The sequence below is a fragment of the Clostridium sp. chh4-2 genome (assembly GCF_002899675.1).
Lineage (GTDB): Bacteria > Bacillota > Clostridia > Lachnospirales > Lachnospiraceae > CHH4-2.
The window spans coordinates 115,343-173,013 of the sequence record NZ_PKUU01000010.1 but is presented as its reverse complement, the minus strand read 5'-3'; the positions used below and the strand labels follow the sequence as shown (position 1 = coordinate 173,013).

Here is a 57,671-nt window from a genome sequence, read left to right as displayed (position 1 = left end):
GTCCGGCCGGGAGTTTTGCCGTGCCCCAATATGGTATATCCTCTTCGCCTATGGCCGCTGTGGTCGGAACTGATCCATTTGGTGCATATGCAGTCGTTTCTCCGTAATAATGTTCTTCATACTCTATCTCTAAATCATTGAATGCATTTTTGATCTGTCTCGTTTTGGATTTATCGTTAATTTTTCCATTAAGGAAGTAGATATCATCCGCACTCTCACACATACGAATCCTGCTTATTTTTCCGTTGCTGAATATATCCTCTTCATTGGACGGATTATATATGCCGACTTCCACCGCATCATCCCCATCAGCATTTTCTATCTCCACTTTTGCTTTTTCATTCGGTCCCAGCTTACGATCCAGCTCATCACAGCTGTATCCTGCCTTTTGAAGAAATATAACCAGTTCCCTGAGAGTCAGATTTTCCAGATACACAGTTGTTTTATCTATTGTCAGGCTGGTGACGGGCGTCCCATCTGCTTTACCTTTTTTCTTTTTATCCTCATTTTTTTCCTCTTTGTCCTCTTTCTCTTCCTTATCGGCAGTTTTTTTCTTCTCTGTCTTCTCAGTTTCTTCCTTCGCTATACGGTCTGTTCTGTCAAACGATTTTGCAGAACATCCTGTCAGACCTAAAACTCCAATCATCCCTATAATTAAAAACCTCTTCAATACCTTCATAACCTGATCTCCTTTTCTTCCCTATCACTTATTCTGCCATCATTTTAATGGGACAGAGCAGGATTCATACTTCCTGCTCCCCCATAATTTGACCAAATTAAAAAGCAGGATGTTTAGCATTTCCGCTTTCACATCCTGCTCTATCTCATTTTTGAGTACAGCAAAAAAACTCCTAGCCCATTTTTCATCTTGTCTATTGAATCGACTTAGATTATAATAAAAAGGCGTAGTAGTGGTAGCAACCATTGTGAAAGCGTTCGCCAAAACGCTTTTCACACCTATAGAAGTGTGACAGCACTTCTATAGGTGCTATGCTTTTTAATTTTCATTCTAATTTTAACACAGTAAAGATTTTCCTTCAATACATATAAATTAAAAATATCAGCATGACATTCGAGCCCTTTCCATTAATCCGTAAACATCTGCCCTTGCTCCAATATCATCCGTCTTTCACATATCCTTTCCCTCCTTTTCCAAAATTAATTGATTTCTCATGAATCATATCAAAATCCGGAGTATATTAGACTTATTTCTGACAAAATGCTTTATTCATATGCCGATCAACCGAATCATCACATTGTCCGCCTGCTTAGTATCGCTGCTTTTCACCTGTTCCGTTATCTTAATTACATAAAAACGAAAAAATAGCTGTCAATCCAAACAATTGACAGCTAATTCCCATTATTATGATTCATCCGCCAGGCCGGAATATCCTTCAAGGTGAAGTCCCTATTCTAAAATTCCCCCGTCCTCCAACAGGCCACAAAATGCCCCTTGCTGATTTCCTTCAGCTCCGGACATCCCTTCCTGCACTGGTCGCCTGCGCAGGAACACCGTTTCACAAAACGGCATTCATCCGGCGGATCGATTGGGGACGATATTTCACCCTTTAAAATAATTCGCTCTTTTCTCCTTCCGATCTCCGGAACAGGAATCGCTGAAAGCAGCGCCTTTGTATAAGGATGGGTCGGATTGGCAAACAGCTCCTCCGCCGGAGCTTTTTCCACCAGCTGTCCCAGATACATAACCGCAATATCATCTGCAAAATAGTTGACAACCGACAGGTCATGGGTGATAAAAATATAGGTCAGCTCCATTTTTTTCTGCAGTTTCTTCAGAAGGTTGAGAATCTGGGCCTGAATTGATACATCCAGCGCAGAAACAGGCTCGTCACAGACGATGAACTGTGGTTCCATGGCCAGGGCCCTGGCGATTCCGACACGCTGACGCCGCCCTCCATCAAGTTCATGGGGGTAAGTATTGATCAGACGTTCCGCCAGCCCCACTGTTTCCATCAGTTCCAGCACACGTTTTTCCAGATCAGTTTTATCCTTGATGATCTTGTACTCGATAATGGGTTCGCTGATAATCTGGTTCACCGTCTTTCTGGGGTCCAATGAGGAAAATGGGTCCTGAAAGATCATCTGCATCTCTTTGCGCATCTTGTGAAGCTGTGATTTCCTCAGCTTGGCGATATCCGTCCCGTTAAATAAAATCTGCCCTGATGTGGGCTCCAGCAGCCTGAGAACCACCCTTCCCGTGGTGGATTTACCGCAGCCCGATTCTCCTACGATCCCTAGAGTCTTCCCTTTTTCAATAGTCAGCGAAATATCGTCAACCGCATGAAGGACGCCTCTGGGCGTTTTAAAATATTTTTTCAGGTTGCGGACTTCCAAAATAGGAGTACTCATGAATTTTTCCTCCTCTCTATTACAAAATCAGGATCTTCATATGCCAGACATGCAACTCTGTGGCCGCCTCCAACATCTTTCAGGCCGGGAACGGAGTCGCTGCATTTATCTGTCGCATACGGACATCTGGGTGCAAATGCACAGCCCGCAGGAAGATCAGTGGGGTCCGGCATCAGACCGGGTATGGGCCGCAGTTCCTCTGTCCTCTTGTTAATATTGGGCAGGGAATTGAACAGGCCTTCCGTATAAGGGTGCATTGTCTCGTTATAGACAGCCTCCAAAGGCCCCTCTTCCACGATCCTGCCTGCATACATGACCGCTACCTGGTCACAGATTTCCGCTACGATGCCCAAATCATGAGTGATCATCATAACAGAGGTATTGTATTTACGAATCAGGTCTTTCATCAGTTCCAGAACCTGAGCCTGAATGGTAACGTCTAAAGCGGTTGTCGGCTCATCAGCGATCAGAAGCTTGGGGTTGCACGCCAAAGCAATGGCTATTACCACCCTCTGCTTCATTCCGCCGGAAAACTGATGGGGATATTCCACAGAACGGTAAGCCGGGATGCCCACCATTTCCAGCATCTCCTGAGCTTTATCATAAGCCTCCTGTTTGGTCAGGTTTTCGTGAAGCTCGATGCTCTCAGCAATCTGCTCTCCAACCGTGTAAACCGGGTTTAAACTGGTCATAGGGTCCTGAAAGATCATGGACACGTCCTTTCCTCTCACCTTTTCCAGTTCAGCCGGCGTCAGTTTCATTATATCATGACCGGCAATGAGGATCTTTCCGCTCTTTATCACCCCCGGCGGGTCCGGGACCAGGCGCAGGGCTGATAAAGCCGTGGTGGTTTTTCCCGCCCCGGTTTCTCCCACCAGGCCCAGTATCTTCCCTTTGCCCAGTTTGATGTCGATCCCATTTACGGCACAGACCGTCTCCTCTTCCAACACATAGTGGATGACCAGATTTTCAATATCCAGCACTAAATCCTTGGTATCTTCCATCTCTTATCCTCCTTATCGTTTCAGTTTCGGGTCTAATGCGTCTCGAAGTCCGTCTCCCAACAGGTTTAACGACAAAACCGTAATCATGATCGCAAGACCCGGGAACAGGGTAAGGTAGCTGTAGCCCCTGATAAACTTTCTTCCTGCCGACAGCATACTGCCCCATTCCGGATTTGGAGACGGAACCCCTAATCCCAAAAAACTTAAACTGGAAGCCGATATGATCGCCGAGGCCACCCGCAGCGTGGTCTGGACTATAATCGGCGACAGGCAGTTGGGCAGCACGTGGCACCAGATGATTTTAAATTCATTCAGCCCTATGGACCGGGAGGCTTCTATGTATTCCTGGTTTCGTACCGTGAGTACAGCCGCCCTGGTAATTCGGACAAACTGCGGCACGCTGGTGATCCCCACAGCCAGCATCAGGTTCAATGTGCTCTGTCCCAAAGCCGACACGATGGCGATTGCCATCAATATGCTGGGAACCGCCGCCAGCATGTCGCTGGCCCTCATGATGACTTCTTCAATTTTACCGCCGAAAAATCCGGCCACAGACCCCAGAGTCACACCGAAAATCAAGGCAATGATTACTGCCACCACGCCCACGGAAAGAGAATATCTGGTTCCGTATAAAAGACGGCTCATAACGTCCCGTCCCACATCATCCGTTCCCATGGGATGAGCTAAACTGGGATGCTGGAGCCGTTGGGATATATTCTGTCCGATTACATCGGTCTCATAGTCCATAAATACCCCGGAAAAAACAGCGATCAACACAATCATAATAACCAGAAAAAGTCCCAGCATGGCGCCTCTGTTTTTACGTATTCTGCGCCATATTTCAGCTCCCTGACTTCGTTTTTTATATTGCTTGGAAACAAGTATCATGTTTTCATCCATGGGACTTACCTCCCTTCACAGCATACTGTGCTTTGATTCTTGGGTCCACCACCGCGTAAAGTAAATCCACACACAGCAGAATGAGGCTGATGGTAATGGTTTTCATGATGATACATCCCGTAACCATTGGAATATCCCTGGAATTAACCGAATCCAGGATCAGCCGTCCCACTCCGGGCCATGCAAAAACGGTTTCCGTTATGATCGCTCCGCCAAGGCAGGACGCCAGCTGGGTACCGATAACGGTGATTATGGGAATCAAAGCATTTTTTAACGCATGTTTATGAATCACTCTCTTTTCCGGCACTCCTTTGGACCTGGCGGTCCTCAGATAATCCTGACGGATCACATCCAGCATGGAAGAGCGGGTAGTACGGGTTAACATAGCTGTTAACCCGGTACCCACTGTAATAGCAGGAAGTATAATATGGGCTATGGTACCGTAGCCCCCGGAAGGAAGAAGTCCCAATTTTAATGAAAATAATATAATGAGCAGAAGTCCCAGCCAGAAGTTGGGCATCGATAACCCCAGCAGCGCCACCACCATGGTCACATTATCCTTCCATGTTCCCTGGTTAACCGCAGAAATAATTCCCAGCGGAATTGATATGACCACCGAAACCAGGATGGAGGCAAAGGCCAGAATCAGCGTGTTGGGCAGTCGTTTCATATAGCTTTCAAATACAGGTTCACCGGTAATATATGAAGTGCCCAGATCGCCGTGCAGCATACCTGACATATATTCCGCGTACCTGACTATGATTGGCTTATTAAATCCATATTCCTCACGTAATTCCTCTATTTCCTCTACAGTTGCATCCTCAGATGCAATCTGGCTGATAATATCTCCGGGAGCTAAATCTATTACAAAATAGACCAGAAACGAGATACCTATGATAACCGGAATCAACATGAGCAGACGCTTAATCACATAACGATACATCGTAAGCTCCTTTCATACTTCCTCTTAACCTGAATTACTGCTCAACATAAACGGTAGACAAGTCCACATTGGAGTTTCCATACCAGGTAACACCGCCTACATTCTTTTTAACTCCCCAGAAGTTTTTCTCATAGTAAAGAGGAATAACCGGAATGTCTTCTTTTGCAATTTCCTGAATCTCTTTATAGTAGTCCAGACGCTTGTTCTCATCGAATTCCTGAACGGCCTTGTCCATTAATTCCACCACTTTCTCATTATAATAGTGGGAACGGTTGGTGGAACTGCCTTCTCCGTATACACGTCTCACTTCATCGCCGGCGGTATTAAATCCTAAACCGTATACCAGTCCCTGATGTCTCGCTTCATTTGTAATACTGGTCAATGCCGCTGAATCCACTTCATTGATAATTACATTGACGCCAATTTCCTTTAACTGAGACTGTAAAACTTCAGCCGTAATAACACGGGCGCCGGAAGCTACGGTCACCTCCAGATCCACGCCATTTTCAAAGCCGGCTTCTTTCATCAGTTCTTTCGCTTTTTCAAGATCATAAGGCCATGTTTCAAAGTTTTCAACATAACCGAACTGTGTAGGTCCCCAGAAGGAATCAGCAATCGTTCCATATCCATTGATGGTGGCATCCATAATATCCTGTTTATTTACCGCACAGGCAATGGCCTGGCGCAGATATTTATTGCTGGTCAGTTCATTTTTGCAGTTAAATGCGAAAAACTGGCAGGTTGTTCCTTCAAATTCCACCAGCCTGAGATTGGTATCATTTTTAATCGTATCCAGTTCAATGGTATCAGGGTCCTGGCAGAGATCAATCTCCCCTGTCTGAAGGGCGATTAACCGCGAAGAAGCTTCGGGTATGTAGCGCAGGGTCAGGTTAACCGTAGGAACCGGCCCGTCCATATAATCTTCAAACCGGGTGAGCGCCAGATAATCCTTGCTGACAAATTCCTTTACCATGTATGGGCCGGCCCCGATTTCATATCCCTTATCCGGATCATCCTGTAGCGCTTTTTCTGATAAAACGGAAAATACAGGCAGGGAAATGGTATCCAGCCAGTCCTGGTTAGGAGCATCCAATACCATGCGTACCGTATGTTCATCCACCTCAACCACTTCTTTTGCCGGTTTCATCTTATTAGAAGAAGCAATTCCATCCCTTCCTCTTTCAAATGTATAAACAACGTCTCTCGCCGTTACCGGCTCTCCATTGTGGAACTTTGCGTCTTCCCTGAGTTTAAATTCTATGGTCCTGTCGTCTGTCCACTCCCAGCTTTCTGCCAGATCAGGAAGAATTTCACCTGTGTCCAGATTCATCGTTACCAATGTGGAATGTGTCAGCTTATATGGAATATTATGAGCAACATTGCTGACACTCTGTACATCCATACTGGTTATCTGCGCTTTTATTCCCACCACAACGGATTCCTGGACTTTTGCATCCGAAGAGGGTTTTTCCGCCGGAGCCGCGGCCGATGTTTCCCCTGTTTTCTCTGCCGAAGTTTGTACGGCAGGCGATTCTGCTGCGCCTTTGCCGGAACCGCATCCCATAAGAGAAAATGCAATAGCTGCTGAACATGTTAATGCCAATAATCTTAACTTCATAAGTACTCCTCCTTTTTTTACATTAGCTTTTTCATATTTTGTATATTAGTTAAAAATTGGTTCTGCCATACAATATTTTTTATATGGCTCTCCGCATAAAAACTCTTCCGGAAGCTCTTCTCTCTTCATATCCATTGAAATTGTGACATGGCCGTCTTCGTTTCGCCAAGCATTGCAAGGTTTGCCCAAGGCCACATGAATCAGAGATTTCTCCGGATGCTCCCTATTTAATTCCATAATGGCGGAAGACTGGGTGGAGCTTTGAATTCCGTCCAGATGGCGGCAAATTCCAACTGATCCGGTTCCGTCGTGGTGATCCATTGAAATTTGTTTTAAATCATCAACCGTTACGTGCCCCTCCACTTCGGCCAGCATTTTCTGGCTTCTGTGATATCTGCAATAGCAGGACGCATTTCCAGGCTCATTGAGCTTATCAAGCGTAACGAAGTAGTTTGACCTGGAATCCACCGCATTGGTGATCTTATTGACTGCCACATATTCATATGCATTTTCCACAATATAAACTTCATCGGCATCCGCAAATTCCAGAATCCCGCTGGAAGCCATGGGCCGGGCTATCAGCCTTGAGGCCGCATACTGTGCCGCCTCAAGAGCTGTTTTATGCTGCAGCGCATCTCTGGCGATCTGCGCTCTGTCACCTGCAAATTTATCCTCGGTAGACAGACTTTTTCTTTTAATTTCAGAGGAATATCCAAAATTGGTTGCAGCCGCTACCCCATGGCTGTTCAGCCCCATTTTAATGCCCGTTGTGCCCGCCGCCGATACGCCGACAATGTGGCTTCCATCCTCATTTTCAAAATATGATACCACGTTAATTTCATGTAATTTATAGCAATTTTTTCCAGTAAATAATTCATCTCCGCCTTTATCACTGTTTTTCCCGATTATAGTAGCCCCGGTACTGCTGGAGCTGCCTGCCGCAAAGAACACCGTGCATCCCTCCGGAAGAATCTTCTGCTGAAGCAGGTTATAGGCCAAAAGCCGGCCAAAGTCCACCTTGGCCCCTTCTGCAATCCCCCGCACCTCTTCATACCTGGACGGTGAAAGATCCTTTTTCATGAATTCGGCTTGAATATGAATCGCCTCTTCCGAGTATCCGGCAGCTTCTGCCGTCCGGAAGAAAACACGTATATTTTCAGCAATCGAATCTGCACACTGTTTCCCGGTCTTCTTTCCGTTTTCATAGTTCATTTGACTAAACATAATATCTGCTCCTTCTAAAGGTTATATTTCTTATATTCGCCTTCACATGGCGGACCTGCACAGATATAGGCGCAGGAATGATCAAAATCCACGATCATAGACGACACGGTCATACGGTCCTTTGTGTATTCGTTATCATCCGATGTGGGATGGCCGCAAATGGAAAGCGGATAATATTCATGATCCTTCATACACTCCATGATATATTCCGGAGTAATGTGCCCGTAGCGCTTCATCAGCAGGCTGCGAAGTCTTGTATCCCTGTTTTTAGGCCTTCCCGCCAAAGCATCCAGTTCAGGCGTTTCTACAAAATGATTTGCATGAGTCAGGATATCGTCCTGAGGTTCCAATTCATTTACGCCAAGGGGATGCCACTCAAAATCTTTTGCCTGGCCGCCTTTTGCATCTGTCAGAAGAATATTGTTGGAAACCGTACGGACCGCTTCTTTAATCAGCTTTTCTGCATCTGCAAAATTTCTGCACATGAGTATTTTTCTCCGCAGAAATGTAACCGGTATTCCAAACCCGGAATGATCATGAACCGACTGCAGGTTATTCGTTCCGATAGAGAGGCCGTAATTGTTAAAGCCGTCCCGAATCATCTGCCCTGCTTCCGTCAATCCCATAATTCTGGTTCCGTCTTCTGTAATAATATGGAGGATCACTACATGATCCAAAACTCCTTTAGAAAAATCCCAATTTTTAAATGAATAGGTACACTTTTCTTCTGTGCTTCCGGCCAACGCAGCTCCGGTAGTGCATTCAGGCACTTTCGGGAATTTGCTCATCTCATACCGACAGTTAATCACCATGATATCAGCGAATTCAACTTCAGCACCTTTGGCAATCCCTCTCGCTTCCTCCAATAAATCAGGAAATGCCTCCTCTAACATCTCGGAGTACCTCAGCGCAAATCTGCATACCGAATCCCACTCATCTCCCCTGCCGCCAAAATAAGATTTATAATGTTCCCTGGCCTTTAATATCTGTATCTTTGCCTGTTTCCCATACTGGACGCCTCTCTCATAAGGGGTTGGCGCATCGATTTTAATATATGGAAATTCTCTCATACAATTCCACTCCTTTCCAAAAAGATAGCAATACCTTCCATTGTTTTAACCATTTATCAGACGTCTAAATACTTTACGATAAGTATACTTATAATTTCTTCAGCCGTCTAATATCAAACATTTTACATAACGATAACTTTTTGTTATAATATGTTTACGAGGTGATAACTAATGAATATTAACCATTTCCGTTACGTGATTGCGGTGGCAGAACATAAAAATATGTCCCGGGCGGCAGAATCCCTTTATATCTCCCAGCCTGCGCTGACAAAATCCATCAATCTGCTGGAAGAACATCTGGGTCTTCCATTATTCGACCGCACGGTATCTCCGATTAAGCTGACCTACGCTGGTGAATTTTTTCTAGCACAGGCAAAAAAAATGCTGGAACTCAACGATTATCTGGAAGACGAAATGCGCGCCATCGCCACATTGGAAAAGAGCCAGTTAGTCCTGGGCATCCCGGGAGAACGCGGCGCCAGATGGCTGCCTCACCTTCTTCCCGCATTTTCCAAAGCCTATCCTCAGATCGATGTTAAAGTGATCGAAGGACACAGCAATGTGCTGGAAGAAAAGATGCTTTCCGGCCAGATTGATATAAGCTTTTATACCCTTCCGGTTGGAACGCCGGAAATTGACTTTGAAGTTTTAGCGGATGATCCGCTCATTATTATCTCAGCCAGGGATTCAGAATTTTCCTCCCAGTTCGACCTGTCCCAAAACAGCCCCTGGACCCCTTATCTCATATCGGAAAAGCTTTTAAACAATCAGGACTTTCTGATTGTGGCGCCGGGAAGCGGCATGAGAAGAATAACGGAATACCTTTTGGAACGTCACGGTATCAAATATAATATTCATAGAGAATTGTACAGACATGAAACAGTGGTCAGGCTGGTTTCCGTGGGAGACGGATTGGCCGTGTCTCCATGCGTGACGCCGATCCGATTGGGCATTCCCGATAAGGTGGCCTGTTTTTCCTTGGATAACCCGGTTTTAACGAGAAAATTAGTTGTAGCTTACAGAAAGAACAGAATTTTGACGCCGCCTTTAATCAATTTTATAAATCTGACTAAAAGGGTCATTGAAACTACGCCGGAATTGATTGTGCGGAATGTCAGGGTTCTGCCTGCTCTTATGGCCGACCATAGACAATTAAAGTAAAACGTGAAGGCATTTTTAAAAATGCCTTCACGTTTTACTTTAATCCTCAAGGCATTTTCAAAAATGCCTTGAGGCCCGATGTAAAAAAAACAGCTTAACAGGTCGCTCCGCCAACTTCATGAAGCTTCGCATCCAGAATCTCCTGTTTTCTCTCCAGAATATCCTTTCCCAAAATCTCTCTCTCCACATTTTCAAAGCCAATTCTCTGAATCGTCTGGGCAAACCGTTCCCCTGTCTTTCCCTGTTCCCGATAGAATAAAATTACTTTTTCAATCGTTTCCAGCGCTTCTTCTTCATCTGTAAATATCCTGTTCAGCTCTCTTCCATGCTGAACACGCTTGCCCCACATGCCGCCTAAATAGATCTTATATCCCGTCACACCGTCTTCAATCGCATCAAAATTGCATTTGCCGATGCACCGTCCGCAGTTATTGCACATTTCCCGGTCAATATGCAGTAAATCATCTTCCAGTTTTGCAGCTTTAACAGGACATGCTTCCTCTACCGCACATTTTACACATCCATTGCAGTAATCCTCATCGAATTCAGGTATTCTCTGTCCGATGATTCCCAAATCATTTAAGTTAGGTTTCACACAGTTATTCGGGCAGCCTCCCACCGCAATTTTAAACTTATGCGGAAGTTTTACACCGCTGTATCCTTTATAGAATCTCTTATGGATCTCCTCAGAAAGAGCGAATGTGTCAATCAGCCCATACTGGCAGGTGGTTCCCTTACAGGATACTACCGGGCGGACCTTAGACCCGGTTCCTCCGGTCTCCAGTCCGGCTTTTGCGATATAGGTCCGAAAATCCTCTATTTTATCATATGCAACGCCCTGTACCTCCAGCGTCAGCCGTGTGGTAAAGGTGATGTTTCCGTTGCCGTACAGCCGTGCCGCTTCAGCGATGCACTGCTGCTGATCCGCTGTAATTTTGCCGTTTACCGTAATGATTCTGGCGGAAAAATTATCCGTTCCTTTATTGTTTAAAAAGCCTAATGCTTTCACCCTTTTTTCATCTTCGGCGTTCACAGTTAATGCAGCCATTCTCAATTCCTCCTACTATTTTAATTCATTGAACGTCAAACCGCCCTCAAGCACCTTTGTCCCTGTATAACCATAATATTTCAGGCGGTTTTGAAGCATATAGGCCCGTTTGCCTTTTGCACACACCAAAAGCAGTTTTTCATCCGGTCCGAATTCAGTCATTACCCCTGTAACCTTAGACAAGTTTACATAATCCGCACCGTCAATGGATGGCTGCAGGGAAGCGTCCACGATCCGGTAACCATCCGCCTCTCCATTTATGTACCCGGAAGGCGTAATTGTCTCAAATTCGCCTTCCATCTTATTCAAAAGAATATTTACCATGTGCTCAAATGGATGGATCGCCGTGGAAAAAGGCGGCGCATACGCCAAATCCAGATTGGAAAGCTGGTACAAATCAGCCTTCAATGAGATCGCCGTCGCAGCTATATCCACGATTTTATCTGCCGCGCCCTTTCCCAGCACCTGAATGCCCAAAAGTTTAGCGGTTTTCTGATCTGCCGTCATTTTAATGATGAAAAAGGATGCGTCGGGATAATAATGCGCCTTATCATCCACTACGCCTACCACGCTCACCGGATGGTATCCTGCCGCCGCAGCCTGCGATTCCGTCATACCGGTCCGCCCCACATTTAATTCAGGCAGTTTGCATACAGCCGTTCCTAATACTCCTGCATAGCTTCCTTCTTTTCCCGCAATGACTCTGGCAGCCAGCCTTCCTTCTATATTGGCGGAAGAGCCCATCGGAGACCATTGAGCATCTCCTGTAATCATATTTGATACGCAGGCACAGTCTCCCAACGCATAGATATCGGGATCATTGGTTCTCATCCGGCTATCCACCTTCACGGTTTTATCCGGCATCAATTCAATGCCTGTTCCTTCCAAAAAGCCTGTATTAGCCCGTATTCCCACGGATAGAATTACCGCATCCGCCTTCATGGCCCGTTTTCCGGTCTGAACCTTTTCCACATGACCGCTGCCCAGAATACCCACCAATTTTGTTCCGGTAAATGCCATGATTCCCTTATCCGCCAGATGCCGTTCCACATAAGCGGCCATCTCAGGATCAAAACCCGGTAAAATGTGATCAGCCATCTCCAAAACCGATACCTTCACGCCCTGAGCCGCCAGATTTTCCGCAATTTCAAGGCCGATAAACCCTCCGCCGGCCACCACTGCCCGCTTAATTTTGCCCGCTTCCACGGCTTCTTTAAGTGCAGCCGCATCATCAGGCGTCCGCATAAAGTACACTCCCGGCAAATTCACCCCTTCTACAGGCAATTTTACCGGAGATGCCCCGGATGCTATCACCAATTTATCATAGGCGAATACGCTCTTTTCCTGCGTTTTCTCCGATACGGCCGTCACCGTCTTCTGCTCCCGGTTTACAGCCACCGCTTCCATTCCGGTGAGCACAGTAACCCCGGTCAGGCCGCTGAAGCTTTCAGGCGTATTTACAATCAGCTGGTCTTTCCGCTGTATTACATTTCCCACATAATAGGGCAGTCCGCAGCCGGCATACGAGATATCGCTGCCTTTTGTAAGAATGGTAACTTCTGCACTTCGATCCTCTCTCTTCAGCTTGGCCGCCGCCTTAGTTCCCGCTGCTACGCCTCCGATAATTAAAACCCTCATCGTCAATCCTTCTTTCTCCCCCTATACGGGGAACCGTCTTACGGTGTCATGGTAATCCGTTTTACATCATAATATTCTGATAATGATATGGTGGACCAGTCCTTTCCGATTCCGCTTTCCTTCACGCCGCCATGGGCATATGGAAGGGGAGAGCCGCCGCCCCATACATTAATGATGATTTCGCCCGCTTCCAGATTCTCCGTCAGCAGGAATGCATCATGCAGATTTTGGGTGTAAGCATAGGCGGAAAGTCCGTATTCCGTATCATTAGCTATTTCAATTGCCTCCTCTAAAGTCTTAAAGGTAATTACAGGCAGTGCAGGGCCGAAGATTTCTTTTCTGCATAGTTCCATCTGATTATTACATCCGGTAAGAAGGGCCGGCGTCAGATAATTGCCTGATGATTTATCCTCAGGAATTTCTCCGCCGCATACCAGATTGGCACCGTGGGCAACAGCGTCACTGATCAGTCCCAGAACCCGGTCTCTGTCACCTCTTGTAATCAAAGGCCCCATAGTGACATCCTCTTCCCGGCCCCAGCCCAGTTTACATGCTTCAAATTGTTTTTTGACAATTTCCACAAACTCGTCTGCCACGTCTTCGTGCACCAAAGCGCGGTTTACGCAGGTACAGATCTGACCGCAGTTATTCATTTTAAGGGATGCAATGAAATTCGCTGCCTTTTCCAAATCTGCATCCGGCATCACGATGGCAGGAGCATTTCCGCCCAATTCCAGAGAGTAGGATTTTATCGTATTACAGGAATCGCGGATCACCTGTTTTCCGGTTTCCGATGAACCGATCAGTGTAATCAGCCTGGGAATCGGACTTGAATTCAGCACCGTCGCCACATCATTTACCGGCCCTGTCACGATGTTGAATACACCTTTGGGAAAATGTATTGATTCGGCAATTTCACCCACCTTTAAGGCAGAAAGAGGGGTTAGGGAGGCTGGTTTTAAAACACAGGTGCATCCCGATGCCAGGGTCGGTCCAAGTTTTGCTCCAATATTGAGAAGAGGCATATTCCAGGACAGATGGCCTACCATAACGCCTTTTGGGCGGTACGCGTTCGTATGATAAGAAGCATTGCTGCTGTTATAGTCTGGAATCGTGATCCCGGTAAAACGCTTTGCTTCTTCATAATAAAAGTCAAGTGCATCCACCAGCACATTGAACCCTCTCGCCGCCGCAAACAAGGGCTTGCCCGTCTCCATAGACAGAATATCCACCAATTCCTCTTTCTGGGCAAAAAGAGCCTTTTTCAGCTTTCCGATCCACTGTCCCCTTTCCGTCAAGGACATACGGGACCATGTTTTAAATGCTTCCTGGGCTCCGTCAAGAGCTTCCAACGTCTGTTCTTTGCTGGCGCATTTAATGACCGCAACGGTTTCTCCCGTACCCGGATTGCTGATTGTTCTCTCCACGCCTTTTCCTTCCACTAACTGCCCATTGATATACAATTTAAAACTCATATTCCCGCGCCTCCTTCTATCTTATTTCGCCAGTCCTGCTTCTTCCAGAATCGGAACATAGGTATCCACTTCTTCCTTCATCCATTCCTCATATTCCTTAGCGTCTCTCCACATAATATTGGACTGCTGGTTCTTAATAAAATCTTTAAATTCATCACTTTCCACCGCCTTTTTAAAGGAAGCTTCCAATACGGCAATCACATCGTCCGGAGTTCCCTTCGGCGCCACAAAACCTCTGGTAGAGTAAACCGAACAATCCCAGCCCAATTCCACAGATGTGGGTACATCTGCATAGCTTTCCATGCGGACATCCGTAAGCGCTGCAACCGGAATGATCTCTCCCGAATCGATCTGTGAAATACAGTCCACCGGACTGAATACTGCTACATCAATATCGCCGTTTGCAAGGGTCAGACCCACACCAGTACCGCCTCCTGCGTTGGGAACCACATTGACCTCAATGCCGGCCACTTTACAGAACTTCAAAATGGCCAGGTGCCACATTCCGCCTGCTGCTCCGGTTCCCCAGCTCAAATCGCCGGGATGAGCTTTTGCATACTCCACAATCCCCGAAAGATCTGTAAACCGGTCGTCATTGCTGCGGATCATAACCGTAGGGGCATCAAAATTAGCTCCACAGATAGACGTGAAATCTTCATATGACAGTTCAGAATATCCAAGCGCATTTAGGGTGGCAAGGTTTGTCATCGTCATGGCGATGGTATACCCATCCGGGTCAGAATCCGCCAGCTGCTGCAGTCCGAGGGACGTGGAACCGCCCTCCACATTGGTGCACACAACCGGAACCCCCAGATCCTTCTCCACCTGGGACACCAGCACTCTGGCAATCAAATCACTTCCTCCGCCCACTCCCTGAGGAATAATCAGTTCTATCTTGCTCTTGGGAAATTCTGACTTTGCAGCCTCTGTCTTTGCTTCAGAAGACTGTGCCGCCGTATTTCCGGCTGTTGATGGGGCCGCCTCCGGAGCTTTCGAACAACCGGACATCAATCCCATAACCGCTGCCATAATTCCTACCGCCAAACCAATACTTTTTTTCATTTTACCCTCATTTCCGCGCGTTTTACCCCGCCGCGCTGTTTTTTTCCTTCTCTGCTTTGTTTTTCAACGCTTTTCTTATCTTGGGAACCACCACCATTATTATGGTCAAAACCCAGAATACCATGGGAATCGGCCGGAAGAATATCTTATAGCTTCCCTTGGAAAGCGTAAGCGCCGACCGGAAATTCACCTCAGCCAGTGTTCCCAGTACCTGCCCCAGAATAAACGCCGACGTGGAAATGCCGACTTTATCCATCAGAAATCCCAGAATGCCAAAAATTGTCATAACATAGATGTCAAACACTTTATTGGAAGATGCAAAAGATCCCACGACACACGCCATCAAAATAATGGGGATCAATATCTTTTTATCCGTATTGATCAGTCTCGCAAAATACTTAGCCGCCGTTAATCCAACGATCAGCATAAAGATATTGGCAATAATCGTATATACATAGACGCTGTATACAATATCAGGAGTTTCTTTAAAGATCATCGGTCCAAGTCTTAGCCCGTGAATCGCAAATGCTCCCATAATAATTGCCGTAACTCCGTCCCCCGGCACCCCCAGCGCCAGCATCGGAATGAGCGCACCGCCGACAGTGGCGTTATTGGCACACTCAGGCGCCGCAATTCCTTCCGGAATACCGGTTCCGTATTTTTCAGGTTCTTTTGATCCGTTCTTTGCGCTGTTATAAGCCACAAAAGCTGCAATCGGCCCTCCTGCTCCCGGAAGAGCTCCGATTAAAGTCCCAATAATAGAAGATTTTATCAATATAAACTTGATTCTTTTTATTACGCCCCATCCCGGAAATGTCCTGCCGATCTCCTGTTGTTTCACCTCTCCGTTTTTCATATTGAACAACTGGTTTAATATTTCAGAAACTCCAAACAATCCGATCAACGCGGGCACCATACCGATTCCGCTTATCAGATTTCTGGAACCCATGGTAAACCGGGTGATTCCCGTCAAGTTGTCCATTCCCACAGTGGTGATAAAGATTCCCAAAATAGCCCCTAAAAGCCCCTTTAATAAAGAATCTGAAGATACATTTGAAATCACGCACAGACCAAAAACCGCAATCACAAAATATTCAGGGTAAGAAAACTTCGCTGCCAGACCGGCAATCGCCGAACATCCAATAATCAGAAAGATACAGCTCACAATTCCTCCGAAAAAGGAGGATACCGTGGAGATGCCGATTGCCTTTCCGCCCTCTCCCCTCTTGGCCATAGGATAACCGTCCAGCGCCGTCATAACAGCGGATGACGTACCGGGAATTTTCATCAGAATAGCTGAGATAGAACCTCCGTAAACGCCGCCTACAAAAATCCCCAAAAGCATGGCAATGGCCTTTGAAGATTCCATACCAAAAGTAAAAGAGGTCAAAACCGCTACTGCCATCGTAGCAGTCAGCCCCGGTATAGAACCCACAACAATTCCCAGCACCACGCCCACAAACGTCAAGATAATAGTCGAAAATGATATCGTTGATAAAACCATCGTAATATTTGCCGCCATATTCTTTTCTCCTCTCTCAACGTTTTACAAAAAACTGGTAGGTATTGCCACTCTGAGGAATTTAATAAACAACAGATAGACAACAATGATTGCAGCTATTGGAATCAGCAGCAGCCGCTTCCAACTGCGTTCTCCGCAGACTGCCATACTGGCTATAAGAAATACAAATGTGGAAATCTCAAATCCAATGCCGCGCAGCGAAATTCCGTATAACACCATCAATATGGGTATTACTGTCATCCTAAAAACGCCGGACAAATTATTTTTTATGGTTTCCTTCAGATCAACAGCCTTTTTAAGTTCCGCTTTGGCATAAGCCGTATCCCCTGTTTTCACCGTTATAATCTTATAAACTTCCTGTATGATAAGTACCACCGCTGCAAATGTAAAGAAAGCTGCGCAGCACTTTGGGAAAAATCCGGGACCCGCCAAAGTCATGCCGCCAAGGTTTGGCATTTTTGAACTCTCTGCATAGATAACCCCCGACAAGATCAGCAATAAAACCGATGTGATAAAGTTTCCTATCATTCCGCCACCTCCATAAACTCAAATACTTCCGGCCAGATATCCTTTTATACAGTCCACTGCAAATTGATGGTCTTCAAAATGGCTCATACCGGAGACACAAATGGTTCCAATGATCCCCGCCTGTTCCACATAAATGGGAACTGCGCCCCCCAGCGCCAGATATTCCATGGGATCCCGCCCTCTGTCTTTAATCGTTAACCCGCTCTGCTGCAGTTCATAAAAGATTTTGAGAGATGGACATCGGAACGCATCCGACACATTTGATTTTCTGATAACCGCCCGTTCATGATTTAAATCGGTTCCGTCGAAAGCGAAATAGAACATCATCTTCTGGTTCACCCGTATCATCACCGCCAGATCAACCCCTTTATCCATAGCCGCCTGTACCATCCGGTTTCCCAGTTTATAGGCATCCTCCGCCAAAAACCTTTTAAAATGAATCTCTTCTGTTTCCTGTTTTAACTCAGACAATCTTCTTTCGTATTCTCCCATACCGTTCTCCCTGTGACCGCTTTTGCTTCTTTTTGTTTTTGTTTATTTTGTATATTTTTTCATATTTTTGCTTCATTTATTATACATATCGTACTATAGATTTTTCTAATCTTCCAATACCTAAATGTTATTACCTACATAACCATTAAGTTAGCGATCTTCGTCATCACATATCAAAGGATTTAAAAATGCCCCAGAGGTTCAGCGAAAATACCGTTCAAATGACATAATCAGTCAGGACAGGGGTATTCTATGCCAACCTCCAAGGCATTTACAAAGACGCATAACGTATGCATCGTCAACCTCAGATTCAGGTAAAACAATGGATATGGGCAACAGGCTCGAAGAACGCTCTCAAAACTCTGTGATTCATCAGCCGATAATCATCTGAGTCTCAACTAATGCTTTTCTGATTCTCTCTACCTCAGCTTCACTTCTCGGAAGGAACGGCTTTTTCGGAACTCCGATATCCACTCCCAGCATGGGCAGTACCGCATGATAGAATGGAACAGGGATTCCATCTCCCGTTACGGAGCGGAGAAGATTGGCTTTCAGCTGCATATCTCTCGCTTTCTGGAAGTTGCCTGATTTACAGTTCTCATAGATTTCCTTAATAAATCCCGGGAATGCATTGGATAATCCAGATACCACTCCATGCGCTCCGCCTACTACTGCAGGAACCAGATGAGTTTGAGATCCGATCAGGAATAAGAAACCTTCATTGTCCACTTTTGCCATATAGTCATAGAATAATGCGATATCCGCAGAACTGTCTTTTACTCCCTGCAGTCCGATATCCGCCAACTCCTTTAACAGGTCTCCGGTAATACAGAAATTGGAATACTTTGGATTATTGTATGCGATGACTGGAAGACTGGTTGCTGCGATTAAGTCCTTATAGTACTGGATAATAACATCCTTTGTGTGACGGTAATAGCAGGGCGTTACCGCTGCTACCGCATCGGCTCCCACCGATTCCGCATGTTTTGCCAGCTCTATGGTGCTGTTGGTATCCGTGCATCCGATCATAAAGATCACCGGGACTTTTCCTTTTGCCACTTTCATTACGGTTTCTGCAACCGTCTTTCTCTCGCTCACAGTCATAATCGGACCGGAACCATAAGAACCTCCTACAAATAAACCGTCCACCTTATCTACGAGATATGCAATGTAGTTTGTAAGCTTCTCTACATCCACTTTGCCTTCCTCTGTAAATGGGGTGATAACCGCCGGGTAAACTCCTGAAAATTTCTTGATATCCATCTCATTTTCCTCCTTTTTATGAACATTGTATATTGTATTATGTATTTTCTTCAAAAAAAATTAACCTATGATCATCTGAGTCTCAACTAACGCTTTTCTGATTCTCTCTACCTCAGCTTCACTTCTCGGAAGGAACGGCTTTTTCGGAACTCCGATATCCACTCCCAGCATCGGCAGTACCGCATGATAGAATGGAACAGGGATTCCATCTCCTGTTACGGAGCGGAGAAGATTCGCTTTCAGCTGCATATCTCTCGCTTTCTGGAAGTTGCCTGATTTACAGTTCTCATAGATTTCCTTAATAAATCCCGGGAATGCATTGGATAATCCGGATACCACTCCATGCGCTCCGCCTACTACCGCTGGAACCAGATGAGTTTGAGATCCGATCAGGAATAAGAAACCGTCATTGTCCACTTTTGCCATATAATCATAGAATAATGCGATATCCGCAGAACTGTCTTTTACTCCCTGCAGCCCGATATCCGCCAACTCCTTTAACAGGTCTCCGGTAATGCAGAAATTGGAATACTTTGGATTGTTGTATGCGATGACCGGAAGACTGGTTGCTGCGATTAAGTCCTTATAGTACTGGATAATAACATCCTTCGTATGGCGGTAATAGCAGGGCGTTACCGCTGCTACCGCATCGGCTCCTACCGATTCCGCATGCTTTGCCAGCTCTATGGTGCTGTTGGTATCCGTGCATCCGATCATAAAGATCACCGGGACTTTTCCTTTTGCCACTTTCATTACGGTTTCTGCAACCGTCTTTCTCTCGCTCACGGTCATTATCGGGCCGGAACCATAAGATCCTCCTACGAATAAACCGTCCACCTTATCCACGAGATACGCAATGTAATCTGTAAGTTTCCCTACATCCACTTTGCCTTCCTCTGTAAATGGGGTGATAACCGCCGGGTAAACTCCTGAAAACTTCTTGACATCCATTCCTTTTCCTCCTTAATTGCACATATAATTTTTATGTTATCGATTAATCCCCGTACTGCCGCTGATAAAATCTTCGACTTCCTTTCTCATCGGGAATGCCTCAATATTACCCTTTACCGTAACCGTCATAGCGCCGACCGCATTTGCTAACTTCATACGCTCTCCCAAAGAACGCCCTTCCAAGGTCCCGGCCAAAATACCGGCTGCAAAAGCATCTCCTGCGCCAAATGCATCAACTACTTTTTTCACCTTAAAACCGGAAGAAACCTCTCTGTTATTTCCTTCGTATCCAATACAGCCATCAGCTCCAACTTTTACAATAACCGTTTTAACACCATAGTTTTTAACGGCCGCAGCGATCTTATCCGGATCAGAAGTCCCATACAGCAGCTCCCCTTCTTCCACTCCCGGCAGCGCAATATCCACATATGCCATTAACCGGTCAAGGGTCTTTTTCGCTTCCTCCAACGTCCACACCTTTAATCTCAGATTCGGATCAAATGCCACTAAAATGTTGTTTTCTTTTGCAATCTGCATAGCCCTCTCCACTGTACGTGCCGCGCTTTCGCTGATTGCCGGAGTAATTCCCGAAATATGCATAATTTTTGAATTTTTTATATAATCTTCATTCAGAATATCCGGAGTCATGGCGCTGGCCGCCGATCCTTTCCGATAATAAAAGTTTTTACTTTCACCGTTATCCAGCCTCTGACGGAAGAAAATGCCTGTTACTTCCTGATCCGACATCTGAACCTGGCTTACATCCACGCCCTCTCCCCGAAACTGGTTTAAAATCTTATAACCAAACTCGTCCTCGCCCAATCTGCTGATCCAGCCGGCCGTATGTCCTAACCGAGTCAATGCGACTGCAGTGTTCGTTTCAGCGCCGCCGGTATGGCATTCAAAGTTGTAACTATATCTCAGCCTGGTAGCATTCAGGCTGTCAAAAACCACCATAGTCTCTCCAATCGTCACTACTTCCGGCATTTCTCTGTCTCCTTTTCATCTGAATTATTATCTCTCTGCTTATGGTTTCATTATAAACACCGGATTGTACTTTGTAAAATACATAAACCGAATCGGACAGATAACCAATTGGTTATTAAAGTCAATTATTTTCATCAAAATCAGGGTTTATTATGCAAAATGTGCACTAAAATAGAATATTATACCATTATTTAACAACTTGAAATGCTATATTTAATGTAATATAATTTCTATAATTAATCTTTTAGACAAAACAATGATTGCTCTGCCATTTATCGTTATACTTTAAAAATGGGATTATTTTATGTTATCATTATAATTTTTTACATCAAGATATGCAGCTGCCCAAATTACCAATGGATAAACTATTAGGAGGTTTTACAATGACAATTCGACACTTTCGGGTTTTCAATGAAGTCTGTAGACATATGAATATGACACAAGCATCGAAAATTCTGCACGTATCTCAGCCATCAATCAGTAAAACGATCGGAGAACTGGAAGACTGGTATGGAGTGAAATTATTTGAAAGACTTGATAAGAAACTCTATTTAACAGAAGCGGGCAAAACAATTTACCACCATTCTATCTATCTGGTTGATACATATGACAAAATTGACAGCGAGATCCGGCATACCGCTACCAATGACTTAATCAGAATCGGGGCCAGCGTCACTGTTGGCACCAGTGTATTAAGCGACATCATTTCTTCTTTTAAAGTTCTTTATCCTGATATTCAATACCGTGTTTATATCGAAAATACCCAACGCGTGCAAGATTTATTATTAAATAATGATATTGATATCGCTCTTATCGAAGGCTATATCGATAACCCGGTGCTGATTACGGAACAGTTTATGGAAGCCGACGTGGTGGCTGTCTACAGCCATAAACATCCTTTTTACCAAATGGAGACCATCACGGTACGTGATTTAGAAACCGCAGACTTTATCATCCGAGAACCCGGAAGCGGAACCAGAATACAGTTTGAAAAGGTGACAAAAGAACTGGGCATCCAGTGGAATCCCACCTGGATCTGCCATAATACACAGGCAATTAAAAATGCGGTGGCGGCAGGACACGGAGTGGGAGTATTATCTAAGCTTTCTGTCCGAAAAAGGCTGAAAAGCGGTGAATTTAAAGCCATTCCTTTTTTAAATATGAAACAGGATTTTTATATCGTTTACCACAAAGAAAAATTTATGCCTAAGATGCTGCTCACCTTTAAAAAGCATATTATTAACAGCTTCAACAAGCTGGAATTGGATTTGATCAATCCGGCTAACAGCTAATTGAAAATTCAAATTTATTTTTCATATTTTGGAGCTGTTTTTTCCATCCACCGCATCAGACACCGCTTTCTGTAAATCCTCCATTTGATAAGGCTTAGTCAGAAATGCGCAGCCTCCGGCCTCTATCCCTTCCCGCGCAGTTCGCGCATCGGAGTGGGCCGTAAGAAATACCACCGGAATGTCAGCTCTGCTGCGCAGTTCTCTGCAAAAGCTCAGTCCGTTTCCATCCGACAGATCAATATCCAAAACAATGACATCCGGCGAAGATTTTTTAAGCAGCGCACCGGCTTCCTGCAGTGACTTCGCACTCATAATAGTATAACCATCCGGACGAAGGACTCGTTCATTCAGGCGAAGCAGCTCCGGGCTGTCGTCTACCAGCAAAACGGTCTTTCCCACATGCCTGGATTCGGCAGTTCTGGTTTTCTGAACAGAGTTGCGGATCTCTCTGAGCCTTGACAATTCCCTTTGGCTGACCAGAGAATATACGAAATATGCCAGCAAATCGAACAGCACCGAAATATGTCTGAGGTTTTCCGGCGGAGGATTATCCGCCCCCAGAAGACCGTATATCTTTCCCTGGACCATCATAGGGCTCAGAATGATGGAGTGGATTTCCTGAAACTGTAAAAATTCATAAATTAATGGATCACTTTTTTTAAGCATTTCCACATCCGATTCGATGATGTTCCCTCCACCTGCCAACCGCCCATACCAGGGAAACAAGTCTTTTTTTGTCACATAAGGGAGTTCTTCAATACCGGATGAGATTCCCGGCCTACACCATTCGTATGTGTTGTAAATATGCTGCCGGTCGATCTCCTCAAACACGTATACCCGGTCGCATTCCAGCTTCTCCCCTAAAAAACAAAGAAGCTGGCGCAGTCCTTCTTCCGCATCTGAAGCCGCGCTTATCCTTTTTAAACATTCCCCGACGAACCGTTCATTACGAACTGCGCTCTCTTGATGACATAAGACCTGAGACTGTCCAGCGATACCTGTATAAAGTTTCATTAACTGGCCTCCCTCCTTTTTTAATAGTGAAACTGCAGAAAGGCCTTTCACATCCTATTACTCACCAGTTTATCTATGGTGAGCAGCAGTTCTAAATCACTTTTAAACTCAATCACACGACCCTCTGTTGTCAATTTTCCCTGCCATGTATAATTGCGGTAATCCTCTATACACACCTCAAACCTTATCTGTGAATGTTCTTTTTCCATACGCCTCCTCCTTTCTCAGATTCAGCATAACAGAAAAAAACGAAAAAAACGCGAACCTTACCAAAATGTCAGGTTCGCGTTATACCGTCACTCTTATATCACTTATTTTCCAGCCCGTCGTCCAAAATGTCTAACAGATAGCCCTCATTTCGAAAATTCATTAAAGATATTCTGCCTTCTGAAGCCGCCAGTTTATTCTTTAGCCGCGACATACATTTCCAAAGAGCATTAGCATCTCCGGACATGGGCTGTTTCCAGATCTCTTCATAGATTTCCTCCGCCGGAAGGGTTTTTCCCTCATTTTTTAAAAGATACAGCAGAACGGAAAATTCCCTGGCAGAAAGCCTCATATCGCTGCCGTTTAAAAAGACCCGCAGCGCTACTGTATCCAGAACCAAAGGCCCCCTCGTCAAAGTTTTTGTGTGTTCCATTGTTTGACGATTCATGCGCACAAGGCGGAGCTGGGTTTTAACGCGGGCCACAAATTCGTCCACATCATAAGGCTTTGTAATATAGTCATTGCCGCCTGCAACAAGCCCTTCAATAATCTCATTCTTTTCATCCAGTGCTGTCAGAAACAGTACCGGCGCTGGAGTAGCAGAACGGATTTTTTCACAAAAAACCAGCCCGCTTCCATCCGGAAGCATAATGTCCAACACCAGAACATCCGGCGAATGCTTTTGAAGAAGCTCATATGCCTTCCCTATGGTTGCGGCACACAGTACCGTGAATCCTTCCCGTTCCAAAATCCGACGGTTAATCCGCTGAATATTTTTGTCATCTTCTACCAGGAGAATTATCCCCGTTTCTTTCATGTCCCGCCCCTTTCATCGCCGGAAGAGTAAACCAAACCCTTGTCCCCCTGTGCTCTTCGCTCTCTATTCCAATTTCGCCGCCATGTTCTTCTATTATTGTTTTACATATGGTAAGCCCCAAACCGGTTCCGCCTCCCTCGCCCCGCCAGAACCGGTCAAATACGTGCGGAAGCAGTTCCGCGCTGATGCCGCTTCCATTATCCGAAACGCTGATCCGTACCTGGTCATTCAAAACTTCCGCGTTGACCACTACCTTGCCGTTTCTTGTATGTCTGTTGGCATTGCTGAGAAGATTGATCAGAACCTGAACAATCTGGTCGGTGCTGCCCTCCACAACGGGTATGTCCGGTTCAAGTTCTGCTGTCAGGGTATTTGCCCGCCGGGCAAACATGGATTGATAAATGCGCACCGTTTCCGCCACTAAAGACTCAAGAGACAGTTCCGTTCTCCCGGATACGGTTCCCTGCATTCGGCCAAGATCCACAAGGCCTGTGACCATTTCCGACAACCGCCTGGCTTCGGCCGAAATAGCGGTCAGATCGGTAACTGTTTCTTCATCCACCACACCGGCCTTAATGTTCTGGGCCGCGAACTGCGCATTGACAGATATAACCGTTAAAGGAGTTTTCATTTCGTGGGATATTTCCGTATAAAACTGATTTTTCATTCGATTCATCTCCGCCAGCATCTCCTTTTCAGCGGCCATGCGCTCCTCCCTCTCTCTGGCGCGGCGCACCTCCCGCATGGTACCAAAAAACATAGCTGTCATGGAAAATAGGACGAACACCGCCATTGCCATCTCCGAAATCGCAAAGCGCAGGGCCGGAGCCATGAACATATCACGATGGTACATCATATCCCATATGGCTGCAAACACCAAAAATGCAAATCCCGACAATACGGCAGACTGTCCCGGGTCCGGCCTCTGCCAGCTCAAAAACAGGCGGACAAAAAAATATATGCCGATAAGCACCAGAATCACGATACGCCAGACTGTAGTATAGGACATAAACAATGTGGAACCGAACAGATCAACAGCTGCGAATAAACCGCATAATATAGTGACAGCCGGAGGAAACCATTTTTGCAGCACACCCGGAAATAGCAGATATAGAAGCCAAACAAGCAAAATACCGCTTAACGGCATCGTTAAATATTCCAGCCGGAACACTGCCGTCCACGGCAGCTGCGGCAATATCACGCTAAATATCCGTTGTCCGGTCACTCCTGTACGGACAAACCATGTTAGGCAGTACAAAGCAAACAGGAAATTAGGCCTGTAGCCACGCATCATCAAATAGAGGATCAGATGTACGACAAACAGAGAAAGATAGCATCCCATGAGCACTACTTCCGGCCAGAGATTACGGACTGCATACCGGTTGATCTGCTCCGGCATGCCGATGTAGAGAGTTCCATGGGTTCCCCCGTCTTTATGGGTGAAATTGGACGCCTGCTGCACAATAACAATCTCTCCATTTTCGTCCGGCGATACCGGAAGCACATAGAATTCCACGCCCGGCGCAGTATTTTCCCGGCTGTCGCCCGGAACGCCGGCTTCAAACAGCAACTCCCCATTGGCATACATCCGGCTGGCAAAGTCCACGCTGTACCCGCAGATAAAATAGCTGCCTTTCGGAGCCTTTATCCGCATCCGGCTGGTGGCATACGGAATCTCATTGCCAGGCTGTCCCAGCAGGATTTTATTGTCTCTTAATAAAGCATTCTCAGAAAAAGCCTGCGGGGTAAGCAGAGCGTTTGGTACATATTCAACGGAACCGGTAAGTCTAGTCACCCTTTGGTCAAGGGCGTAATCCGTCAAATCCCATATGCCGTCTGCAGAGGTTACAGTTGTGATTTCATCTAGGCGCGGCTTAATCCCCCATAACGCCAGCATCAAAATCACTATCATAGGCAGAACAACTGCCAGTATCCACCGCTCTTTTTTCTCTGACAATTTCCCGCCTCCCCGCATTCATTGATAGCTTGATTATATCAAATAATCACAGGTATATAAACCAATATCGGCAATTTGCAGTTTATATCTAATTCTATCATCACATCCTGTCCCTTGCCTCGTTTTTTCTTTGTACCCTTCTCGGTTCTTTTCTTCCTTCAATAACCTGTATCCGTAAATTCACGAATGCTGGATTGAGATTTTGTCTGGAAGGTTTTTTATATCATTTTACACCTATTAGAAACATATACCGCCGAAAGCACAAAAAATGACCTCATATTTTCATATAAGGTCATTTATAAAATCATATTTTATTCACACTATGAGTAAACATTTGAGCAAAACCAACACTCAAAGCCCTTATAGAATAAGGATCTTACTCCATTGTGTAAGGCATTAAAGCGATATGACGTGCTCTCTTAATTGCTACTGTAAGAGCTCTCTGATGTTTTGCACAGTTTCCTGTGATTCTTCTAGGAAGAATTTTACCTCTCTCAGATACATATCTTTTTAATTTGTTTACATCTTTATAATCGATTACGCCGTTCTTATCGCCGCAGAATACGCAAACTTTTTTTCTTCTGCGCATACCGCCGCCTCTTCTCATCTTAGAACCGTCAGCTTTATCATTTCTATTGAATGCCATTGATGTTACCTCCTTCTTCGAATATAGGTATTAATTGAACGGAAGTCCTTCGTCTTCAACTCCGTCCGGAATGTTCATAAATCCATCACCAATTGCGCTGGATGGCGCTGGTCTGGCTGCCGGCTGCTGGTATCCGCCGCCGCCCATATCGGAAGCAGCGCCCTTGCTGTCAGCAAATTCCTGATCGTCTACAATAATGTCAGTCGTATAAACTTTCTGACCATCTTTGTTGGTATAGCTACCAGTCTGAATTCTTCCTGAAACTAAAACCCTCATACCCTGGCGGAAGTACTTTTCTGCAAATTCTCCGGCTCTGTCAAATGCTACGATATTGATAAAGTCTGCTGTCTGTTCGCCGCCGTCCTGGCTTCTGCGGCCTCTTCTGTCAACGGCAAGAGTATATCTTGCAATTGCCATAGAACGCTCGCCCTGAGAATATCTCACTTCAGGATCTCTTGTCAATCTACCCATAAGGATAACTCTATTCATACGATCACTCTTTCTTATCTTCTATTATGCATCCTGTCTTACGCATAAATATCTGATAACCTGCTCCATAATACGAACGTGTGCTTCCACTTCGTTAGGACAATTGGAATCAGACTCAAACTGGATGAAATAATAGAAAGCTTCTTTCATCTTCTGAATTTCGTAAGCTAATCTCTTCTTACCCCATTCATCAACGTTAGTTACAGTACCACCGAAACGGGCAATATATCCTTTTACCTTTTCAAGTGCTGCTGCTCTTTCTTCATCATCGAGTTTTGCGCTAAGAACAACTGCTAATTCATATTTGTTCATGCTTTTAACCTCCTTGTGGTCTCTGGCCCCTGCTTTCAGTTTCAGGAGCAAGGAATTTATATGTCACGAATATTCATTTTATCAAACTTTGTCCATAAAATCAAGCATTTTTCAGGGATTTTTTGATTTTATTATAACAGTTCAGCCTTCCGAAGCCGGCTAAAGCATCGGAATGCTGAACTGTTACATTTTATTTGCCGCTGTTCTCAATGGACAGCACTTTATAATCCTGATCTTCCACTGTTTTTTTCAAAACATCATCCTCTATCTGTGAATTCAAGGTTACCACTGCGGTTCCGGCTTCATGGCTCACTACGGCTTCATTTACTTCCGGCAGCGCTTCCAGGCACTTTTTCACTCTGGCCTCACAGTGTCCGCACATCATTCCTTCGATTTTCATTGTTTTTTCCATAATTTTTTCTTCCTTTCTTTTTGCTTTTATTTTTTTATCCCCTGATGCGTCATGCATTTTGAAGAAATTAAGCCGGAGCGCATTGGTGACCACACAAAAGCTGGATAAGCTCATGGCCGCCGCCCCGAACATGGGATTCAGTTTCCATCCGAATAACGGGAACCATACGCCTGCTGCCAGCGGTATTCCCACCGCATTGTAAAAGAACGCCCAAAACAGGTTCTCGTGAATATTTCTTAATGTGGCCCGGCTCAGGCGGATGGCGGCCGGAACATCGCTCAGGCGGCTCTTCATCAGCACCACATCGGCAGCGTCGATAGCAATATCCGTTCCTGCTCCGATGGCGATACCGATATCCGCTCTGGTGAGGGCGGGCGCATCGTTGATGCCGTCTCCCACCATGGCCACCTTGCCCTTTTTCTTCAGTTCCCGGATCACATTTTCTTTTCCTTCTGGGAGCACGCCGGCAATCACCGCGTCCACACCGGCCTGTTTTCCCACAGCCCTGGCCGTCCGCTCATTATCGCCAGTCAGCATCACTACATGGATTCCCATGTTCTGAAGCTCTTTTACTGCCTGAGGGCTATCTTCTTTTATGGTATCGGCTACGGCTATGACGCCGGCCATACTGCCGTCTTTACTGAAAAATAACGGGGTCTTGCCTTCCTCTGCCAGCTGCTCCGACCTGCGCTTCATCTCCTCAGTCACCTCTGCCTGGCTGCTGATAAAAGTAAAGTTTCCGCCGCAAAGCACAGCGCCGTCCAAAACTGCGGATAATCCGTTACCGGGAAGCGCACGAAAATCGGTTACTTCCCTGGCTTCCATCTTCTCTTCCTCAGCCCGCGTAAGAACCGCTCTGGCCAGCGGATGTTCGCTTTTCTTCTCCAATGCGGACGCCAGCTCTAAAAGCTGTTTTTCCGTAAATCCTTTTGCCGGAATAATATCGGTCACCTTAGGTTCTCCGCTAGTGATCGTTCCGGTCTTATCCAGGGCTACGATCTGTGTCTTGCCCGTCTCTTCCAGGGAAACGGCTGTCTTAAACATGGTGCCATTCTTGGCTCCCATTCCGTTGCCCACCATAATCGCAACCGGAGTTGCCAGACCGAGAGCGCACGGACAGCTTATTACCAGAACGGATATACCCCGTGCCAGCGCAAAACCGACGCTCTGGCCTGCGATCAGCCAGGCCAGTATAGTCACCGCAGCGATCACAATCACGATAGGCACAAAGATTCCCGATACTTTATCCGCAACCTTGGCAATTGGCGCTTTCGTTGCCGATGCATCGCTGACCATCTGTATGATCTGGGACAAGGTGGTGTCTTCGCCAACCCTGGACGCCTGGCATTTGATGAAGCCGGACTGGTTGGTGGTGGCGGCCGATACCTGATCCCCGGCGCCTTTATCCACCGGAATGCTTTCTCCGGTCAGAGCCGATTCATTGACCGCGCTGCTGCCCTCCAGAACAATTCCGTCTACCGGAATATTTTCACCGGGGCGGACTACAAAAATATCGCCTTTTTTCACCTGATCGATGGAAACTTCCACCTCTTTGCCGCCTTCTATAATAGTTGCTGTTTTAGGCGCCAGTTTCATCAGGCTTTTTAACGCATCTGTGGTCTTACCCTTAGAACGGGCTTCCAGCATCTTGCCGACTGTAATCAAAGTCAGAATCATGGCGGCCGATTCAAAGTAAAACTCATGCATGTATTCCATGACTCCCGCCATATCCCCTCTGGTCTGAGCGGCCGTCATGGCAAACAGCGCATACACGCTATATACAAAAGACGCGCCGGAACCCAATGCCACCAGCGTATCCATATTCGGAGCTTTATGCAAAAGCCCCCGGAATCCGCTGATGAAGAATTTCTGATTGATAACCATGACAATGGCCGTCAAAATCAGCTGAAGCAGCCCCATAGCCACATGATTATCCGCGAAAAATGCAGGAACCGGCCAGTTCCACATCATATGTCCCATAGAAAAATACATCAGGACAATCAAAAATCCAAGGGAGGCAGCCAGACGGTGCTTTAATACCGGCGTCTCCCTGTCTTTTAACATATCACCGTCATCTGCCGCCGGCCCGCTCTTTGCTGCGGCACGTTTCGCAGCCGCCCCATATCCGGCTTCCTCGACCGCACGGATCACGGCCTCTGCCGGTGCGTCGCCCTCCACTCCCATGGAATTGGTCAGCAGGCTGACCGAACAGGATTTAACTCCCGGCACTTTGGATACCGCTTTTTCGACGCGGGCGCTGCATGCCGCACAGCTCATACCTGTTACATTATATTGCTCCATCTATTTACTCCTTTCCTGTTGTTGTCTTTCTGTCAATGCTTTCTGCTGCCGTATTTCCCTTGCCGCCGCTCTGACAGTTCTCGCATCTATCCCATTCCGGGATTATATTACCGCATCAGCTTCCGGATTGTATCGACCAGTTCGTCAATGGTCTCATCCTTGCCGCTGCGGATATCATCTGCAACGCAGGTCCGTATATGGCTGGACAGCAATTCCTTGCTGAAACTGTTCAGAGCGGCGGTAGCCGCAGCCACTTGGACCAGTATATCCGTACAGTAGGCGTCCTTTTCCACCATGTTTTTGATCCCGCGTATCTGTCCTTCAATCCGGTTCAAACGGTGTACCAGGCTCTTATATTCTTTTTCTGTCCGCTCTTTTGTTTTGTGACAGCAGTTCATTCCTTCTTCCATCATTCCGGCCTCCTTTTGCATCCGTATACCCCATACAGGTATATTTACATTGTTTATTATATACCCCCATCAGGTATTATGCAAGCACTTTATTAAAATTTTTTGCAGCATTTCCGGCTTTCCGCACCTTCAGACACTTTCATGCCCAAAACCGGAACAGAATGCAGCCATGGAAGCTGTCTGAGCCGGATCAGATATCAGAGCACAGGGACAGGAAACCGCAGCTCTGTGCCATCCCTCTTATTTCTTTTTCTTCCGAATCACTTGTAACGGACAAAAATACTTTGTATAATAAACCTAAATCAAAAAACAGCGGACGCATTGTCCCGAAAGGACTATTTTTGTTTCAAACAGTTCATTATACAATTAATTCACCACGTATTCCGGCGGAATTTAACGGCTGCCGGATCGCCCATCTGTCCGACCTTCATGGAGCGCTGTACGGGCCGGATAACCGGCTTCTTCTGAACCGGATTGATGAGGCCCGTCCTCATCTCATCGCCATGACCGGCGATATGGCGGATGAAAAGGACAGGGCGGTGCCCGGCTTCATTGATCTGTGCCGCCGCCTTGTAAAACGGTATCCGGTTTACTATATAACCGGAAACCATGAGCAGTCATTATCTGCGGATGTGCTCTCCGGGCTTCTTTCGGAATTAAGGAAGATGGGAATCCGGATTCTGGAAAATAACTGGACCACCATTTCCCGAAAAGGAGCATTTCTCAAGTTATACGGTTTAGTCACTCCCATGGTATACTATAAAGATCCGTTGGGCGAATATATAAAAGGAATCCATTTTTCGGCGGAAGATACGGAAAATGCCCTTGGAAGTTTTGATAACTCCTGCTATACCGTACTTTTGTCCCATAACCCGCTTTATTATCCTTCTTACCGGGACTGGGGCGCTGATCTGACCTTATCCGGCCATATACACGGCGGAATCATACGGATTCCCGGGCTTGGCGGACTTCTTTCGCCCGATTTAAGCCTGTTCCCCAAATACGACGGAGGCCTGTTTGAAGAAGAAGGAAAGCACCTGGTTGTCAGCCGCGGACTGGGCAACAATTTTCTGGTGCGCGTTTTTAATCCGCCCGAATTAGTCATTATCGCATTACAACACAGTTAAAATACAGGGGGATTTATGGATACTCTAAACAGCGATGCTATCTACAAGATATTGGAAGAAGAAATTATTAACCTGACGCTGGAACCAGGAAAGGTGCTGAGCGAAAATGAACTCTGCGCCCGTTTCAACGTGTCCCGCACGCCCATCCGCGGCGTCCTGCAGCGCCTCCAGGAGAACGGCTTAGTCACCATCACGCCTTATAAAGGAACCACAGTCACTCTCCTCGATCTGGACAGCGTAAACCAGATGATCTATCAGCGCCTGGCCGTGGAAACCATGGTGCTTCGGGATTTTACCAAGATCTGCGACCTGCTCTCCATAGAAAAGATGCGCCATCTGGTGCGGGAATCCAGAAAGCTGATCTCCGGATCATTTGAACCCGCAGATTTTTATGAGCTGGACAGCAGACTTCATTCCATCTGGTTTTTAGAAACAAAGAAAAATTACATCTGGGAGATGATACAGAAGACGGACAGCGACTATTCCCGTTTCCGCATGATGGATATTGTGGAAATGAAGAATTTTGAACAGATTATAGAAGAACATGAAGAACTTCTGGACATTTTAGAGCGTAAAGATACCGCCGCAATTGAGCCTCTTATGAAGAAGCACCTTTACGGCGGCATAACCCGGCTTGGCCAGTTGATCTATACGGAATTTAAAGATTATTTTGTTCCGGTTTCCTGAGTCCCCGGGTGTTTTTCTCCACCAGTTTACGGGCTACCATAACCTGATGGCTGCATCCCATGCACTTTAACCGGAAATCCGCGCCCACGCGCAGGATTTCCCATTCATTGCTGCCGCAGGGATGCGGCTTTTTTAATTTCACAATATCTCCTACTTCATAAACCCATTGTCCGGGCATAATCTGTCAACCTCCTATGCTAATAATCCGGGGCCTTTGCCAATGATTGCTTCAATCCGGTCAAGCTCTGCCTGTTCAAATGACAATTTACCCACCGCTGCGATGCTGTTTTCCAGCTGTCCGGCGCTGCTGGCTCCCACCAATACGGAAGTCAGACCTTTATGGGATAAAATCCAGGATAATGCCATCTGAGCCAGGGACTGTCCTCTGTTTTCTGCAATCGCATTCAGCTTTTTGATCTGATCCAGGCGTTCTTCTGTCAGATAACGGCCTGCAACCGTAGATCCGGTGCGGCTGGCCCTTGATCCTTCGGGAATTCCCTTTAAATATTTGTCCGTCAGAGCTCCCTGTGCCAGCGGGCTGTAAGCGATGCAGCCCACGCCTTCCTGTTCTAGTGTATTCAAAAGTCCGTCCTCTACCCAGCGTTCAAACATATTGTATCTGGGCTGATGGATCAGACATGGTGTTTTGTTCTCTTTAAGAACCGCTATGGCCTTTTTCGCCTCTTCATCACTGTAATTTGAGATGCCCACATAAAGAGCTTTTCCCTTCTTTACAAGGTCTGACAGCGCTCCCATCGTCTCCTCAATCGGCGTCTCCGGGTCAGGTCTGTGGTGGTAAAAGATGTCCACGTACTCAAGACCCAGGCGTTTTAAACTCTGATCCAGGCTGGCTGTCAGATATTTTCTGGAACCCCAGTTTCCATAAGGTCCCGGCCACATATCATAGCCCGCCTTTGAAGAGATAACCAGCTCGTCACGATAGGACGATAAATCATCCTTTAATATCTGCCCGAAATTCTCTTCCGCTTTTCCCTTTGCCGGACTTCCATAATTGTTAGCCAGGTCAAAATGGGTAATTCCGCTGTCAAATGCCTTAAATATAATGGTTTTCTGATCTTCCAACGGTTTTTCCAGGCCAAAATTCTGCCACAAACCAAGAGAAATCACAGGAAGTTTCAGCCCGCTTCTACCGCATCTCCTGTACTCCATGTTTTCATATCTCGATGTTTCTGCCTGATACATATGTAAGTCCTCCTTTTATTCAACAATGCTTCCTAAAACTTCTCCAATACTTCCGCTTATCACCAGATCCGCCTGGCTGTCCAACGGCGTAACGCTCCGGTTGATTAAAACCAGTTTACTGCCCTTATAATAATTAATTAATCCCGCCGCCGGATATACAGTGAGAGAAGTTCCTCCCACGATCAGCATATCCGCATGGTTAATATATCCCACGGATTTGCTCAGCGTGTCCTGATCCAGCCCTTCCTCGTATAAAACCACATCCGGCTTTATGATTCCGCCGCATTTACAGCGCGGCACCCCGTCCATCTCCATAATCTCCTTCAGGGAATAGAACTGGCCGCATCTGGTACAATAATTCCGGTGTATGGAACCGTGAAGTTCCATCACCTCCCGGCTGCCGGCCGCCTGATGGAGTCCGTCAATATTCTGGGTGATCACCGCCTTTAATTTGCCCTGCTGCTCCAGCTTAGCCAATGCAATGTGGGCCGCATTGGGCTTCGCGTCGGAAAATATCATGCGGCTCTTGTAAAAACGGTAAAATTCCTCCGGATTTTTCCGGTAAAAGCTGTGGCTGATAATCGTTTCGGGCGGATATTTGTATTCCTGGTTATATAAGCCGTCCACGCTTCGAAAATCGGGAATCCCGCTTTCCGTGGATACTCCTGCGCCGCCGAAAAATACGATGTTTCCGCTTTCTTCAATCCATTGTTTCAAAGTTTCCATTGAATCTGCCATATCATACCCGCCTTTCTGTTATCTATTATCACACTATACTCAATTATACCACTTCATCCAGAAAAACGCCTTCCAAAGTTTTCACCTTACTCATCCATTCCGCCCCGCATTCCCTGGAATACCCAAACAGCCAGGCAGTCAGGCGGCCCACAGAAATTACCGGGCAGTCCTCCGCCTCATCCTGCTGCAAAATTTCACCGCTCACCTTTTCAAGGCAGGACCCTTTATGATTTAGATGCCACAGATAGCTTCCATGGTTCTGCGGCAAAAACTTATCTTCCACTGCCAGTCGGACCGTAATCTCTTCCTCCGGGCAGCTTTCTTTCAGACATACCGCCTCCACAAAACGCTCCATGCAGATGATCCGCGCCATAATGGCCGGTGAAGCCTCTTTTTCCTCTTCCACATATTCCGGTTCGCAGTAAAGTAGCCTCTGTTCCTTTTTATCAATTCCCCACTGGCTTTCCATACCAACTAAACGAGTTCCGTGATACAAAAGATTCGTCTCTCCGTTTTCACTGTCCAGCTCTTTTAAAAGCATGTTCACATATGCTTCATCCCTCTTACAGTACACCTCATAGCGGTCAGACAGCCAGTTTTCCATAAACGCGGCCAGCTCTGCCGGGGTTTTGCCGGAGCCTTCTAAAGAAACGCGTTCCAGCGGGGCTCCCTCTTTCAGCTTCCAATGGGGCTGATCGAATATATAGGTAAAATCAAACGGCAGATAAATTCTCTCATCTGCCGGCATAAGGAAACAAAACGGCATCTTTTCCTCATACATGTCCTGCATCATCCGCGTCAGCACCTCTCTCATATAGCCGCGGTGGCGCTTGTCCCGATGGGTAGCCACCCCCACGATATAATCAGACCGCCAGACGCAGACGCCCGCCTGAACCAGGTAAGGGTTCAGGTGAGCCATAGACACAAGTTCTGTATCTTCCGTTTTTGCCAGCACCCTGTTTTCTCTCATCTTTTCTGAGAAATAGTACCGGTCAAAGCTTTCGGAATCTTCCGGAAATGCCTGTTTCCACAATATTTCTGATCTCTTCTTTTCCTCTTCATTCAGATAACCAATCATAGGCTCATCCTTTAAAATCTTTCTGCAAAACAAGATATTTTCTTGCAAAGTCAACCGGGTTATAGGACATCTTGGCTTTTCTCAGCCCTTCCAGTCCCAAGTCGTCTTCCCTGTTCACCAGTTCCGCTTCCGGAAACTCATGGATTAAAAACTGCTGGTTGATGAACTGATACAATCCGTGAATCTCAGGATTGGCTTTTTCGATATGAATCACAGCCATCTTTTCCATGCTGTTAAAACTTCCTATCGTAAATGCCTCTAAACTTCCGTCAATATATACGCCTCCCATGCGTACGCACAGAGCCGCGCAGTTTTTCAGGATTTCGTGGATACCTTCCACTTCATAGTCCAGATGTTCTTCCACTTCTTCACCCTTCTTGTCCCTCCATTTCGTGAGGAAATTCCACACGTCATGGCGGTCGGAACAGCAGAGAGCCCGGTATTCAAACCGTCCTTCATACTCTCTTAAAAATCCGTTCAGATGGTTCTTCTTTTTATGAAGCTTTTTTCCGGCCAGAGTTCTGAGCGCTTGGGCGTCATAGAGGTAATCTTTTAAATCCTCCTGTTCCGTCACGGAAAAACGTTCCGGGTCCAGGTTCAGATATTCCACCGCTTCCGCGTCTGCCAGATAGATCTTAAACGGCTTTTTAAGCACCTGATTAAAGTAATCCACCATCATGTTGAAATAAACTGGAAGGTCTTCCTGACGGCACATCGGCATCGCGCTGTGCTCTTCTCCGTCCATGCTCATCAGCCATAACAGAGCCTTGCCCTCCACAAGGGCATATCTTACATTATAGTATTCTCTCCACAAAAAGCTGTCCAGAAATACACTGTCACACGTTCTGTTGCTTCTTAAATTAAAATAAGGCGTCAGCTTTACAATATCCTCAGCGTCTACTTTTTTAAAAACTAAATTCATAATCCATCCTTTCTTCTTATGCTGCTTTTCCTGCTCTCAGAGCGCATTTGAAACCTTATTATCACAGGATGCGTACCGCAGGCCGCAAAAATAAGGTTTCAATTACGCATTAGTATGCCCCTAATAATTTAAGATAACACTCCACACCTCTTTATTCTTGTTCCATATCTCCTGAAACTGAGCCGGGTCAACCGGAGAAGTATCTCTTCCGACTTCTATAGTCAGGCTTGGAATGCCCTTTTTAGAGATCGCCCAGTCCTTATATCCTGCCGGGTCCAGATTCTGATAATTCGCATCCAGCGGATATCCGGTCACGGCCGAAACAGCCTGAGCCATGCCTTCCGTCTTATCCCTCAGCTCGCCGGTCTGTCCGAAATACCAGTATATCACTCCGCCCTGGGTATGGTAGCTCACCGTTTTAACAAAATTATACGTATTGGTCAGCTGGATCAAAGCCGCTGACTCCGGTATACATCCTACCGCCTCGCCTTTATACCGGTCGGAGGATACCTGGGCCGGGCCGCCGTAATCTTCCCAAAGGGCATCGAAATTTCGGTTGACGTCCACGCCCTGAGCGTTGGCTTTCCACCTTCTCAGATAGGAGTTCATATCCGAGGCACCGTCCAACTGGCTGATTACCTGAACCAGATCCTTTGTTTCCTGTTTATTTAATTTGTCCAGGCCAAACTGGCTGATTGTGACTCCGTCCGGGTTGATCATAGGGATCACATGGATCACCGTATCATTCAGATATTGTCCGCTTGTCTCCGGATTTTGCAAAAATGCAGCCGTCTGTTTCATAACCAGCTGGGTAGTTATATATTCCCTTGCATGAATCGATGCATTGATCATAACATGGTTTGGAGCATTAATATCCCCAATTACCATATCATAAATTTCTCTTCCGTCAAAGGTTTTTCCCAAAGAATTTATAGTAATTAACTGGGGAAAGGCTTTTTCCCACAATTTCATATCGTGTTCCATATCCTCGTAGGAATACAATGCCGGGTCTTTATCCACTATAATTTCATTTAAATCTACCTGAGCGGCGGCGCTGCTCTCCGGGCTGGGCTGGCTTTCGCCAGGATTTTCAGAAGTTTTTTCCTGATCCGCCAAACTTTCCTCCGCATTTGCCGAAGATGTTTCGGACACCGGTTCATCCTTTGTTTCCGTGCTTATTTCCTTTTCCTTTTTCTCCATGCCGGCTGTGCTTTCCTCCTGGCCTTTTGACGCCTTTTTATCCTTTTTGCTTTCTGCCGCCAGGGCCGTAACCTGGACATCGGCACGGGAGCTTACAAATGCCACCGTGCCGATACATATACCGGCTGTAACTGCTACAGCAAGAATGCCGGCCGCTATGATCTTTTTCTGTCCGTTATCCATTAATATTCCTCCAAATAAGACGCCAATGCATATCCTGTACTGCCGTTGTAGATCACCTTATAAAAGCCATTGGAGGAACTTTCCACATAGCTGACCGCAGATCCAAGAGGAATCTGGCAGATTTCACTGGCCGATGTGGACGGGCTTGTCCTGAGGGTAATGCTCTCGTTGCAGTTTACCACATAAAATGTGCGGTAAACCGTGGTATTGCTTCCTGTATTTCCCGTCACTGCCGGTTTACTCTGGCTCAGATAAGACGCCAGTCCGTATCCTGTCTTACCGTTATAAATAATCTTATAAAAACCGTTATCCGCCGTCTCCACATAGCTGACCGCAGATCCAAGAGGAATCTGGCAGATTTCGCCGGCAGATGTGGACGGGCTTGTCCTAAGGGTAATGCTTTCATTGCAGTTTACCACATAATATGTGACATAGGTAACATTAGCCGCCATAGTTGCAGGCGCTGTAGTCGCCGCAGGAACCGTCTCAGGATAGGTCCAACCGGCTGCCGCGCCGGTGGAAGCCTCTGTCTCAGCAAAAACAGGAGTTGATTCCGCTGCCGCTGAAGACGGAATTTCCGACGTCTCCGCTTCTGTGGTCTGAGCCTCCGTTTCTTCCTCCGAAGTCTCTTCCCCCTCCTTTGTTTCCATCTCACTCTCGTCCTCGTCCGGCTCTTCAATTCCCACCGGTTCTGATGCCGGTTTCTTCATGTTCACAGCCACAAATGCAGCCGTTCCTATAATCATTAATGCGATCAGCACACAGCACACGATAATAAACGGCTTGGCGCTTTTCTTTTTTTCCGGCTGCTGTGCCGGAGGGCGGACCTGTGGCGCCGGCCGCACCGGCGGTTGTGAAGCCGCCGGCTGATCGGCAATTACATTGCCGCACTTCGTACAAAATTTAGCGTTATCTTTTAATTGAGCCCCGCATTTACTGCATATCTTCATCTCATTCTCTCCTTTTAGCTGCCCATTTCCTGATACTCTTTACTGCAGATATCCCTTTAATCTCTCATAATCTGCGATAAAGTAAGCGTTGGCCCTTTCATAATCATTAAACATGGTTTCTCTGAAAGCGTCTGGTGAAATGGTTCCCTGATACCAGGACTTCTGATTGAAATAATCCTGAAGATAGGCGTCCTTAAACAGACGGCCGCGCCGTGCATAGATCTCATTACGCGCCAGACGAAGCTGTTCCTGTGTGAGCAGGGCTAAGTCGGCGGCAGTAATATATCTGGAATCGCTGTCATAGATTACGAAATCATTGGTAAACAGCAGCGCCTGTGAAACTGTTGCTTCCATGTAAACGGCCGGAACAAATTCATAGGCATTTCTTGCGGTTACCTGATCATCGCTGTAGTTAACCGTTACGGATCTGACCGCTGTTGTGGCATCCGGATTCAGAGTCTCATATTCCAGCAGGTACATCTCTTTCTGCTGACGGTAGATGGCTGAATAGATCTCGGACATGTCGCTGATATCGTTGACATTGCGGTAAAAACCTCCGGTGCTGTTGGCGATGGAATTCATGGTATAAGTATCTAAGCTTGGATCGATACCGATGATGAAGATCGGAATCTTATACCGGATTGCCAGTTCTGTGATGATGGCCGGATCACATTTACTCATGTTATCCTGTCCGTCGGTAAATGCGATGATACATTTTGCACCACTCTGCATGGCGGTCTGGTTGACTGCCACATATAACGCATCATAGAACGCCGTGCTTCCCGACGCGCCTAAGGAGTTAATTGTGTTTGAAATCTGGTTGTAGTCAGAAGTAAAGCCAATATTCGTATATACCTGATCCGCAAATGTGATCAGAGACGCCTTGTCGCCGATCTGGAACTGGATTCCTGAAAGGAAGCTGTTCATCACGTTCTTGGCTGCCGTTAAAGCGCTTCCGGACATGCTTCCGCTGATATCGGCCACCATGTTGATATTTAAGTTTTCCACTTCATCCAGCTGTACGGCTTTGATAATGGTCTTCTCCGTAAAGGAACCGCTTCCCTCCATCCGCTCTGCCAAGTGGAAGCTGTCGGCTTTCAGGTCATCAATGGCTTCGCCTGTATTTTTATCTTCTACACGGACATAGAGCTTTACAACCGGGAAGGTGGATACGTCAACCTGCTCCACGCCCATATTGTAATCCGTCTGGCCATTGATGGAATCGATCACCTTCTGCCATTTCTGAAGGCTTTCGCTGGCTCCTATGTAATCGCCGGCGTCCATTTTCTCTTTCACCTGGGTCTGATAGGTCTGGATGATCTGTTTTTCGGATTCATAGGCATTGGTCAGATCCGCATTCAACAGACTGTTATAGGAAGATTCTGCCTTTGTTTTGTTCTCTTCCTGCAGCTGGGTAATGAACTCGTCCAGCTCTTTACTAAGGGATAAGATGGAATCCTTATCCAGGTTGTCCACCGCTTTGGTGTACTTCTTCACAAGGCTGTTGTATTCCGACTGTCTGGCCTCATCCATAACGAATCCGCCGGTGGCCCCTGACAGGGATTCCTGCTTTGTCTTGGCCTCTTCGATCACCGTATGAAGCTCTTCAATCTCAGCGGAAGCCGCTTTCAATTTTTCAGACAAACCTGCAAATTCCTTTGTGGCCTTTGCCTGAACTGCGTCTTCGCAGTCGCTCATCAGCTGCTTATACTCCGAGATATTCTCATAAGAATATTTCTTCAGCTGATTTTCCACCGCCACATATTCCTGTTCAAACTGCTGCGTTTTGTTCTTTTTCAGCACCTGGAGCCCTAAAAATCCGCAGGCCCCTGCAATCAAAATTACAACCAGCCCCATGCAAAGGAAAATAGGCCATAATTTCTTCTTTTTCGGCTCTGCCGGATAGGGATTAGGCATCGGTGCAGGCGCCGGATTCGGCGCTGCCTGCCTTGGCGGCGCCTGCTTGGGAGCCGTCTGTTTCGGCGGTGTCTGGTTTGGTACTGCCGGATTCGGTGCCGACGGGCCGGACGCCTTATTCGACGCCGCCCCGTTATTATCATTTGGACCTGCTTTCCTTACGATCTTCGTCCCGCACTCAGGGCAAAACTCGGATTCATCGGGAATTTTCGCTCCGCATTTTCTGCAAAACATACTCTGTTCCTCCCTGTTTGTTTAGTTCATCTTCGTTCCGCATTTACGGCAGAACTTAGGTGCCGCATCATAGGTCTGGCCGCAGTTCGGGCATACGAGAACTGCCTGCTGTGCTGTTTCCGAAGCTCCTAAAATCTGTTTTTCGGATTCATTTAAACGAACAACTTCTTCTTCCTGTGTTTTAATGATTTCCTGTTTTTCTTTAATTGCATTCAGTTTGTCGCTGATCATGTCTAACGTCACATTGTCCGTAGCGCTCCACTCCTGATATACGAGATCGCCGATTTCCTTTTTCAGCGTCTCAATCTCGCCTGTCAATGTGGAAATATAAGTCTTAATTTTGTTGATCTCCAAGAATGTGGATGTTTTTACGTTTAACATAGTTAAACCTTTTGAAAATGAATTTTTAATGTCTGCCATTGCCTTATCCTCCTGTGAATAAAAATTATAAATTATTTAATCTATTTTCCTACAGCCTGAGCGCTGCAATTAGTAAAACATATCATAGCTTCCCGTTCCGTTCAGAAGCCATCTGACATCCTCATCAATCTTTTTCGTCTTCTTGCCGTCCTTTTGGGATATAAGCTTCAGGTCGCCTTTCAGGCGCTTATTGCTGTAATCCACCAAAACTGCTACATACTGATTATCTGCAACAGAGAAGAATGATACATCATCCATCAGTTTTACAGGCTTTCCGCCGTCGTAACGGCAGAGAGTTCCGCTGGCGCTCTTGCTCTTTTCTTTCAGGTAATAGAGATTCTGCGTATCTTCATCATAATAGTAGACATAGACATCGTCATCGATCTCCTCACCGTCACAGTACAAGGTTCCCTGTCCCTTTGAATTATCATAATCCTTATAGTAATACATCTTTCCGCTTTCCGGATATTGGGAAGAGTACCTTTCACCCAGGTCATCATCGATGGTAACCGGCTTTTCAACTCCGCTGTCCGAATATTTCATTGAGAACAGTTCCTCGTAAGTAGTATTGTAGGTATCTTCATCAAAGGTATATCTGGTTCCGTAAATCGTTTTTGAATCTCCATCCGCCGTATACTCGACGTCGCTTTCATAGGCAAACGGCACTGCCTTTCCGTCTGCCAGAAGATAACCGTCCATTCCGTCTTCAGCCAGCTTATCAACTGCCTCGAATACGACACTGGAAACATCATAAGCGCTTTCAAGTTCAGATAATTTTACTGTAGGAAGTTCCACGTCATCCCAGCAGTATGTATAATAAATCCAATCCGAAATTCCGATATCTTCCGGGCTGGAAGCATTTTTTAACAGCTCGTGTTCCGTGCCGTCATAAGCGTAAATATCTAAAAATTCACCCATATAAAATGACGTTTCGTCCTTCAGAGCTTCACGAATCTCATCTCTGCTCTCTTTTTCACGATACGCTTCCATTGCCGCATTATAAGCGTCATAATCCGTCACGGTTCTCGTTCCGCCAAACCAGCTCTGCTCCTGTTTTGTATAGTTGGATTTCAAAGGCTCTGACATCGCCGCATCAGCTGCAGCCATATCATCATCTACTATATCTTTGACTGTAATTGCCTCATCTGAGGTTTTTGTATAATAGATACCTGCATTGTCATTATAGCTTCCCAAAAGAGTTGCATCTGAAGCAACCTTTTCTTTATCCTTCAAATTCTTCATGCAGTAGATATCCGTATCTTTTGTATAGTAAATGGTGTTTAAATCTTTTGTGTAATAATAAGAATAGTATACGTCTGAATCTAGTTTCTCCTTATCAGCATCCATCTTTGTTTCTCTGTAATACATATCCATATCATTGGTAATATATAACATCGTTTTTCCATCTTCACTGAGCATATAAGTATAGATATCCGATCCCACTTTTTCTTTCTCGTCGCCCTTCAGATCATAGATATAAAGGGTGTCGGTGCCGCGTTTCATGTAGATTACCCTGTTATCATCCGTAACCTGGAACGAAGTAACATCATTGTCAATCTTTTCCGTGGTATCATTTTTATCGCTCTGTTTCTTCTTATCAATGTAGCAGAGTTTTCCCGTTGACCCGTCGTAATTTTCGTAGAAAAACTCATATTTACCGTCTTTGGTCTCCTGGATGCCGGATAAAGCACTGTAGAGCACATAATACGGTGCGTTCTTCTCAACGCCTTTGGAAGTGAACTCCAAAGCCTTATTCGCTTTTATATTGTACTGATAAATTCCGGTATCCTTCACATATTTAATGTCCGGATTTGCTCCTTTTCCTCCGCCAAAACGGCTGATTCCAAATGCCGCTGCTCCTACCACTACGGCAGCGGCTGCAATCCCGCCTATAATAACCGGCAGTTTTGATTTTTTCTTAACCGGAGCCGGGATTTCCTGAGGCATTGGCGCTGATTCATGGAGATTGGCGCCGCAGCTCTGGCAAAATGCGTCGGATGCGTCGTTGAGCGTGCCGCAGGCCGGACAATAGATAGGAACTGCCTGGGCCGGTTCTGAAACTGCCGGCTCTTCCGGCTGCACCTGATCTGCAGCCGGAACCGCTTCTGACTGCAGCGGTACGGCGGCGTCCGCCGTATTGATTTCGTTTAACGGAGCTCCGCAGTTTTGGCAGAACATTCCGTCCGCTTCATTTTTCATTCCACAGTTCGGGCAAAATATCGGTTCATCCAATTTGGCCGTCACATATTCTTCTTCCGCCCCGGTCTGATCCGCGATGAGTGTTTCTTCCTCTGCGGTCGTCTGCTCTTCCTCAACCGCTGCATCCAGCGCCTTTTCGATGGCTTCTGTTTCTTCGTCCTTTTCGCCCTCTGTCTCCTGGGTTACTTCTGCTGCAGTTTCCTGCTCCTCTGCCTTTGTACCACATTCACAACAAAATAATTCATCGTCATTCATCTCATGGCCACAATTTCTGCAAATTTTCATACTTGCCTCCTTATTCTGCTGCATTTTCCCGTTTGTCAGGTTTCTGCCGCCTCTTTTGTTATTTTAATTCAGCTTTTAGGGAGCTGCCTTAACCATTGAATAAAACTGCCAACCATTGTTTAGTTTGTCAACACGCCATAATTACCTAAACTGTCCTGGATTAAACTGACATCTTCATCTATTTTCTTTGGCTTGCCACCGTCTTTTACAGACACCAGTTTCAAATCCCCGGTTTTTCTCTTGGTACTATAATTAACTAAAACAACTGCATGCTTGCCATCCACAATGTTGAAAAGCACTGCATCATCAATTAACTTTGCTGTCTTGCTTCCATCATAACTGCAAAGCATTCCATTGCCGCTTTTGCTCTTCTCCTTCAGATAATAAAGCATCTTGCTGCCTTCATCGTAATAATGATAATACACATCTTGATCAATTTCATCACCATTACAATATAAAGTTCCTGTCCGGAGTTCACTGTCATAGTCTTTATAATAGTACATAACCCCGTTTTTCAATGACGATAACGCACTGTCCTTATCCAAATCATTATCAATAGAAACTGCTTCCCCAACTCCGGCATCCGAATATGTTACAGAAAACAATTCACTATAATTCTTCTTGTCAGATTCTGAATCTATGCTGAACCGTGCCCCATAAATGATACCAGCCTCTTCATCCACTTTGTACATCACACTGCTGTCATATGTAAATGGTACCGCCTTGCCGTCAACTAAAAGGTAAGCATTAGTCCCGTCTTCCGCTATGTTCTCAAATTCCTGAGATATAAATTCTGTTATATCCTCATAACTTTCAATATCAGATAGATTAATCGTTGGAATTTTCGTTTCCCCCCAACAGAAAGTATAGCACATCTGGCTGTTCCATCCCAGTGGTAAAGGAACTGCAGCCTTCTTTAACACTTCATGTTCCGCACCGTCATAAGCATAGATATCCGTACATTCTCTTAAATACGGTTCCAATTCCGCCTTAAACCGTGCCCTTAAAGTATCACGATGCTGTTTTTCACGATACTTTTCTTTAGCCGCATTAAATGCTTCATTGTCAGTAACCATAATAGTTTTGCCTGTAGAAGTCTGTTCCTTCTTCGTGTACTTTCCGGCCAGTGGCTGCGGCAAGTCGGCATCGGAAGCAGCAAAATCATCAATCAAGACCGTATCGCTGGTAAATACCTGCTCCACATTCTTGGTATAGTAAATACCTGCATTGTCATTATAGCTTCCGATTGGGACTGCATCTGAAGCAACTTTTTCTCTATCTTTTAAGTTCTTGATGCAGTAGATATCCGATTCTTTTGTATAGTAAATAGTATTCAAATCTTTTGTATAATATAAAAGATCCTCAATATCGGAAGCAAGCTTTTCCTTATCAGCGTCCTCTTCTATCTTTATATAATAAATATCTGAATCCTCTGTAGTATAAAACAAATTTTTTCCGTCCTCACTAACAGTAAAAGAGACCGCATCAACTCCTATTTTTTCTTTTTCGTCGCTCTTTATATCATACATGTATAATGTGCCGGTATCCTGCATATAGATCACTTTATTATCATCTGCCAGTTCAAAAAGGGACACGTCGTTGTCGATCTTTTCTTTGGAAGCATCCTTTTTATTCTGGTTCATATAACAGAGTTTCCCATAAAAACTATCATAATCTTCATAGAAGAAGACATATTTCCCGTCCGGACTTTCTTGAATATCATTTAAAGCCGAATACCGGGCATACCACCTGTCAGATTCACTGACCGCATTTGAGGAAAGCTTAATCTCTTTTCCCGATTTTACATTATACCGGTAAAGCCCATTATCTTTAATATATGATACTGATGAGCCCTCTCCTTTACCATCCCTGAAGCGTACGATTCCAAATGCCGCTATCCCTATAACAGCCGCGGCAACTACTATTCCTGCTGCCAACACCGAAATTTTTATCTTTTTCATACCTGCCTCCCCATTCTCCCATGGCTTTTACAGTCTTAAACTGCACGCTTCTTCTATTGAGGTTCCAACTTTATCTTTACTGCTCCTTGATGCCAAATATCGGTTCTGTACTCTCCGCTTCCGTAGTTTCGCCTTCAGAATCTGTTTCACCTTCCTCTGTGGTTTCGTCTTCCTCTGCGCTTTCGTCTTCCTCCGCTGTTCCCTCAGTCTCCTCTATCTCGTCCTGAATACCAGCCTTCTGGTTAAACAGCGGGCTGGACTTTCCATTCATCATCGGTGCCACAAACAGATAGATACAAATTCCCGCTGCTATAGCTGCTATAAATAAAACTGCGGCAAGGGCGGCAAACAGCCCGGCTCTGCTCTTTTTCTTAACCGGAGGGTTCTGCATTCCGGCCTGTGGAACAGCCGGAGCCGGCATGGGCGCGGGCGGCGGTGATGGGAAGATCACAGCTCCCGCCTGGCGTTCTCCCTGGGGCATAAGCACTTCCGTTTCATCCCCATACTCTTCCGGGGCCAGATATTCGGTGTCTCCCGACGTATCCGGCAAATCCTCTACTCTAAATCCGCATTTCAAACAAAATTTACTGCCCGGCCGCACCGGATGGCCGCATCTGGCACAGACCTGATCTTTCGGTACGCTTGGTTCCGCCTGTATCTTCTCCGGCTGCTTTACAGGTGTTCCGCATTTCGGACAGAACTTGCTTTGATCGGATATTTCTTTCCCGCAATTTTTACATATCATCGCCAAATCCCCCCTTTATGAAATCGGTATCGCAGAATTACCTGCGCCTGTGATAAAGCCGTAAACTCCGTATTCCTCTGTGGCCGTTGTTATAAATTCATTTTCACTGTGTTCCCTGGATACGGCCACCACGTACTGATTGCCGTTCCGGTTCTGGACCACTCCGTTCATCGGCTCCGCGATTCCCGACGAAGCGTTGTAGCTGAACGTATTCGTTTCATTGTTCTGCATATGCACCAGAGTCATGGCGCCGTTTTCTTTTCCTTTTGAGAAAGTTCCGCTGGTACGGGCTGTATAAAGAACCGTTCCTCTGGCAGAATATTTAGTAAATGTTACGGTTCCGGTTCCCTCCGGCATATCCCCGCTCCACTGTCCTTCATAGATATTGGTGCTCTCCGCATCCGATTTAAGCCAGATGCCGGAACCGTCCCGTTTTCCTTCTTCCAAATTTCCATAGTAAAGCGCCTTGTTCGGGAATACCGCCACGGCCTTTCCCGTGCCCAAAGGATAGATCACTCTGTCATTAACGCCTGCAAGAAGGGTCTGATACTCGGATGTATTCAGAATATCCTTCACATAATCCATATTTCCCGATTCGCAGGCTCTGTACAGCCGTTCCAGAAGCTGACGGCTCTGCTGGTCCAGACTGGCCTGTTCTTTCAGGCCGTCGATCTTCTTTTTCGTCCCCCTGTCCCCGGTGGCCTGATAAAGGATTTCCAGAATCTTCTCCGCCTTATCATAGTCGCCATCCTTCATATAAGCTTCGTACATCTCCAGGACAATATCTTCCAGCTGTCTTGAAACCTGGCTGTCTTTCGTGGTTTTATAGCCTGCGGCCAATACCTGAACCGCTTCATCCTGTTTTCCCATGATCTGATAAGCGGATGCCAAACCAAGGTATGCGTCCGATCTCTTAGGCTCTATCTTAATGGCCGTCTGAAATGCGATCACTGCCTGCTCATAATCCATCTGATCCATGAACTTTTCAGCCCGGGCCAGCTGCCGCCCGCCGATGAAATGATTGACCTGGCCGGAATAACGGAAGGAAAGCACGAAACCGCAGATAATACCGGAAATCAGTATAATCACTGTCAGCAAAACCTTATACTTTGTTTTCATACTCATCCCCCCCTTTTACCGTACTTTTCCATGCTCCTGTTCGTATTTTAAAGGAAATACATGGAACAACACGGCTGTAATCAGCGAAGCTCCCAACAGAATAACTCCTCCTGCTATCATCAGAGTTCCTAATGTCATCATGCCCTCCTTCTACAGCCATCCGCCGTTTTTCAGCTGGTTAATCAGACCTTCCAGCTGCTGAAACTGGGTGATGTCACTGTTTTTATCCACGAGTCCGGCTGCCTTTTGATATTCCTCATATGCGGCTGTAAAATTCCGCTGGGCCTCCGGTTTCCCGTTTTCTATCATTATATAAAGCTGTGCCAAAAGCGCATGAGGCACATAATCTGACGGATAGGCGGCCTGGTATTTTCCCAAGACCTGTTTCGCCGCTTCATATTCTCCGGCATACTGGTATGCGGTAAATGCGTTGACATACAGATATTCCTTCTGGATTCCCGCATCCACTACCTTTATAAACCCTTCCGCCGCCTTAATCATATCTTCCTTGTTGTAATTCAGTTCAATCGCTCTTCCATAATAGGCCGCCGACTGCATCTCCATCAAAACGGTGTTGTTCTGCATTCCTTCTTCCCGAAGCGCATCACCGATCGCATTGACGGACTTGGTATAGACATCTCCGATCCTCTGGGGATCGCCTGCATGCAGCTTAGCGCTGTCCCGGTAAGTGGTTGCCAGAGCAATATAAGCTCTTTTCTTCATCTGAGAAGATGCGGTCTGGCCGATCACCTTTTGAAAGGTTTCTTCCGCCTCCAGGTATTTCCCCTGTACATAGTAGATTTCTCCCGCCACATAAAAGGAAATGTCCTGAGTGTCATCCAGTTTAATGATCTGATCCAGAATCTTTTCCGCCTGGGAAATCTGCCCTAACCGTCCCATGCATACCGCATAGTCCCTAAGATTATCGATCTTCATATCCGTTTTCTTGGCCGCTTTATAGAAATAATCCCCGGCTTCAGAATAATTCTCAAGTTCGAAATAGGAAGAGGCCAGCGCCAGCAGAAGATCCGGGTCATCCGGGAAATCCGTCTGGTTGGAAAGGGAGAATTTAATGCATTTCTCATACTGTCCGTCCAGGTACAAGGCGTAGGCGTATTTTCCGTAAGCTTCCGGCCTCTTTGGATCGATATGGCTGGCTTCCTTCAGATACTCCATCGCCTCCTTGGGCGCCTCTTCCATACAGTCCTCAGCCGATTCCAGACAAGCCAGATACCGCTGCGTCTTCTCTCTGCCCAGTTGAACGAATCCCCCGGCCAAAAGTCCGGCCGAGCATAAAAACATGGCCGTTAAGGTCAGCGTCCTCAGCAGTTTATTGCGCTTATACCGCTTATATTCCGCATCAAATGTATGTATATGATTCAAATCGGCCATCAGTTCATCGACCGACTGATATCTCTCATTTTTATCCGGACGGATACATCTGGAAACGATATAATCCATTCCGACTGAGATGGACGGGTCCATCTCCCTTAAAGGTTTTCCGCAGAAAGGTTCCTCGTTGGGCCCTCTCCCGGTCAATATATGGTACATGGTTATGCCAAGGCTGTAGATATCCGTCCTGGCATCCGACTGGCTCTTTCCGAACTGCTCCGGCGCCGCATATCCCCGCGTCCCGATGTAGGTCGTATCGTCCGTATTGCCGCTCTTATACTCTCTGGCAATGCCGAAATCGATGAGTTTCAGCCTTCCGTCGGGCTGCAGCATGATATTGGACGGTTTCATATCCCGGTAAATGATGGGAAACGGCCTGTTTCCGTGCAGATACTGAAGCACCCTGCATAGTTCCGTGAACCAGTAATAGGCCACATTCTCCGGCGCGCGGCCCTGGCCCTGAAGCCAGACATCCAGCGCGACTCCCTCCACATAATCCTCCACGATGTAGACATTATCCGTCTCGTCAAAGATATCGTAGATCTTAGGAAGCATATCGTGATCCAGATGGATCAGAATATCCGCTTCCGCCAGGAAATCCAGTTTCACTCCCTGGTTCTTCGACACGCTTTTTACCACAAGCTGCTTTTTCGTCCGGATCTGCTCAGCCAGAAATATCTCTGACATTCCGCCCTGATTAATTTTTCTAATGATTCTGTAGTTCTGTGCAAACCGTGGATCCATACTTCCCCTTTTTCCTTTGGTTACTCGATTCGGATCATGACAGCCGACAGGTTATCCGGCGCCGAATTATCGTACACCTTTTTCCTGATCCGCTCCATTGATTCGTTTAATTGTCCTGTCCTCAGCGCGGTTCTCATCTCTTTTTCCAGAAACCGCTCCGGACAGTATTTGTAAATGCCGTCGCTGCATAATAAAAATATCTGTTTCTTTTTCAGCTGGTCCGTGCGGGCGTGGCAGCTGATCTGTTCTCCCACTCCCACGGCCTGAACCAGTTTTCCATAGTTCATGTGGGATTTTATCTCCTTCGCAGAAAAGGCCTGAACCGTCTGAGGAAGGTTCTCCCACACGTCGTCCGAAGTCAGCTGGTGCAGCCGGAACCCCTTGTTCTGGTAGATTCTGCTGTCACCAACACTTATTATACCATAATATCCGTTATGTATCAGAATAAGAACAATCGTGGAACCGCAGACTTCTCCGGCAGGCGTCGTATTCCTGATATACTCGTGAGCCTGGTACAAAACCTCCTTCAAAGACATCATAAGGCGGTTAAATTCCTGGTTGGAACCGGGCAGAAATACCTGTGTCCACCAGTTCTGATAAGCCTGTGCCAGATGGCGGCTGGCCCTTTCCCCATGCTGGTGGCCTCCCATTCCGTCCGCCACCAGAAACAATCCGGATCTGCCCTTCTGCAAAACCCGGATTGCATCCTGATTCATCCCTCTCTTTAATCCGCAATCACTGATCCCTCTGCTGTTTATCTCCATATTATCCTTCATTCTGAATTCTAATGAATCTCCAGTTTTAAAGTTAACCTTCCCAATGTGAGAATGCATCCCGAATAGACTTCCGCATCCGTCAAAACCCTGCTGCCGTTCACAAATGTCCCATTGGATGAATTTAAATCCCTGATATAAAACTTGCCGTTTTTAATGAATATCTCGCAATGCCTTCCGGACACCGATTTATCGTAATCCAGCACCATCTGACAGGCTTCCGGCTTTCTTCCGATCACCACCGACTGAAGCAGCGGGCATTCAAACGTCCGGGCCAGGTTTTTCTGATCCGCCAGGCTCAAAACATATTTTCTCTTGTCATCCCAAAGCATCTGGGTGCTGTCATTGCCCTGTCCGCCTTTTCTTTGTTCCAGCCATTCCGTCTCCGACTTTTTCACCGGGGCTGCCGGGGCGCTGTTGGGGATCGTGCCGTTAAACGGTTCAAATGTCTCTTTTTTGTTCTTCTTTTTCACGATTACCACTACGAGAGCTGTAATTCCCGCCATGAATATCAGAACCGTTCCCACGCCAATGGCCAGTACTGCCAGAGGAATTCCACGTTCTTTTGGCTCCTCCTCTTCCTCATCCGGCACACTGACCGGTTCTGTCTCCGGTTCCTCTGTTTCCGGCTGGCTGACTTCCGGTTCCGGCTCCGAAACAGCCTGAACCATAGGCATACGCACTTCCGACATGGAAGTCACATCACCGCCTGAGGTATGGAATGTGACCTGAACCGTTTTAACCGATCCGTCGCACTGTTTCGCATCAGGCCGGGCGGTTATGCGAAGAACATCCCGATCCGCAGCCAAATCCATCACCACCGCGATGGGGTCCTCCACCTCGTCCAGAAGATACGATCTCCCATTGCTCATGCGGGACAGCGCAAACATGTTCTTGAGCTGCTCGTTGTTATTCTTATAGGTGCATCCCAGCGTATAGACAGGATATGGATTTTTGCCGATCAAATCATATAACTCTTCCTTTGTATAGCCGATGGACTTATTATCCACCCCGTCGGAAATGATAATGATCCGTTTAAAACAGTCATCCTCAGAAGAATTCAGTTCTTTTAACAGATCATACAGCACATCAGTCAGATACGTCTCCTGATCCTGATAACTGATTCCGTCCACAATCTGCTTAATCTGTGCGTAATCACTGCTGTCCTGGATCAGATATTGGATGCTCTCGCCGAATGTGGCGATCGTAAACTGTTCCCTGTCCATCCGGTCCGCCACAATATCCTGAATGGTCCGGCTGATAAGGGGACGGTATTTTTCCACCACGGACAACGAATTGTCCAGCAGTATAATTGTCTTGAGAGGAACCTCCTGCCCGGATATGGAAGCGCTCTCAACCTGGCCGCACAGACCGGTTCCGATCTGATACTCCAGGCTCTGCACTTCTCCCGGGTTCTGGACATACATCACGATCTGGCCGTCCCGGGTATCTGTATTCAGTACTGTTCCCGGATCTGCGGCAGAGGCCGGCATAACAGACGCCATGGCAATTGCCGCCGCCATCATCAGCGCTTTTAAACCTGATTTTTTCATACTCCCTCTTATTCCGCCGCATCAGCGGCATTATCAACTTATCTTAGAAATGTCGGATACCAGAAGAGCCAGGCGCTGTCCACACAGCCCCCGGCGCTTCAACCTCTGTTACTGAATCACATCTCCCTGAAGTCCGCCGGACTCCTGGGTGTTGGCATTTTCCGCTTCCTGATAGGTTCTTGCCATATCGTTTAAATCGGTAACGTGTTCCTGGATCATGCGGTTCATGCGTTCGATATCATCCTGAAGCTGGCTGAATTTGTTCACATAAGCGGATGACGCTTCGCCTTCCCATACGGTAGAAAGATTTTTTACGGTTGTCATCATCTCTGATGTTAAACTGCTGACGGTTTTACCGGAATTTCCAAAATTAGATGCTCCCTCGGTTAATTTTTCAGGTGTTACTTTTAAAATGCCTTCCATAATTTATTCTCCTTTTCTGATCTGATTTCTGTTTAGACGCTGCTTTTATAATTCGCACTGTGTAACTTTTCTCACTATTTGTAAGTTCTGGATGATGCGATTTCCTGATTTTTCTGCTCCGCCTGCTCATATTTCGCCGCAATGTTTAAAAGAGCGGTTACATACTGGTCGATTGCCGTTGCAAATGCGTTCATCTGGCCTTTATCATTGTTAAATGCGTTGCGGAATGCTGCCTGAGCCTGGCCTTCCCACATGGAAGCCAGCTGGTTTTCATATCCCTCCAGGGTTCCGATTTCATTTTTTAATCTGGAATTTAAATTTGTTAAATCTTCCGCTTTCTTTCTTAATTGGCTTGCTGTTACTGAAAATGCTGACATATGATTGTCCTCCTTATTTTATCATTAAATTTAATTATTATATCCTTTAGTAATCTCTCTTGCTGGCGATTCTGAGCGCCTCCATCTCCGCGTCATAAATTCTTTTTGCGATTCTCCTGATGTCGGCGGCCACCCGGTTCAGTTCTTCGGATGTGGCTGCGATATCCTTTTGAAGGATAACCCCCTTTTTGATATACGCGCTGGCATTTTCACCTTTCCAGCTTCCTGAAAGGGTATCCAATGAATTTTCAAGAGAGGTATTGGCAAGCTTTTTCAGCTGGCTGGCCGAAGTCTCCAGCCGCTCTGCCTGCTTGATGGCAGTTCTGAAATTAAACCTTATCTCTGATCTTGAACTCATAACGCCCTCCTAAAATAACACATCTGCGGGAAGCTCGCCCGCCATGGCCTGAACCTCAGCCTCTGTAGCTGCATAAACGCCTGCAATCTGCTGTAAATCCACCGGATGTTCGCCAAGCCGTTTCAGTATCTCGGTAATATCATCCGACTGGTCTGCGAACAGTTTTCTGTGTAGATCCCCGGCCTCCCCGATCCAGTAGGAAGAAGAAGCGGTTACCGTCTGTTTTAACGTGTCGAAATCTGCTTTCATGCCTTCAATTTCTTTTGCAGCCTCGGCTGCCTTGTTGTTTAATACGTCTGTGGATACTTTAATATGTACCCCGGAAGCAAGTAATCCCATCTCTCATCCTCCCTAGATCCGTATCGCTGCGATCGCAGAACTTACGGAATCTTCACATTTCTGATATTCGGACTTGGCATACTCCATACATTGAATCAGCTCTTCCAGGGTTTTATAAAGAGTCTGAAGCGCCATATAATCGTTTTGAAACTGAGCGTTAAAGCTCTCATGAGCGGGCCCCTCCCACATGGCACCCAGTTCCAGAATCCGTTCCTGCATCCGGTCCGAATGGCTTTTCAATGAATTAAGCGTGCTCGTCAAGGTATCAATATCGCTGTTCAGCGAAGAAATCGTAACTTCGATTATGCTGCCTGCCACTGTTCCTACCTCCTTTAAATAACTTCCATCCGTTTCAGGCTTACCGCCAGATCCCTGAATCTGTTCACATCGAACTCCGCTGATAAAAACGGTATTTTCGGCTGTTCATATTCTTCTGCGATCCGTTCCTCGGTCCGTCCGTACCAATCTGCAATTGCGGACAACGCCTGCTCCATCTGGTTCAGCTGCACCCGCTTTTCCTCAAGCTCTTCAAGCTTCTTTCGGATGTCTCTTCTCTGTTCATCGAGATAAGACAGACCGCTTAATGCGCTTTCCACACTTTTTAATGTTTCAGCTTCCAGCTCCAGGCGCCGGCCGGACATTTTTAAGTTGTCACATGTCTCTAATAACGGTTGAATTATTACTTTAAACACTGTCTCATCTCCTTGTATCCATATAGTACCAAATCATAGTGCGCAAGTCATAGAAAGCTGACTAACCGCACATTTATTATGACGGATGACCTGTTTTATCATGATTTGCCTGTTTTAAGGCTAAATCAGCATTAAACGCTTTCCGTTTACTATCTTATATTGTTTCAAATCGGCCTCCGGCGACAGGATTTCCCGGGTATCCAGACAGCATAAATTCAGTTTGTCCTGCATCCCCTCCAAACCGCACCGCTCCTTCTGGCATATCATCTCCACCATTTCCGGAATCAGCACGGATACCGGAACCTGTTCGTCCAGGCTGAAATCATAAGTCCTTCCAAGGGAAGGCACCGTTACGTCTACCAGTACCATCTTTTCCTCATTTCCGACGCCCTGACGGCCGTCTCATTCTATGTTCACAGTATCTTTTCAGATCAGCACATCTCCTTCGGAATGGAAGTTCCTGATGATCTGATCCCATGTTTCCTTAGCGTATACTTCCGCCCTTTTTCCGTCCCTGCCGCAAGTCAGAAGATAGGGATAAATGCTTCCCCTGACAATCAGATAGCGCGTTTCCGTAAATCCCATTCCGGCGGAAATCACGTCAAAAGAGGATATCCTGTTTTCCATGCGCTCCAATTGGCTAAGATCCGCGCTGCAGTCCGGCCCCTGTTCTTCCAGTTTTTCCAGTTCCTTCTGCACTCCCGGGTCCATTTGGCATATCCGGTCTGCCTGCGCGGCCGTTTCCTCCGCCCGTTCAGGTGCCAGCCCGCATTCTTCCATCCAGGTTAAAAGCCCGTCAAACGGCTCCCACCATAACCGGAATTCCTCAAACTGCTTTTCCATCATTACCAGTCCGTCTTTTGCCGTGTAGGCCAGACAGATACGGCCATGTTCCCTGTCCGTCATCATTCTGACCACAGTCCGGGAAATTCTCAGTTTTTCTATCCATCCGGCCACATCTTCCAAAACCACAAGCTTGCCGCCTTCTTCCCGGCATATGCCTTTTTTAACAAGGCCGTGAATGCACCGGATCAGCTCTTTGTCATCCGCCTCTTTATAGGAAACGGGAAATCCGTAAAGCTCCTCCACTCCGCACACGGTCAGCAGAACGGCCAGCTCTAATTCCTTAAAATAGTAGATTTTCTCTTCTTCCTTCATCATATCTTATAGTCCTTCAGAGATTTTTTATAACTTCTCGACAGCGGCACCGCCAGCCCGCCGTTAAGCGTGACCATATTTTGAGAAAGCATTACTTTTTCAATCTTTTTACCGTTAACTATGTAGCTTCTGTGGCACCGGATGAACTCAGAAGGCAGATTCTGTTCCAGGTTCTCCATGGTTTCATAAAATCCGATCTCCTGATCCAGAATTCTGACAAAAATCTTCTTTTCCCTGGCCTCCATATAATAGATCTGGCTGTATGGAATATACTGTTTTCCCTCTCGCGTTTCGATCATAAAGCACTCCGCCATATCCTCAGACTCAAACCGCTCCAAAAAGGACTGAAGCGTTTCAGCCAGCACTTCCCGAATCTGTTTTTCGTCCGCCGGACGAAGCAGCAGAGAGGACGGAGCGATCGCAGGCCTTAAATAGCGCATGGGTGACACGGCGGCGTCCGCCACCACCATGAGCAGAGACTCCCTGTACCTGGATCTGATCTGTTCCAGATACTCAAGCCCCTGCTTTTGGGTCACGTCATAACACATCACATCGGCCAAAGGCTCCTTTTTTATGTATTCCTGAAATTCCGGCAGTTTTAAAAAGTCCCGGATATCCCAATCCTCTTCGCTCAATTTTCCAGCCAGGTCCTTTACTTGCTTTCTGATGGCGGCAAGCTCGCCCTTGTCCTCATCATATGTTAAAAATGAAATCATCATTTACCCCCTGGATAAAGGTATCACCACTCTGCAAGGCTTTTCACCCTCTTCAGAAGGAATCATACCGCTTCCTGCCTTCATCGCTTTGCTGCGCTCCATAAACGGCAGGCTGTTAAAATCAAAAATTCTCTGTTCATCGGCCTTACCGCCCAGATGAATTCCATTTTTCATGCGGATAAAGTTCTCATAAATCTTCCGTCCCGCCACATCCCTGATATCGTCCTGGTTAAAGCAGGCATAGAAAAATACATTGTGCAGCACGCCTTTATCCGTAATATTCTCCACAAATCCGTGCATGGACGCCACACCCGGCTGCGGATTATAAATGCTGTTTACAAATCCCTTCAGATCGGCAATGAAGATATGGTACTTCTCATGCTCCTGCATCCGTTCATAGATGGCCTCTTCTTCCAGTTCCTCGCTTACGCACTGGCGTTTCAGCTGGTTTCTGGCCTTAAAGGAAGGAATAATGCTTTCAAAGAAATGATATACTTTCTGATCGGAATCCAGATACTCAGCCCCCGCTTCCTCTGCGGTCTGGCGAAGCTCTTCCGCTCCCGATTCGATCACCCAGATCTTCTCTCCCCTGAGAGCCGCCGAACGTATCATCACCTTCATCAGGTTTGTTTTTCCGGTTCTGGCTTTTCCTGAGATCAGGTAACAGTAGATTCTGCTCAGATCAATGCCGTAAACCGCAGCCGTCTCCATGTTGTATCCGATCGGAAGCGTTCTGTCATCCGCTGCCGCATTGACGGTATCTTCCAAAGCCGCGAACTCTGACCATACCGGCTTCGCCGGAATCTCAGGAACCGGCTTCGCCCGTTTGCCATCCCAGCATGTATTCATCCGTTCACAGACCGCCTTAATGGCCTCCATACGCTTGTAATCGTCTTCCGCTTCCACGGAAAGAGCCGTCTGGAATTCCAAAATGCTGCCGTCCACCACTGCAAGGCCACGCCCTTTGATATTGGACTCCGGAAGCACGGATACCCGCATCGTCTTTAAAGCGTCCGCATACTGGAATTTATCAGCCATTTCAAGACAGATGGAGGTGCGGATATT

General features: G+C 46.4%; 58 protein-coding genes (2 of these 58 running past the window's edge). 4 read left to right on the top strand and 54 right to left on the bottom strand.

Annotation, left to right across the window (positions count from 1 at the left end; genetic code table 11):
• The 8 genes from C0033_RS12840 to C0033_RS12800 form a co-directional block, all read right to left on the bottom strand.
• Nucleotides 1-679, bottom strand: partial view of a hypothetical protein gene (locus C0033_RS12840; RefSeq protein WP_103228268.1) — the 5' portion only. It extends 80 nt beyond the left edge of the window; only the first 679 of its 759 coding nucleotides appear in the window; it begins with the start codon at nucleotides 677-679; the stop codon falls past the left edge of the window.
• A 734-nt stretch (nucleotides 680-1,413) separates the two neighbouring features.
• A complete protein-coding gene (locus C0033_RS12830; protein WP_103228266.1) occupies nucleotides 1,414-2,370 on the bottom strand; it encodes an ABC transporter ATP-binding protein in 957 nt (318 codons plus the stop codon).
• A complete protein-coding gene (locus C0033_RS12825) occupies nucleotides 2,367-3,374 on the bottom strand; it encodes an ABC transporter ATP-binding protein (RefSeq protein ID WP_103228265.1) in 1,008 nt (335 codons plus the stop codon). The genes C0033_RS12830 and C0033_RS12825 overlap by 4 nt, the downstream gene beginning before the upstream one ends.
• Before the next feature lie 12 nt (nucleotides 3,375-3,386).
• Nucleotides 3,387-4,274 carry an ABC transporter permease gene (locus tag C0033_RS12820; RefSeq protein WP_103228264.1) on the bottom strand — a complete coding sequence of 296 codons (888 nt, stop codon included), beginning with the start codon at nucleotides 4,272-4,274 and terminating at the stop codon, nucleotides 3,387-3,389.
• Nucleotides 4,267-5,217 (bottom strand): nickel ABC transporter permease, encoded by a 951-nt coding sequence (gene nikB, locus C0033_RS12815; RefSeq protein ID WP_103228263.1) that lies wholly within the window; start codon nucleotides 5,215-5,217, stop codon nucleotides 4,267-4,269. Before nikB ends, C0033_RS12820 begins: the two co-directional genes overlap by 8 nt.
• Before the next feature lie 34 nt (nucleotides 5,218-5,251).
• Nucleotides 5,252-6,835 (bottom strand): ABC transporter substrate-binding protein, encoded by a 1,584-nt coding sequence (locus C0033_RS12810; protein ID WP_103228262.1) that lies wholly within the window; start codon nucleotides 6,833-6,835, stop codon nucleotides 5,252-5,254.
• Between the two features lie 45 nt (nucleotides 6,836-6,880).
• Entirely contained in the window at nucleotides 6,881-8,059 is a 1,179-nt protein-coding gene (locus C0033_RS12805) for a C45 family peptidase (RefSeq protein ID WP_103228261.1), read from the bottom strand.
• A gap of 14 nt (nucleotides 8,060-8,073) precedes the next feature.
• Nucleotides 8,074-9,129 carry a C45 family peptidase gene (locus tag C0033_RS12800; RefSeq protein ID WP_103228260.1) on the bottom strand — a complete coding sequence of 352 codons (1,056 nt, stop codon included), beginning with the start codon at nucleotides 9,127-9,129 and terminating at the stop codon, nucleotides 8,074-8,076.
• 171 nt (nucleotides 9,130-9,300) lie between these two features.
• Between C0033_RS12800 and C0033_RS12795 the strand changes: the two genes are divergently transcribed.
• Complete coding sequence (locus tag C0033_RS12795) at nucleotides 9,301-10,290, top strand: LysR family transcriptional regulator (RefSeq protein WP_103228259.1); 990 nt, start codon at nucleotides 9,301-9,303, stop codon at nucleotides 10,288-10,290.
• 94 nt (nucleotides 10,291-10,384) lie between these two features.
• On the opposite strand, the gene C0033_RS12790 is transcribed toward C0033_RS12795, so the two are convergent.
• From C0033_RS12790 to C0033_RS12745, 10 genes are all read right to left on the bottom strand, one after another.
• On the bottom strand, nucleotides 10,385-11,338 hold the full coding sequence (locus C0033_RS12790) for a (4Fe-4S)-binding protein (protein WP_103228258.1): 954 nt from the start codon (nucleotides 11,336-11,338) through the stop codon (nucleotides 10,385-10,387).
• 15 nt (nucleotides 11,339-11,353) lie between these two features.
• Nucleotides 11,354-12,976 (bottom strand): FAD-dependent oxidoreductase, encoded by a 1,623-nt coding sequence (locus tag C0033_RS12785; RefSeq protein WP_103228257.1) that lies wholly within the window; start codon nucleotides 12,974-12,976, stop codon nucleotides 11,354-11,356.
• A gap of 38 nt (nucleotides 12,977-13,014) precedes the next feature.
• Entirely contained in the window at nucleotides 13,015-14,451 is a 1,437-nt protein-coding gene (locus tag C0033_RS12780; RefSeq protein ID WP_103228256.1) for an aldehyde dehydrogenase family protein, read from the bottom strand.
• A gap of 21 nt (nucleotides 14,452-14,472) precedes the next feature.
• Complete coding sequence (locus C0033_RS12775) at nucleotides 14,473-15,513, bottom strand: tripartite tricarboxylate transporter substrate binding protein (RefSeq protein WP_103228255.1); 1,041 nt, start codon at nucleotides 15,511-15,513, stop codon at nucleotides 14,473-14,475.
• Nucleotides 15,514-15,535: 22 nt separating this feature from the next.
• On the bottom strand, nucleotides 15,536-17,035 hold the full coding sequence (locus C0033_RS12770; protein ID WP_103228254.1) for a tripartite tricarboxylate transporter permease: 1,500 nt from the start codon (nucleotides 17,033-17,035) through the stop codon (nucleotides 15,536-15,538).
• A gap of 24 nt (nucleotides 17,036-17,059) precedes the next feature.
• A complete protein-coding gene (locus C0033_RS12765) occupies nucleotides 17,060-17,563 on the bottom strand; it encodes a tripartite tricarboxylate transporter TctB family protein (protein ID WP_103228253.1) in 504 nt (167 codons plus the stop codon).
• An 18-nt stretch (nucleotides 17,564-17,581) separates the two neighbouring features.
• Entirely contained in the window at nucleotides 17,582-18,055 is a 474-nt protein-coding gene (locus tag C0033_RS12760; protein ID WP_103228252.1) for a heme-binding protein, read from the bottom strand.
• Nucleotides 18,056-18,427: 372 nt separating this feature from the next.
• Nucleotides 18,428-19,318 carry a dihydrodipicolinate synthase family protein gene (locus C0033_RS12755; RefSeq protein ID WP_103228251.1) on the bottom strand — a complete coding sequence of 297 codons (891 nt, stop codon included), beginning with the start codon at nucleotides 19,316-19,318 and terminating at the stop codon, nucleotides 18,428-18,430.
• Nucleotides 19,319-19,378: 60 nt separating this feature from the next.
• A complete protein-coding gene (locus tag C0033_RS12750) occupies nucleotides 19,379-20,269 on the bottom strand; it encodes a dihydrodipicolinate synthase family protein (protein ID WP_103228250.1) in 891 nt (296 codons plus the stop codon).
• A 36-nt stretch (nucleotides 20,270-20,305) separates the two neighbouring features.
• Nucleotides 20,306-21,256: a sugar kinase gene (locus C0033_RS12745; protein WP_103228249.1), complete on the bottom strand. Its 951-nt coding sequence runs from the start codon at nucleotides 21,254-21,256 to the stop codon at nucleotides 20,306-20,308.
• A gap of 335 nt (nucleotides 21,257-21,591) precedes the next feature.
• Here C0033_RS12745 and C0033_RS12740 point away from each other — a divergent pair, with 335 nt between their 5' ends.
• Nucleotides 21,592-22,548 carry a LysR family transcriptional regulator gene (locus C0033_RS12740; protein ID WP_103228248.1) on the top strand — a complete coding sequence of 319 codons (957 nt, stop codon included), beginning with the start codon at nucleotides 21,592-21,594 and terminating at the stop codon, nucleotides 22,546-22,548.
• A gap of 21 nt (nucleotides 22,549-22,569) precedes the next feature.
• On the opposite strand, the gene C0033_RS12735 is transcribed toward C0033_RS12740, so the two are convergent.
• The 9 genes from C0033_RS12735 to C0033_RS12700 form a co-directional block, all read right to left on the bottom strand.
• The gene (locus C0033_RS12735; RefSeq protein WP_103228247.1) at nucleotides 22,570-23,562 is read right to left on the bottom strand and encodes a response regulator; all 993 of its coding nucleotides are present in this window, start codon (nucleotides 23,560-23,562) and stop codon (nucleotides 22,570-22,572) included.
• Nucleotides 23,563-23,609: 47 nt separating this feature from the next.
• Entirely contained in the window at nucleotides 23,610-23,771 is a 162-nt protein-coding gene (locus C0033_RS27055; RefSeq protein ID WP_180994717.1) for a hypothetical protein, read from the bottom strand.
• 98 nt (nucleotides 23,772-23,869) lie between these two features.
• A complete protein-coding gene (locus C0033_RS12730) occupies nucleotides 23,870-24,586 on the bottom strand; it encodes a response regulator transcription factor (protein WP_103228246.1) in 717 nt (238 codons plus the stop codon).
• Nucleotides 24,549-26,543 carry a sensor histidine kinase gene (locus tag C0033_RS12725; protein WP_103228245.1) on the bottom strand — a complete coding sequence of 665 codons (1,995 nt, stop codon included), beginning with the start codon at nucleotides 26,541-26,543 and terminating at the stop codon, nucleotides 24,549-24,551. Before C0033_RS12725 ends, C0033_RS12730 begins: the two co-directional genes overlap by 38 nt.
• Nucleotides 26,544-26,919: 376 nt before the next feature.
• Nucleotides 26,920-27,189, bottom strand: a complete 270-nt coding sequence (rpsR, locus tag C0033_RS12720) for a 30S ribosomal protein S18 (RefSeq protein WP_103228244.1) — start codon at nucleotides 27,187-27,189, stop codon at nucleotides 26,920-26,922.
• A 30-nt stretch (nucleotides 27,190-27,219) separates the two neighbouring features.
• On the bottom strand, nucleotides 27,220-27,678 hold the full coding sequence (locus tag C0033_RS12715; protein WP_103228243.1) for a single-stranded DNA-binding protein: 459 nt from the start codon (nucleotides 27,676-27,678) through the stop codon (nucleotides 27,220-27,222).
• A gap of 24 nt (nucleotides 27,679-27,702) precedes the next feature.
• The gene (rpsF, locus tag C0033_RS12710; RefSeq protein ID WP_103228242.1) at nucleotides 27,703-27,990 is read right to left on the bottom strand and encodes a 30S ribosomal protein S6; all 288 of its coding nucleotides are present in this window, start codon (nucleotides 27,988-27,990) and stop codon (nucleotides 27,703-27,705) included.
• Nucleotides 27,991-28,180: 190 nt separating this feature from the next.
• Nucleotides 28,181-30,703 (bottom strand): heavy metal translocating P-type ATPase, encoded by a 2,523-nt coding sequence (locus C0033_RS12705; RefSeq protein ID WP_103228241.1) that lies wholly within the window; start codon nucleotides 30,701-30,703, stop codon nucleotides 28,181-28,183.
• Between the two features lie 107 nt (nucleotides 30,704-30,810).
• A complete protein-coding gene (locus tag C0033_RS12700; RefSeq protein WP_103228292.1) occupies nucleotides 30,811-31,113 on the bottom strand; it encodes a metal-sensing transcriptional repressor in 303 nt (100 codons plus the stop codon).
• 341 nt (nucleotides 31,114-31,454) lie between these two features.
• Between C0033_RS12700 and C0033_RS12695 the strand changes: the two genes are divergently transcribed.
• Together C0033_RS12695 and C0033_RS12690 are read left to right on the top strand one after the other, a co-directional pair.
• Complete coding sequence (locus tag C0033_RS12695) at nucleotides 31,455-32,240, top strand: metallophosphoesterase (RefSeq protein ID WP_180994716.1); 786 nt, start codon at nucleotides 31,455-31,457, stop codon at nucleotides 32,238-32,240.
• A 15-nt stretch (nucleotides 32,241-32,255) separates the two neighbouring features.
• Complete coding sequence (locus C0033_RS12690) at nucleotides 32,256-32,927, top strand: GntR family transcriptional regulator (protein WP_103228239.1); 672 nt, start codon at nucleotides 32,256-32,258, stop codon at nucleotides 32,925-32,927.
• Here the strand turns inward: C0033_RS12690 and C0033_RS12685 are convergent.
• The 27 genes from C0033_RS12685 to essC all read right to left on the bottom strand — a co-directional run.
• The gene (locus C0033_RS12685; RefSeq protein ID WP_103228238.1) at nucleotides 32,899-33,105 is read right to left on the bottom strand and encodes a DUF951 domain-containing protein; all 207 of its coding nucleotides are present in this window, start codon (nucleotides 33,103-33,105) and stop codon (nucleotides 32,899-32,901) included. The two genes, C0033_RS12690 and C0033_RS12685, sit on opposite strands and share 29 nt — an antisense overlap.
• Nucleotides 33,106-33,119: 14 nt before the next feature.
• Nucleotides 33,120-34,130, bottom strand: coding sequence for an L-glyceraldehyde 3-phosphate reductase (gene mgrA, locus C0033_RS12680; RefSeq protein ID WP_103228237.1), 1,011 nt, complete (start codon nucleotides 34,128-34,130; stop codon nucleotides 33,120-33,122).
• A gap of 15 nt (nucleotides 34,131-34,145) precedes the next feature.
• On the bottom strand, nucleotides 34,146-34,868 hold the full coding sequence (locus C0033_RS12675) for an NAD-dependent protein deacylase (RefSeq protein WP_103228236.1): 723 nt from the start codon (nucleotides 34,866-34,868) through the stop codon (nucleotides 34,146-34,148).
• 43 nt (nucleotides 34,869-34,911) lie between these two features.
• Nucleotides 34,912-35,946, bottom strand: a complete 1,035-nt coding sequence (locus tag C0033_RS12670; protein WP_103228235.1) for a GNAT family N-acetyltransferase — start codon at nucleotides 35,944-35,946, stop codon at nucleotides 34,912-34,914.
• A gap of 4 nt (nucleotides 35,947-35,950) precedes the next feature.
• Nucleotides 35,951-36,868, bottom strand: coding sequence for a phosphatidylglycerol lysyltransferase domain-containing protein (locus C0033_RS12665; protein ID WP_103228234.1), 918 nt, complete (start codon nucleotides 36,866-36,868; stop codon nucleotides 35,951-35,953).
• Between the two features lie 120 nt (nucleotides 36,869-36,988).
• Nucleotides 36,989-38,251, bottom strand: coding sequence for a M14 family zinc carboxypeptidase (locus tag C0033_RS12660; RefSeq protein ID WP_103228233.1), 1,263 nt, complete (start codon nucleotides 38,249-38,251; stop codon nucleotides 36,989-36,991).
• On the bottom strand, nucleotides 38,251-39,201 hold the full coding sequence (locus C0033_RS12655; protein WP_103228232.1) for an SH3 domain-containing protein: 951 nt from the start codon (nucleotides 39,199-39,201) through the stop codon (nucleotides 38,251-38,253). The genes C0033_RS12660 and C0033_RS12655 overlap by 1 nt, the downstream gene beginning before the upstream one ends.
• 39 nt (nucleotides 39,202-39,240) lie before the next feature.
• The gene (locus C0033_RS12650) at nucleotides 39,241-41,352 is read right to left on the bottom strand and encodes a YARHG domain-containing protein (RefSeq protein ID WP_103228231.1); all 2,112 of its coding nucleotides are present in this window, start codon (nucleotides 41,350-41,352) and stop codon (nucleotides 39,241-39,243) included.
• Between the two features lie 21 nt (nucleotides 41,353-41,373).
• Nucleotides 41,374-41,772, bottom strand: a complete 399-nt coding sequence (locus tag C0033_RS12645; RefSeq protein ID WP_103228230.1) for a zinc ribbon domain-containing protein — start codon at nucleotides 41,770-41,772, stop codon at nucleotides 41,374-41,376.
• 69 nt (nucleotides 41,773-41,841) lie between these two features.
• On the bottom strand, nucleotides 41,842-44,256 hold the full coding sequence (locus C0033_RS12640) for a zinc ribbon domain-containing protein (RefSeq protein ID WP_180994715.1): 2,415 nt from the start codon (nucleotides 44,254-44,256) through the stop codon (nucleotides 41,842-41,844).
• 119 nt (nucleotides 44,257-44,375) lie between these two features.
• On the bottom strand, nucleotides 44,376-46,217 hold the full coding sequence (locus C0033_RS12635) for a hypothetical protein (protein ID WP_103228228.1): 1,842 nt from the start codon (nucleotides 46,215-46,217) through the stop codon (nucleotides 44,376-44,378).
• A gap of 76 nt (nucleotides 46,218-46,293) precedes the next feature.
• Nucleotides 46,294-46,962 carry a zinc ribbon domain-containing protein gene (locus C0033_RS12630; RefSeq protein WP_103228227.1) on the bottom strand — a complete coding sequence of 223 codons (669 nt, stop codon included), beginning with the start codon at nucleotides 46,960-46,962 and terminating at the stop codon, nucleotides 46,294-46,296.
• Between the two features lie 15 nt (nucleotides 46,963-46,977).
• On the bottom strand, nucleotides 46,978-48,081 hold the full coding sequence (locus C0033_RS12625; protein ID WP_103228226.1) for a tetratricopeptide repeat protein: 1,104 nt from the start codon (nucleotides 48,079-48,081) through the stop codon (nucleotides 46,978-46,980).
• Nucleotides 48,082-48,096: 15 nt separating this feature from the next.
• Nucleotides 48,097-48,219 (bottom strand): hypothetical protein, encoded by a 123-nt coding sequence (locus C0033_RS27635; protein ID WP_278320748.1) that lies wholly within the window; start codon nucleotides 48,217-48,219, stop codon nucleotides 48,097-48,099.
• Between the two features lie 12 nt (nucleotides 48,220-48,231).
• Nucleotides 48,232-50,217, bottom strand: coding sequence for a protein kinase (locus tag C0033_RS12620; protein WP_103228225.1), 1,986 nt, complete (start codon nucleotides 50,215-50,217; stop codon nucleotides 48,232-48,234).
• A gap of 20 nt (nucleotides 50,218-50,237) precedes the next feature.
• Nucleotides 50,238-50,993 (bottom strand): PP2C family serine/threonine-protein phosphatase, encoded by a 756-nt coding sequence (locus tag C0033_RS12615; RefSeq protein ID WP_180994714.1) that lies wholly within the window; start codon nucleotides 50,991-50,993, stop codon nucleotides 50,238-50,240.
• A gap of 8 nt (nucleotides 50,994-51,001) precedes the next feature.
• Nucleotides 51,002-52,543 (bottom strand): FHA domain-containing protein, encoded by a 1,542-nt coding sequence (locus tag C0033_RS12610; RefSeq protein WP_103228223.1) that lies wholly within the window; start codon nucleotides 52,541-52,543, stop codon nucleotides 51,002-51,004.
• A 108-nt stretch (nucleotides 52,544-52,651) separates the two neighbouring features.
• Nucleotides 52,652-52,966 (bottom strand): WXG100 family type VII secretion target, encoded by a 315-nt coding sequence (locus tag C0033_RS12605; RefSeq protein WP_103228222.1) that lies wholly within the window; start codon nucleotides 52,964-52,966, stop codon nucleotides 52,652-52,654.
• A gap of 74 nt (nucleotides 52,967-53,040) precedes the next feature.
• Nucleotides 53,041-53,343, bottom strand: coding sequence for a WXG100 family type VII secretion target (locus C0033_RS12600; RefSeq protein ID WP_103228221.1), 303 nt, complete (start codon nucleotides 53,341-53,343; stop codon nucleotides 53,041-53,043).
• A 46-nt stretch (nucleotides 53,344-53,389) separates the two neighbouring features.
• Complete coding sequence (locus C0033_RS12595) at nucleotides 53,390-53,701, bottom strand: WXG100 family type VII secretion target (RefSeq protein WP_103228220.1); 312 nt, start codon at nucleotides 53,699-53,701, stop codon at nucleotides 53,390-53,392.
• Nucleotides 53,702-53,710: 9 nt separating this feature from the next.
• Nucleotides 53,711-54,040, bottom strand: coding sequence for a WXG100 family type VII secretion target (locus C0033_RS12590; RefSeq protein WP_103228219.1), 330 nt, complete (start codon nucleotides 54,038-54,040; stop codon nucleotides 53,711-53,713).
• 12 nt (nucleotides 54,041-54,052) lie between these two features.
• Entirely contained in the window at nucleotides 54,053-54,358 is a 306-nt protein-coding gene (locus C0033_RS12585; protein ID WP_180994713.1) for a WXG100 family type VII secretion target, read from the bottom strand.
• 14 nt (nucleotides 54,359-54,372) lie between these two features.
• Nucleotides 54,373-54,732, bottom strand: a complete 360-nt coding sequence (locus C0033_RS12580; protein WP_103228217.1) for a hypothetical protein — start codon at nucleotides 54,730-54,732, stop codon at nucleotides 54,373-54,375.
• 120 nt (nucleotides 54,733-54,852) lie between these two features.
• Nucleotides 54,853-55,101 carry an EsaB/YukD family protein gene (locus tag C0033_RS12575; protein ID WP_103228216.1) on the bottom strand — a complete coding sequence of 83 codons (249 nt, stop codon included), beginning with the start codon at nucleotides 55,099-55,101 and terminating at the stop codon, nucleotides 54,853-54,855.
• 57 nt (nucleotides 55,102-55,158) lie between these two features.
• On the bottom strand, nucleotides 55,159-55,893 hold the full coding sequence (locus tag C0033_RS12570; protein WP_103228215.1) for a hypothetical protein: 735 nt from the start codon (nucleotides 55,891-55,893) through the stop codon (nucleotides 55,159-55,161).
• Nucleotides 55,890-56,606 carry a LytTR family DNA-binding domain-containing protein gene (locus C0033_RS12565; RefSeq protein ID WP_180994712.1) on the bottom strand — a complete coding sequence of 239 codons (717 nt, stop codon included), beginning with the start codon at nucleotides 56,604-56,606 and terminating at the stop codon, nucleotides 55,890-55,892. Before C0033_RS12565 ends, C0033_RS12570 begins: the two co-directional genes overlap by 4 nt.
• A gap of 3 nt (nucleotides 56,607-56,609) precedes the next feature.
• Nucleotides 56,610-57,671: the 3' portion of a type VII secretion protein EssC gene (essC, locus tag C0033_RS12560; RefSeq protein WP_103228213.1), read on the bottom strand. It continues 3,912 nt past the right edge of the window; only the last 1,062 of its 4,974 coding nucleotides appear in the window; its start codon lies off the right edge, out of view; the stop codon is at nucleotides 56,610-56,612.

Coding starts and splice junctions, on each gene's coding strand:
- C0033_RS12825 (WP_103228265.1), bottom strand. CDS start 3,374: ATGGAAGATACCAAGGATTTAGTGCTGGATATTGAAAATCTGGTCATC.
- C0033_RS12635 (WP_103228228.1), bottom strand. CDS start 46,217: ATGAAAAAGATAAAAATTTCGGTGTTGGCAGCAGGAATAGTAGTTGCC.
- C0033_RS12690 (WP_103228239.1), top strand. CDS start 32,256: ATGGATACTCTAAACAGCGATGCTATCTACAAGATATTGGAAGAAGAA.
- C0033_RS12675 (WP_103228236.1), bottom strand. CDS start 34,868: ATGGCAGATTCAATGGAAACTTTGAAACAATGGATTGAAGAAAGCGGA.
- C0033_RS12790 (WP_103228258.1), bottom strand. CDS start 11,338: ATGGCTGCATTAACTGTGAACGCCGAAGATGAAAAAAGGGTGAAAGCA.
- C0033_RS12650 (WP_103228231.1), bottom strand. CDS start 41,352: ATGTTTTGCAGAAAATGCGGAGCGAAAATTCCCGATGAATCCGAGTTT.
- C0033_RS12820 (WP_103228264.1), bottom strand. CDS start 4,274: ATGGATGAAAACATGATACTTGTTTCCAAGCAATATAAAAAACGAAGT.
- C0033_RS12810 (WP_103228262.1), bottom strand. CDS start 6,835: ATGAAGTTAAGATTATTGGCATTAACATGTTCAGCAGCTATTGCATTT.
- C0033_RS12755 (WP_103228251.1), bottom strand. CDS start 19,318: ATGGATATCAAGAAATTTTCAGGAGTTTACCCGGCGGTTATCACCCCA.
- C0033_RS12590 (WP_103228219.1), bottom strand. CDS start 54,040: ATGGGATTACTTGCTTCCGGGGTACATATTAAAGTATCCACAGACGTA.
- C0033_RS12780 (WP_103228256.1), bottom strand. CDS start 14,451: ATGAGTTTTAAATTGTATATCAATGGGCAGTTAGTGGAAGGAAAAGGC.
- C0033_RS12760 (WP_103228252.1), bottom strand. CDS start 18,055: ATGGGAGAATACGAAAGAAGATTGTCTGAGTTAAAACAGGAAACAGAA.
- C0033_RS12630 (WP_103228227.1), bottom strand. CDS start 46,962: ATGATATGTAAAAATTGCGGGAAAGAAATATCCGATCAAAGCAAGTTC.
- C0033_RS12795 (WP_103228259.1), top strand. CDS start 9,301: ATGAATATTAACCATTTCCGTTACGTGATTGCGGTGGCAGAACATAAA.
- C0033_RS12565 (WP_180994712.1), bottom strand. CDS start 56,606: ATGATTTCATTTTTAACATATGATGAGGACAAGGGCGAGCTTGCCGCC.
- C0033_RS27635 (WP_278320748.1), bottom strand. CDS start 48,219: ATGACATTAGGAACTCTGATGATAGCAGGAGGAGTTATTCTGTTGGGA.
- C0033_RS12830 (WP_103228266.1), bottom strand. CDS start 2,370: ATGAGTACTCCTATTTTGGAAGTCCGCAACCTGAAAAAATATTTTAAA.
- C0033_RS12715 (WP_103228243.1), bottom strand. CDS start 27,678: ATGAATAGAGTTATCCTTATGGGTAGATTGACAAGAGATCCTGAAGTG.
- C0033_RS12600 (WP_103228221.1), bottom strand. CDS start 53,343: ATGTCAGCATTTTCAGTAACAGCAAGCCAATTAAGAAAGAAAGCGGAA.
- C0033_RS12610 (WP_103228223.1), bottom strand. CDS start 52,543: ATGAAAAAATCAGGTTTAAAAGCGCTGATGATGGCGGCGGCAATTGCC.
- C0033_RS12570 (WP_103228215.1), bottom strand. CDS start 55,893: ATGATGAAGGAAGAAGAGAAAATCTACTATTTTAAGGAATTAGAGCTG.
- C0033_RS12685 (WP_103228238.1), bottom strand. CDS start 33,105: ATGCCCGGACAATGGGTTTATGAAGTAGGAGATATTGTGAAATTAAAA.
- C0033_RS12645 (WP_103228230.1), bottom strand. CDS start 41,772: ATGGCAGACATTAAAAATTCATTTTCAAAAGGTTTAACTATGTTAAAC.
- C0033_RS12805 (WP_103228261.1), bottom strand. CDS start 8,059: ATGTTTAGTCAAATGAACTATGAAAACGGAAAGAAGACCGGGAAACAG.
- nikB (WP_103228263.1), bottom strand. CDS start 5,217: ATGTATCGTTATGTGATTAAGCGTCTGCTCATGTTGATTCCGGTTATC.
- C0033_RS12655 (WP_103228232.1), bottom strand. CDS start 39,201: ATGAAGATATGCAGTAAATGCGGGGCTCAATTAAAAGATAACGCTAAA.
- C0033_RS12765 (WP_103228253.1), bottom strand. CDS start 17,563: ATGATAGGAAACTTTATCACATCGGTTTTATTGCTGATCTTGTCGGGG.
- C0033_RS12730 (WP_103228246.1), bottom strand. CDS start 24,586: ATGAAAGAAACGGGGATAATTCTCCTGGTAGAAGATGACAAAAATATT.
- C0033_RS12665 (WP_103228234.1), bottom strand. CDS start 36,868: ATGAATTTAGTTTTTAAAAAAGTAGACGCTGAGGATATTGTAAAGCTG.
- mgrA (WP_103228237.1), bottom strand. CDS start 34,130: ATGTATCAGGCAGAAACATCGAGATATGAAAACATGGAGTACAGGAGA.
- C0033_RS12620 (WP_103228225.1), bottom strand. CDS start 50,217: ATGGATCCACGGTTTGCACAGAACTACAGAATCATTAGAAAAATTAAT.
- C0033_RS12615 (WP_180994714.1), bottom strand. CDS start 50,993: ATGAAGGATAATATGGAGATAAACAGCAGAGGGATCAGTGATTGCGGA.
- C0033_RS12800 (WP_103228260.1), bottom strand. CDS start 9,129: ATGAGAGAATTTCCATATATTAAAATCGATGCGCCAACCCCTTATGAG.
- C0033_RS12625 (WP_103228226.1), bottom strand. CDS start 48,081: ATGAAAACAAAGTATAAGGTTTTGCTGACAGTGATTATACTGATTTCC.
- C0033_RS12705 (WP_103228241.1), bottom strand. CDS start 30,703: ATGGAGCAATATAATGTAACAGGTATGAGCTGTGCGGCATGCAGCGCC.
- C0033_RS12670 (WP_103228235.1), bottom strand. CDS start 35,946: ATGATTGGTTATCTGAATGAAGAGGAAAAGAAGAGATCAGAAATATTG.
- C0033_RS12750 (WP_103228250.1), bottom strand. CDS start 20,269: ATGGATGTCAAGAAGTTTTCAGGAGTTTACCCGGCGGTTATCACCCCA.
- rpsR (WP_103228244.1), bottom strand. CDS start 27,189: ATGGCATTCAATAGAAATGATAAAGCTGACGGTTCTAAGATGAGAAGA.
- C0033_RS12745 (WP_103228249.1), bottom strand. CDS start 21,256: ATGCCGGAAGTAGTGACGATTGGAGAGACTATGGTGGTTTTTGACAGC.
- C0033_RS12575 (WP_103228216.1), bottom strand. CDS start 55,101: ATGGTACTGGTAGACGTAACGGTGCCTTCCCTTGGAAGGACTTATGAT.
- C0033_RS12735 (WP_103228247.1), bottom strand. CDS start 23,562: ATGAAACTTTATACAGGTATCGCTGGACAGTCTCAGGTCTTATGTCAT.
- rpsF (WP_103228242.1), bottom strand. CDS start 27,990: ATGAACAAATATGAATTAGCAGTTGTTCTTAGCGCAAAACTCGATGAT.
- C0033_RS12775 (WP_103228255.1), bottom strand. CDS start 15,513: ATGAAAAAAAGTATTGGTTTGGCGGTAGGAATTATGGCAGCGGTTATG.
- C0033_RS27055 (WP_180994717.1), bottom strand. CDS start 23,771: ATGGAAAAAGAACATTCACAGATAAGGTTTGAGGTGTGTATAGAGGAT.
- C0033_RS12605 (WP_103228222.1), bottom strand. CDS start 52,966: ATGGAAGGCATTTTAAAAGTAACACCTGAAAAATTAACCGAGGGAGCA.
- C0033_RS12740 (WP_103228248.1), top strand. CDS start 21,592: ATGCAGCTGCCCAAATTACCAATGGATAAACTATTAGGAGGTTTTACA.
- C0033_RS12700 (WP_103228292.1), bottom strand. CDS start 31,113: ATGGAAGAAGGAATGAACTGCTGTCACAAAACAAAAGAGCGGACAGAA.
- C0033_RS12660 (WP_103228233.1), bottom strand. CDS start 38,251: ATGGATAACGGACAGAAAAAGATCATAGCGGCCGGCATTCTTGCTGTA.
- C0033_RS12595 (WP_103228220.1), bottom strand. CDS start 53,701: ATGAGTTCAAGATCAGAGATAAGGTTTAATTTCAGAACTGCCATCAAG.
- C0033_RS12640 (WP_180994715.1), bottom strand. CDS start 44,256: ATGAAAATTTGCAGAAATTGTGGCCATGAGATGAATGACGATGAATTA.
- C0033_RS12770 (WP_103228254.1), bottom strand. CDS start 17,035: ATGGCGGCAAATATTACGATGGTTTTATCAACGATATCATTTTCGACT.
- C0033_RS12785 (WP_103228257.1), bottom strand. CDS start 12,976: ATGAGGGTTTTAATTATCGGAGGCGTAGCAGCGGGAACTAAGGCGGCG.